Here is a 57,671-nt window from a genome sequence, read left to right on the forward strand (position 1 = left end):
AAAATATTATTTGTTGTTCCTAAGTCAACTATTTTATTAACATGGGTTCCCGAAATTAAAAAATGAACTACCTATAATTGTATTACTATTAAAGATGATATTACTAAAGTGCGAACAGAAAAATATAATCAATTTAAAAATAGTAATAATTGTATTTTAGTAGTTTCTAAAAACACTTTTAAAAATGATATAAAAAATAAATTATTAACTAAATTTGATTTTACATTAGTTATTGATGAAGCACATTTTTTAAGAAACTACAAAACTGCACAAAGTTCAACAATTTTGGAAGTTGCAAATAAAGTATCATCAGTTTATTGTTTAACTGGTACTCCCGCCAACAATCATCCTAGTGATATTTTTGGTATATTAAAAATTATTGATAATAAACTATATAAAAATATTGATTATTGAGATTTTGTTGCTCGTTACTTTGGAATAATTAGAAAACGTATTACTAATTTTGTAACTATTAATATACCAAAACCAAATGTTAAACCACAACTAGCAGCAGAATTTGATTATTTAGTTAAAAAAATATCAATTATGCGTAAACAAATTGATGTACGTAATGAAATGCCAAAAATTATTAAAAATGATTTAATTTTAACTATGCCCAAAGCACAAACTTCAATTTATTGTGATACTCTTGAAACTATGAAACAAGAATTATTTTATAATAAAAAATCTAAAATAACTTTTTTACAAATATTTACCAAATTAAGAACTATTTGTTCAACACCTATTAATGAGGGAATGAAAGAATTAGGAGCAAAATTTAATTGATTACTAGACTACTTACATGATAATGAAAATGATTCAATTATTATTTATAGTAGTTTTAGTGATAAAGGAATTAACATTTTAAGTAACATTTTAGATAAACATAAATTAAATCATCAATTAATTACTGGTAAAGTAAATCATGAACAAAGACTTAAAGCTATTAGTGATTTTCAAAGTAAAAAAGTTAAAATTATTTTATGTAACATTAAATCTACTAATGTTGGTATCACATTAGATCAAGGTGATGTTATGATTTTTCTAGATCGTGAATTAAACCCAACCGAAAATGAGCAAGCTGAAAGTCGCTTTTTTCCAACTCAATTAAACGATAATAAAACTAGAGAAATTATTAATTTATATTGTGCTAATACTATTGATTTAAAAATTAGAGACATCCTTAATAATAAAATTGATATTAATAAAGTTATTAATGATCAAGGTATTAAATTTTTTGAATAATTTTTATTATATTTAATAAACTAAACGAGGATTAAAAACAAGATCTGCATTATTATTAGGAATGAATTGTTCATCATTAATTTCAAGAATATATTCTTGCAATAAAGGCGCAAATTCGTTTGAAGATTGAAAAGAATGAGTGTTATCAATGATTTGTTGACTTTCAAAAAATTCTCTATAATCACCATTATCTTCTCCATCATTTAAACAACAAAAAAGACCTGAAATAAAACCAAAAAGAGCACCAGCAAAACACCCTGAAAACACTGTTACAGCTGAAGTAATATCAAATTCAAAAATATTTTGTTCTCTTTTTTGATATAAATCAGAAAGAGCAAACAAACTACCTCCAATAATATTCCCTAAACAACTTGCTAATATTATTTTTTTATTAATCATGTTATTTACCACCTTTTTAATATTTAAATTATTGGTTTAGATATTTTTTTTAAATTAAATGCTTTTCAAGCAAGAGCATCTGCTTCATCATTATATATATCACCACTATGACCTTTAACTCATTTAAAATAAATATTAACATCTTTTGCTATTTTATCATAAAATGCTTTATATGCCTTTGTTTCTACTTTAGTAGTTTTTCATTCACCAGTACATCATTTACTAATTCCAACATAATCATGACAAATTAAAATTGATTTTATATTATTTTCCAAAGCTAACTGCATTGCCTTTTGTGCACCCATTATTTCTCCAGCAACATTTCTTAATTTTGCTCAATTTTCATCATCAAATTTTTCATAAAATATATCTTTTTTGTCATTATTTAAGAAAACAAGTCCATAAGAAAATTGATTAATTTCTTCTTTAAAACTACCATCAGTATATGCTATTACTTCATATTTATAGTGATTTTCAGATTTTATTTGAATTTTATCATCTAAATAATCTTGAGCTTCTTTTTTAGTTGCAAATTTTTTATACTGAGCACCAGCAAAACCTCTAATTTGTATTTCACATTCATTCCAGTTTTCAAATATTCCAATGACTCTACCTTTTTTTACTGCATAAAATTTACTTGCCATAATTATGACTCCTCTATTGTTTATTTTAATTTTACAATAATATTAAATTTTATCTAATTAAAATGACAAATTAAAGCAAAAATATTGCTGATGCTAATTAGCAAGTGAGTTTACTAATTAAATAAAATGACACAAAAAAATATTTATTATTTTAAAATTTTAATTTTTAAATTTGGGTAATTTGTTAGGATCGTTTTCAAATCCTGAATTTTTAGCAAATCATCCATGTCATAATACTTCATTTACATTTCATTTTGATAAGTCTTGATTAAATAACGAAGCTTTATAAAACATATAACCCATATCCACCACTTTTGAAGTATCTCACTTTGAAATATCTTGATTAAATGCTACTGATCCAGCAAACATACAACGCATGCTTGTAACATCATTTACAATTCATTTTGAAATATCTTGATTAAATGATAAACAATTTCGAAACATATTATTCATATTTGTTACATTATTATCATAGAGTAAATTTGTAATATTACCATTAAATAACGAAGCACCATAAAACATTGAACTCATATCTCTCACATTAATTATATTTCAAGATAAATTTTGATTAAATGATAAAGCACCATAAAACATTGCATGCATAGTTGTTACATTAACTACATCTCAGTTTGAAATATCTTGATTAAATTTTGGCTTTTCTCCCTTTATGTACTATTTTAATTTTATCACATAAATGCTGAGAAAAGCCTATCTACGGACTTCTCCCCACATTTTTAAATCAAACATAGAATTACAGTTTCAAAACTAGGTATCTTGTTGAATTTATATGCAGCTTCTTTAGCATATAAATGAACATGATGTTTTGCAACTTTGATATGTGTTTTAAATGTTCTTCTTATATGTTTTCAAAATGATTCAATTTGGTTGGTATTTACACCAATTTTTGAAACATAGCCATCTTGATGGTTAACTGTTTCATGCTTAGTGAAAACTGATTTAAAATCGCAATATCCTTTTCAAGAATCAGTATATACAAGACATTTTGAAGAAATGTGGTTTTTTGCAAACTGCAAAAGATTTTTACTCTTTGCGTTTTTCAATACTTTCACAATTAAATTATTGGTTGTTTTTTGATAAATGCCAACAATCAAGGTTTTATTCACCAAGGATCTTCCTTGTTTTTTAAAACCCATATGTGAAAGATACATTTCATCAATTTGCACTGTACCTTCAACAATAAATTGAGGTTTTTGTTTTGCAATACGTGTTCTGATTTTATGAGTCATTCTTCAAGCAGTTTTCAAAGTCACTCCCAATTCTTTTGCAATATCTGTTGATGGAATTCCATGTTTGGTGTTTATTCATCTAAAGATAAGATAAAACCAAGATGTTAAAGATGTTTGTGACCTTGAAAATATGGTGCCTGTGAGAATGCTAAATGTTTGATTACATTTTAAACATCTCATTCTTTTTAAATCAGAAGTATTCAAATTAAAATTAAAACACCTAATACATTTGTTTTCTTTCAAATTTGCTATATATGCAAGACATTGCTGTTCAGTTTGAAAAGCATTGTTGAATTCATTCAGTTTCATTATTCCCTCCACAAGTACATGTGGGGAGAAGTCCGTAAATTTTTTTGCTCCAGCAAACATCGAACTCATATTTGTTACGTGTGCAATATTTCAACTTGATAGATTTTGATTAAATGATGAAGCATTACTAAACATATAACTCATATCTACCACATTTGATGTATTTCATTTTGAAATATCTTGATTAAATTCTCTTGCATCCATAAACATATTTTTCAAAGATCTAATTTCTGATGGTAATTGATCAGATACTTTTTCTATTGTTACTGGCATTTTAACAACTTGAATTATTCCTTCTCGATGGAATGGCAACCTTTTTTAGGACTATTTTTTGGTAGACATTTGTTTTTGATAATTAACTGGAGTTAAGTAGTTTAAAGTGCTGTGAATTCTTATGTTGTTATATCAATTGATGTAATCAAATAATTCTAATTTTAATTGGATTAATGATGTAAAATTTTTATCATTAATAAATTCGGTTTTGAAAGTTTTAAAGGTTGCTTCAGCAACAGCGTTATCATAAGGACAACCTTTTTTGCTTAAAGAGCGATTAATATTGAATGCTAGTAAAAGTTTATCAATAATTTTATTATTAAATTCATTACCGCGATCACTATGAAATATTTGAATATCTTTTAAACAGCGATTTGAGTGCATAAATGCTTGATATACTAATGATGCATCTTTTTTAGTACCTACACTATGTCCAATTATTTCGCGGTTAAATAGGTCAATTAATAAACAAATATAGTTTCACTTACCATTTACTTGAACATAAGTTAAATCACTAACAATAACTTCATTTTTAACTCTATTATTAAAGTTTCTATCAACAAGATTGTTTATTGGACTATCGTTAACTTTGTTATTATGATTTTTGTATGATAATTTAGTGTATTTTGATATTAAATTATGTTTATTCATAATTTATTTAATTTTTCGTCTTGATAAATAAATTTCTTGGTTTTCTAGAATGACTTTTAATCTTCTAGTACCATAAACTTCTTTATTTTCTTTAAAAGCACTAATAACAGCTTCATCATAAATATTATTTTTGATTTTATTTTCTTTTTTCTTTAAATTAAAATAATATGTTGATTTAGAGATTTTTAAAAAATGACACATTGTGCGAATTTTATATTTAACTTTATTTTTGACAATAATTTCTATTTTCTGCCTATTATTAGTGCTGCTTGCTTTAAAATATCATTTTCCATTCTTAATTGTTTTAATTCTTTTCTTAATTTAATTAATTCATTTTCTTCAACAGAACGATTATCTTTAGTTTTAAAACTACCTGAATTAGTAAATTGCTTAATTCAATTGTAAGTAGCTGCTCTTGTAACATTATATTCTTTAGCAAGGCAAGATACTGATTTGCCACTTTGATATAAAGCTACTATTTGTTTTTTAAATTCATCGGTATATGAGTTAATATTGGCCATAATTATAGTTCCTTTCTTTGTTCACTTGTCTACGTAATTAGTGTCCAATAAAGTGTAACCCATCCACGATTTTGAAAAAATCCAATTTGAATAACCTCTTTGCTATTTATATTTGATAAATCTACTTCACTCGTTTTCACTTGTTTTCCATCTTTGTCAATGTAAATTGTATCTTGCTGAATTTTATTATCTAAAAGTTGAATTTTTTGTGAACTTGTATTTAAGATAACATTAGTTAAATTACCTGTAATTGCTAAAATACTTAATTGTTAATAATGATTTCATAATTAATCACCCTCCAAGTTTTCTCCAATAACTTCTTAAAGTTTAAGAAGATAAATATATTTTAGTATTTTTTAAAAAAATAAATAAACAATAAGTTATAAAAAACAAAGCATTACAATTATCTTTAAATTTAAATTAAATAAAAAGTTATCAATGTACTTGCAAAATGTTCACCGATAACTAAACTATTTTTAAATTGAAACTATTTTTTATTATTAAATTAATAAATAAAATAAAATACCGGCACTAATGATATTGCAATTAATAATGATAAATATTTTTTCATAAATTAATCCTCCTCAATTTTTACCAATAACTTCTTAAGTTTAAGAAGATAAATATATTTTAGTATTTTTTAAAAAAATAAATAAACAATAAGTTATAAAAAACAAAGCATTACAATTATCTTTAAATTTAAATTAAATAAAAAGTTATCAATGTACTTGCAAAATGTTCACCGATAACTAAACTATTTTTAAATTGAAACTATTTTTTATTATTAAATTAATAAATAAAATAAAATACCGGCACTAATGATATTGCAATTAATAATGATAAATATTTTTTCATAAATTAATCCTCCTCAATTTTTACCAATAACTTCTTAAGTTTAAGAAGATAAATATATTTTACATACTTTTAATTATTTTTTAACACTTTTTTCATAAAATTGTATACTAATAACTTATTAACTAAATCTATTGCACTATTTAAAATAATATAAATTTTAATATATAAAACACTTAAAATATAAAAAAATAATTAATAAAATGATAAAACAGAAATCATGTAAAATATATAATATAAATTTAAAGGGGGTTAATTAGATTATGCCAATTATTACAACTAAATGCTATATTTCATCATGTGAGAAAGAATATACATTTGACTCTTTATATCGTGATAAATTTATATATTGCAGTGGTAAATGTTATCAACAAGCATTCAATAATACAGTAACAAAATATACACAAAAATAATAAGTTATTTTTGGAGAGATATTATGAAAAAAGAAAAATTAATAGAACTGATTAACAATAAAATATTATAAGGTTTTTAAAAATGAAAAAAAAGATATTTAAAGAAACTGTTGATGATAATTATTCAACAAAGAAAAGTATTAACTATTATAATAATTGACTTACGGACTTCTCCCCACATGTACTTGTGGAGGGAATAATGAAACTGAATGAATTCAACAATGCTTTTCAAACTGAACAGCAATGTCTTGCATATATAGCAAATTTGAAAGAAAACAAATGTATTAGGTGTTTTAGTTTTAATTTGAATACTTCTGATTTAAAAAGAATGAGATGTTTAAAATGTAATCAAACATTTAGCATTCTCACAGGCACCATATTTTCAAGGTCACAAACATCTTTAACATCTTGGTTTTATCTTATCTTTAGATGAATAAACACCAAACATGGAATTCCATCAACAGATATTGCAAAAGAATTGGGAGTGACTTTGAAAAATGCTTGAAGAATGACTCATAAAATCAGAACACGTATTGCAAAACAAAAACCTCAATTTATTGTTGAAGGTACAGTGCAAATTGATGAAATGTATCTTTCACATATGGGTTTTAAAAAACAAGGAAGATCCTTGGTGAATAAAACCTTGATTGTTGGCATTTATCAAAAAACAACCAATAATTTAATTGTGAAAGTATTGAAAAACGCAAAGAGTAAAAATCTTTTGCAGTTTGCAAAAAACCACATTTCTTCAAAATGTCTTGTATATACTGATTCTTGAAAAGGATATTGCGATTTTAAATCAGTTTTCACTAAGCATGAAACAGTTAACCATCAAGATGGCTATGTTTCAAAAATTGGTGTAAATACCAACCAAATTGAATCAGTTTGAAAACATATAAGAAGAACATTTAAAACACATATCAAAGTTGCAAAACATCATGTTCATTTATATGCTAAAGAAGCTGCATATAAATTCAACAAGATACCTAGTTTTGAAACTGTAATTCTATGTTTGATTTAAAAATGTGGGGAGAAGTCCGTAGATAGGCTTTTCTCAGCATTTATGTGATAAAATTAAAATAGTACATAAAGGGAGAAAAGCCTTGACTTATTATAATTTTTTCATGATTAACAAGTATAACTTTAATAATTAGTTGAGTTTTATGAATTATTTTCTTTAAAAGAGAAACTACTGATTTATTAATCCTTATTGATAATTTAATCACTAAGAAATTTTTTAAATTCAATTTAACTTTTCCAACTCTGACAATTGCAGTATTGGGCTTTTGCTTCATAATTTTAGGTATTGTTGCTTTTCCTTTTATCTTTTTAAAAAATAATGACTTTATTTATCTAATATTAACTAGAATTATGTTATGAATATCATTATTTTTTATTATTGGATCAATTTTATTTTTTTCCTTTGGTGGATATGCTGCTTTTTATAAATTTGCTTCTGTGATAACTATTCGTAAAAAACTATTTTTCATTATTCCATGAGGATTAGAATTTTTTTATTTTATAGTTTTAATAATTTCTTGTATATGCTTTATTAAAAAAAGTAGAAAAAAGAAATATATGTCACTAGAAGCAAAAGCACTATATTCACAAAATGAAATTAATCAAAACATAACTTCTTCAACAAATAATAATAATAATGGCTTTTCTCCCTTTATGTACTATTTTAATTTTATCACATAAATGCTGAGAAAAGCCTATCTACGGACTTCTCCCCACATTTTTAAATCAAACATAGAATTACAGTTTCAAAACTAGGTATCTTGTTGAATTTATATGCAGCTTCTTTAGCATATAAATGAACATGATTTTTTGCAACTTTGATATGTGTTTTAAATGTTCTTCTTATATGTTTTCAAACTGATTCAATTTGGTTGGTATTTACACCAATTTTTGAAACATAGCCATCTTGATGGTTAACTGTTTCATGCTTAGTGAAAACTGATTTAAAATCGCAATATCCTTTTCAAGAATCATTATATACAAGACATTTTGAAGAAATGTGGTTTTTTGCAAACTGCAAAAGATTTTTACTCTTTGCGTTTTTCAATACTTTCACAATTAAATTATTGGTTGTTTTTTGATAAATGCCAACAATCAAGGTTTTATTCACCAAGGATCTTCCTTGTTTTTTAAAACCCATATGTGAAAGATACATTTCATCAATTTGCACTGTACCTTCAACAATAAATTGAGGTTTTTGTTTTGCAATACGTGTTCTGATTTTATGAGTCATTCTTCAAGCAGTTTTCAAAGTCACTCCCAATTCTTTTGCAATATCTGTTGATGGAATTCCATGTTTGGTGTTTATTCATCTAAAGATAAGATAAAACCAAGATGTTAAAGATGTTTGTGACCTTGAAAATATGGTGCCTGTGAGAATGCTAAATGTTTGATTACATTTTAAACATCTCATTCTTTTTAAATCAGAAGTATTCAAATTAAAATTAAAACACCTAATACATTTGTTTTCTTTCAAATTTGCTATATATGCAAGACATTGCTGTTCAGTTTGAAAAGCATTGTTGAATTCATTCAGTTTCATTATTCCCTCCACAAGTACATGTGGGGAGAAGTCCGATAATAATAATGAACAAGCAATATGAACGCCACAACAAATTGAAGAAGTATGAAATAAAGGAGAAATTATCAATAATTTTAATCCACAATTATACCGTCGAGATTATGCGGGTGCCTTAATGTTTTGACATAATTTTATTGCACAACCGAAGCTTAATGATCCAATTGAAAGTTTAAATTGAACTATTATTTATGAACGTCCCACCACAGCAGATGGAACTAATTATATTAAAAATTTAGTACCCATGAATAATAATAATGCTGTTACTAAAGGTAATAATTTCCCCCATTGAACAACTTCAGTCACTTATGACAGTAAAAAAAATAAAAACATATTTAAAAATAAGTCATGAAAACATAAAGAAAAAAATGAAATAGAATAAAAAAACATATTTAAAAAACTAAGTATTTTAATACTTAGTTTTTTAAATAAAGATTAATTATCCAATTTTAGTTTTAGTTTCAACATTACTTGCTAATACTGTATCCAATACATCTTGACAACCACGAACCTGATGTTGTTCTGGATCAATGCTATGTAACATAATAATAACTTGATGAGCAACATTGATTTTCATACGATTAAATAATTTTGAAGCTTCCTCAATATAAGCTTGTAAGGGATTTAACTGCGCATAACCACGCAAATGGATTCCTGCACGCAGTTTGCTTAAAGCATCAATGTGATTAGTTCAATATTGATCAAAAGTTTGTAAAATAACACTATTTTCAATTTGTTTTATAATAACATCATTTAATTTTTCTCTTTTTTCAAGATAAAAATTATAAGATTTTTCAACAATTAAATCAATATTTTCTTCAATACTTAATCGATTTAACTTTTCTGCAATTAAATCATTAGGTTTAATTAATTTATTTTCAATACCTTTAACTAATTCATCATAATCAATAAACTGTTCTCTACCAACAACTTTATTAAAAATATTTAGTAAATCACGTGCTACTGTTCTGTGCATATTTTTGATTAAATCTAATAAATCATCAGCAAGTAAAATATTATCACGTTGATGATATGTAGCTTCACGATGCTGAGCAATAACATTATCATAATCTAATAAGTTTTTTCGTGCATCAAAATTCATACCTTCAATTTTTTGTTGTGCTCTAGTAATTGATCTAGTTAACATTTTTGATCTAATATAGTCTTCACCTAAACTTGCAAAAGCTTTTTTTAATTTTTCACCACCAAAACGTAACATCAAATCATCTTCAATTGAAACATAAAATCGTGAAAATCCAGGATCACCTTGTCTTCCGGCTCTTCCACGTAATTGATTATCAATTCTTCGTGCTTCGTTTCTTTCAGTACCTAATACAGCAAGGCCACCAAGTTCAATAACACCCTTACCAAGTTTAATATCTGTTCCACGTCCTGCCATATTGGTTGCTAAAGTAATTGATCCTTTTTCACCAGCTCTAGCAATAATATCAGCTTCACGAGCATGATTTTTAGCATTTAAAATCTCATGCTTAATTCCTTCCAAAGTTAACATATTAGCAATTCGTTCTGATACATCAACATTAGCAGTACCAATCAAAATTGGTTGTCCTTTAGTATGTCGTTCTTTAACTTCTGCAATTAAAGATTTAAATTTAGCATTTAATGAAGCAAAAACATGATCGGGTTTATCTTCTCGAATAATTGGTTTATTAGTAGGAATCTTAATTACTCTCATATTATAAATTTTTACAAACTCTTCTTCTTCGGTTTTAGCAGTTCCTGTCATACCACTTAGTTTATTATATAAACGGAAAAAGTTTTGATAAGTAATAGTAGCTACTGTTGTTGTTTCTTGTTGAATTGTAACATTTTCTTTAGCTTGTAAAGCTTGATGAAGTCCATCACTATATACTCTACCAGGCATTAATCTACCAGTAAACTGATCAACTAGCACAATTTCACCATCTTTAACAACATACTCTACATCTAATTTGAAAACATGATTAGCACGAAGTGCATTTTGAATATGATGAAATAATTCCGAGTTATCAATATCAAATAAATTTTTTAAATTAAACTGTTTTTGGGCTTTATTAACACCGGTTACTGTTAATGCAATTTGACGTGATTCTCAATCAATTTTATAATCTTCAGGTATTAAAGTTTTTGCAAAAACATCTGATGCTTGATATAAAGGAGTACGATTTTTTGAACCACCAGAAATAATTAAAGGTGTTCTTGATTCATCAATTAAAACAGAGTCCGCCTCATCAATGATAGCATAATTAAGCTGACGTTGAACTTTTTCTGGATAAACCTTAACCATATTATCACGCAAATAATCAAAGCCTAATTCTGAATTAGTTGTATATGTAACATCTTTTAAATACGCTTCACGTTTTTGATTAGTAGAATGATCACGAAGACTAACGCCAATAGTAATTCCCAAAAATTCTAAAATTGGTCGATTTAATTCGGCATCTCTTGCTGCTAAATATTCATTAACAGTAATAACATGAACACCTTTACTACTTAAAGCATTTAAATAAATTGGCATCACAGCAGTTAAAGTTTTTCCTTCACCAGTTCGCATTTCAGCAACATCGCCATTATGAAGAACAATACCACCAATTAATTGAACAGGATATTGATGTAATCCACTAATTCTTCGTGCTGCTTCTCTAATTGTCGCAAAAGCTTCAACTAAAATATCATCTAAAGTCTCACCTTCTGCCAATCTGGTTCTGAATTCAACTGTTTTATTTGCTAATTCTTCATCTTTAATTTTTCTCATTGTTTCATCAAGGCTAATTATTTCCTTAACTTGTTTATTAATTTTTCGTAAAATTTTACGATCTCACATAAAGTAAATCACCATTTTTTTCTTTATTATTACTTATACTTATTATTACTTGTAAAGTAATAAAATCTTTATTATTTTAACATAAAAAAACTTAGAAAACTTAGTACCCAAAAAAAATTGTATTTATATTATATTTTTTTCTTTCTCTTCGAAGTTAGAAAAAATAATCGGACTTCTCCCCACATGTACTTGTGGAGGGAATAATGAAACTGAATGAATTCAACAATGCTTTTCAAACTGAACAGCAATGTCTTGCATATATAGCAAATTTGAAAGAAAACAAATGTATTAGGTGTTTTAATTTTAATTTGAATACTTCTGATTTAAAAAGAATGAGATGTTTAAAATGTAATCAAACATTTAGCATTCTCACAGGCACCATATTTTCAAGGTCACAAACATCTTTAACATCTTGGTTTTATCTTATCTTTAGATGAATAAACACCAAACATGGAATTCCATCAACAGATATTGCAAAAGAATTGGGAGTGACTTTGAAAACTGCTTGAAGAATGACTCATAAAATCAGAACAAGTATTGCAAAACAAAAACCTCAATTTATTGTTGAAGGTACAGTGCAAATTGATGAAATGTATCTTTCACATATTGGTTTTAAAAAACAAGGAAGATCCTTGGTGAATAAAACCTTGATTGTTGGCATTTATCAAAAAACAACCAATAATTTAATTGTGAAAGTATTGAAAAACGCAAAGAGTAAAAATCTTTTGCAGTTTGCAAAAAACCACATTTCTTCAAAATGTCTTGTATATACTGATTCTTGAAAAGGATATTGCGATTTTAAATCAGTTTTCACTAAGCATGAAACAGTTAACCATCAAGATGGCTATGTTTCAAAAATTGGTGTAAATACCAACCAAATTGAATCAGTTTGAAAACATATAAGAAGAACATTTAAAACACATATCAAAGTTGCAAAACATCATGTTCATTTATATGCTAAAGAAGCTGCATATAAATTCAACAAGATACCTAGTTTTGAAACTGTAATTCTATGTTTGATTTAAAAATGTGGGGAGAAGTCCGTAGATAGGCTTTTCTCAGCATTTATGTGATAAAATTAAAATAGTACATAAAAGGAGAAAAGCCAAAATAATTTACTATAATTATTTTAATTACTATAAAAAACTTGATTATTATATGATTTAATATTACTTTTATTAAAAGATTCCTGGTTAATTTCTGATTTTGTAAGTTCAATAAAATTAATTTTAGATTCTAACATTTTATTTAAACTATTTTCATTAAAGTTGTCTTCTTCTTTTTTTAATTTACTTTTTTTTGTAAGTTGATTTTTATTTTTTTTAAAAATATAAAATAAACTAAATATTGAAGTTGTTGTGAAAAAGAAACTAATAACTAAAAATCAAAATTTTTTTAAACTTCATTGACTACTTTTTTTTCCAATTTTCTCTTCTACAAAAAATTAATTTTCTTTAATTATTAATGAACTAGTTTTTAGTTTATTAATAATTGGAATTCTTATTACTTTAAAAAATTTACGTTGGTCAGTTCTAAACCATTGAATTTGCATATCTGTAAAATATGGAATTTGGTCCTTTGTAAACGCTTGAATTTGTTGGGCTATTAAAGACTGAATCTGTTCCATTGTCAACTCTTGAATCTGCTCTTTTGTAAAATATGGAATTTGTTCTGGTATAAAGACTTGAATTTGCAACGGCAAAAATGATACAATTTGGTCTGGTGTCAATGCTAAAATTTGCAATGATGTCAGTGAAACTACTTGTTCTTTTGTAAATGACTGAATTTGCTCTTTTGTAAAAGATACAATTTGTATTTCTATAAATTTTGAAACTCGTGATGGCAAAAACGATGCAATTTGAATAGGTAACAATGATCTAATTTGTATAGGCGTCAATGATTGAATTTGTCATGACCAAAAAGACTGAATTTGAATTGATGTCAATGCTTGAATCTGAACTTCTGTAAAAACTGAAATTTGATCTTTTGTTAAGGATTGAATTTGTCAAGGCATAAATGATTGAATTTGAAAAAATGTAAAATATGGAATTTGTTTAACATTAAATGACCTAATTTGTATAGGCGTCAATGATTGAATTTGGTCTTCCGTTAAATGTAAAATTTGTATTTTTGTAAATGCTGCTACTTGCTCAATTATCAATGAACGAATTTGTTCAAATTTCAATGCTGAAATTTGTGTAGATGTAAATACTGAAACTTGTAATGGCCTAAACAAAATAATTTGTGTACATACAAATATTTGAATTTGTGCTGGTGTAATTATTGGAATTTGTAATAGTGTCAATGCTTTAATTTGTGGTTTTGTTAATGACACAATTTGTTCTCTTGTTAATGTCGGAACTTGCTCAACTGTTAATTCTTGAAGGCTTTTCTCCCTTTATGTACTATTTTAATTTTATCACATAAATGCTGAGAAAAGCCTATCTACGGACTTCTCCCCACATTTTTAAATCAAACATAGAATTACAGTTTCAAAACTAGGTATCTTGTTGAATTTATATGCAGCTTCTTTAGCATATAAATGAACATGATGTTTTGCAACTTTGATATGTGTTTTAAATGTTCTTCTTATATGTTTTCAAACTGATTCAATTTGGTTGGTATTTACACCAATTTTTGAAACATAGCCATCTTGATGGTTAACTGTTTCATGCTTAGTGAAAACTGATTTAAAATCGCAATATCCTTTTCAAGAATCATTATATACAAGACATTTTGAAGAAATGTGGTTTTTTGCAAACTGCAAAATATTTTTACTCTTTGCGTTTTTCAATACTTTCACAATTAAATTATTGGTTGTTTTTTGATAAATGCCAACAATCAAGGTTTTATTCACCAAGGATCTTCCTTGTTTTTTAAAACCCATATGTGAAAGATACATTTCATCAATTTGCACTGTAACTTCAACAATAAATTGAGGTTTTTGTTTTGCAATACGTGTTCTGATTTTATGAGTCATTCTTCAAGCAGTTTTCAAAGTCACTCCCAATTCTTTTGCAATATCTGTTGATGGAATTCCATGTTTGGTGTTTATTCATCTAAAGATAAGATAAAACCAAGATGTTAAAGATGTTTGTGACCTTGAAAATATGGTGCCTGTGAGAATGCTAAATGTTTGATTACATTTTAAACATCTCATTCTTTTTAAATCAGAAGTATTCAAATTAAAATTAAAACACCTAATACATTTGTTTTCTTTCAAATTTGCTATATATGCAAGACATTGCTGTTCAGTTTGAAAAGCATTGTTGAATTCATTCAGTTTCATTATTCCCTCCACAAGTACATGTGGGGAGAAGTCCGTTCTTGAATTTGTGCTGCTGTAAAAAATGGTATTTGTTCTGCTGTAAAATATGGAATTTGTTTTTCTGTAAAATTTGGAATTTGCAACGGCAAAAATGACTCAATTTGAATTGATGTCAATGCTTGAATCTGATTTTCTGTAAAAAATGGAACTTGTTCTTCTGTTAAGAATTGAATTTGTAATAATGTAAAAGATTTAATTTGATCCGTTGTAAAATGTAAAATTTGTCAAGAAGTAAATAATTTAATTTGTTCGGTTGTAAATAATGGAATTTGAAATTTTGTTAAATGTGAAACTTGCTCAATTGTCAATGAAACAATTTGTACTTTTGTCAACGATTGAATCTGTTCTTTTATCAATGACTGAATTTGTGATAACGTAAAAAATTTAGGCTTTTCTCCCTTTATGTACTATTTTAATTTTATCACATAAATGCTGAGAAAAGCCTATCTACGGACTTCTCCCCACATTTTTAAATCAAACATAGAATTACAGTTTCAAAACTAGGTATCTTGTTGAATTTATATGCAGCTTCTTTAGCATATAAATGAACATGATGTTTTGCAACTTTGATATGTGTTTTAAATGTTCTTCTTATATGTTTTCAAACTGATTCAATTTGGTTGGTATTTACACCAATTTTTGAAACATAGCCGTCTTGATGGTTAACTGTTTCATGCTTAGTGAAAACTGATTTAAAATCGCAATATCCTTTTCAAGAATCAGTATATACAAGACATTTTGAAGAAATGTGGTTTTTTGCAAACTGCAAAAGATTTTTACTCTTTGCGTTTTTCAATACTTTCACAATTAAATTATTGGTTGTTTTTTGATAAATGCCAACAATCAAGGTTTTATTCACCAAGGATCTTCCTTGTTTTTTAAAACCCATATGTGAAAGATACATTTCATCAATTTGCACTGTACCTTCAACAATAAATTGAGGTTTTTGTTTTGCAATACGTGTTCTGATCTTATGAGTCATTCTTCAAGCAGTTTTCAAAGTCACTCCCAATTCTTTTGCAATATCTGTTGATGGAATTCCATGTTTGGTGTTTATTCATCTAAAGATAAGATAAAACCAAGATGTTAAAGATGTTTGTGACCTTGAAAATATGGTGCCTGTGAGAATGCTAAATGTTTGATTACATTTTAAACATCTCATTCTTTTTAAATCAGAATTATTCAAATTAAAACTAAAACACCTAATACATTTGTTTTCTTTCAAATTTGCTATATATGCAAGACATTGCTGTTCAGTTTGAAAAGCATTGTTGAATTCATTCAGTTTCATTATTCCCTCCACAAGTACATGTGGGGAGAAGTCCGAAAATTTAATCTGCTCTGTTGTAAATGACTGAATCTGAATCGGTGTAAATGATTGAATTTGTCATGACCAAAATGAAGAAATTTGTGTTTCTGTAAAATGTAAAATTTGTGATGATGTAAATGAACGAATTTGTTCTGCTGTAAAAAGAGGAATTTGTAATGACGTAAATGACTCAATTTGTATTTTTGTAAATTTTGAAATTCGTAATAATGTAAAAGATTTAATTTGAATAGGCAAAAATTACCTAATTTGTATAGGCGTCAATGATTGAATTTGTCATGACCAAAAAGACTGAATTTGAATTGATGTCAATGCTTGAATCTGAACTTCTGTAAAAACTGAAATTTGATCTTTTGTTAAGGATTGAATTTGTCAAGGCATAAATGATTGAATTTGAAAAAATGTAAAATATGGAATTTGTGTAACATTAAATGACCTAATTTGTATAGGCGTCAATGATTGAATCTGAATAGGAGTAAACGCCTTGATTTGATTTTCTGTAAATGATACAACTTGTTCTGGTGTAAATAATACAACTTGTTTTTCACTAAAATACGGAATTTGCGACGGCAAAAATGAGGCTTTTTAATAATCTGTGTATCTTTGTTTTACAAAGTTACTAATTTAGATTAATTCTGTCTTCAAATTTTATCATAAAATGAGCAATTGCTGTATTTCAATTTTGAATAGGCAATGTTCATTTTTTTGTTATATTTTCAATTGCCAAGTAAAATATTTTGAAAACTGCCATATCATTAGGAAAAACTTTTTTATTTCTGATGATTTTTCGTAATTGACTATTAACAGATTCAATAGCATTTGTAGTATAAATAACTCTTTTGATTTCTACTGGATAACTAATAAAAACCATTAAATTATCTCAATTTTTATATCAATATTTAGTAATTTGAGGATATTGTTTATTTCATTTACTTTCAAACGATTCTAAAGCTTGCATTGCTTGTTCTTCACTACATGCACTATAAATTGGTTTTAAATCTGCAACTAGACCTTTTCGATGTTTGTATGAAACATATTTTAAACTATTTCTAATTTGATGAACAATGCATAATTGATGTTCTGTTTTAGGATAAACTGATTGTATTGCTTCTGACATGCCTGTTAAATTATCACTACAAGCAATAAGAATATCATTTAAGCCACGATTTTTCATTTCTGTGAAATTAGATAATCAAAACTTAGAACCTTCATTTTCACTAATTCATAATCCTAAAACATCTTTTTTGCCTTCTAAATCAACTCCTAATGTTATATAAACTGATTTGTTAATAATCCGTTTATCTTGTCGTACTTTAACTACTATACAATCAAAATAAACAATAGGATAAATACTTTCTAATGGTCGATTTTGTCATGCTTTAACATCATCAATAACATCATCAGTAATTTGACTAATAACACTTTCACTAATATCAGCACCATGATATAACTCTTGCAACTGCATTCTAATGTCAGATAATGTCATTCATTTTGCATACAAGGAAAGAACTTGTTGATCAAAACCATCAAATCTTCTTTGCCTTTTAGGAACTATTACAGGAGTAAAATTACTATTGCGATCTCTTGGTACATCAATTTCAATTTTACCTTGTTTTGAGTTATTAATTTTTTTGAACTTGTACCATTACGAGCATTTTCAGTAGTACTATGTTGATTTTTTTCATATCCTAAATAATTTTGCATTTCAGAATTCAACATTTTTTCAACTAATCTTTTTGTTAATTCTTTATATAAACCGCCAGGTTTAAAAACTGTTGTTAAATCTTCAGTATTTTCTAGTAATAAATCTAATGCTTTTGATATTGGATCATTATTATTAAAGTTATCTTTTTTAGCCATCTGTAACTCACTCTTTCTAGTCATTTAATTATATTTACTAGAATTAATTAAACATAGTTATTTTTGTAAGTTACACAGATTACTAAACATTTCCCTTCTTAATTTTTCTTGAAAAATTTTTTCTCGTTTTGCTTCTCTTTCTATTCTTTGTTTTTCCATATATTCATTTGCTTCTTTTACACGTTGGCTTTCTTCTTCGGCTTTTCTATTTTTTTCTTCTCTTTCTCTTTCTTCTTTTTGTTTTTGTCTTTCTTCTCTTTCGCCTTTTAATCTAGCTTGGTCTCTTTCAATTTTTCGTAGTTGTTCTGCTTGTTTTTCGGCTTCTCTTTGTCTTTCTTGTTCTTCTTTCTTCTCTTTCGGCTTTTAATTTAGCTTGGTCTCTTTCAATTTTTCGTAGTTGTTATGCTTGTTTTTCGGCTTCTCTTTGTCTTTCTTGTTCTTCTTTTTTATTTTTATTAAAACCTCACATTGTTTATGTCCCCTTTAAAATTAGAAAATAAAAACCCATTTTACTTTAAATGAAGCAACGGGTAAAACTTATATTAAGTTTACAATGATTATATAATATTATATAAATCAATTGTTAAATAAATATAAATAAGAAAAATGATTTATTTTAAATTTTTAAAATCTAGAAAATAATGAATATGAAATTTAAATAATACATTTTTTATGATAAAAGTATTAAAAAAATATTATTGTTCTTTTGCAATAATAAATCAAAAATCGATTATAGAAAGATATTACATATATCAATTATGTTATACTATTTTTATAAGTTATTTTGTGGAGACTGTTAAGAGGTGATATTCTTATGATTAAAAATGGCATTAAAATATCAAAATCTCAATCTCGTGGTGATGAAGTTGGGTTACTTTTTTTCTTATTAGTAATCTTCTTTTTCCTAATAGTTAGTTTAACTAGATTTTCAATAATTGGTAAAGTACTTGATGATTTTCTTTTTTCTTTTTTATTTGGATGAGTGAAATATGCTGTTTATTTCTTTCTTTTTTTAATGATTATTCCTTTAGCTTTTGGTTATCGCATGCAATTTAAATTGAAGTATATTTTTGTTACTTTTTTATTTTTAGTGATTAGTTGTTGGACAACACAAACTTTAACTTTAATAATTTTAGGAAAGAATAATTTATGAACTAGTTATTATAATTTAAACCTATTAAATATTAGTGAAATATACGTTAAAACATGATGAAATACAAATGCTATAAATAATTATCTAGGTTTTTTTGCTTCATCAATTTCTTTTAAAGACTTTAGTGTTGAAACCTTTTTTCCAGCATATGCTACTGGTGGCATTATTAGTAATGTTTTAATAGGTATTTTTAATTATGGTTTTTTTGTTACTAATTTAATTGCAAACTTTATTAGTATTTTTTCTTTAACTTGTTTATTTATTTTTAATAAACCTTTTATTTTCTTTAGCAAAATAAAAAAAATTATTAAACAAATTATTATTAATAATAAAAATAAAAAGCAAAAAAATAAAATAAATGCTGATTTAAAACAAAAACATATTAAGTTAAAAAAAGAAAAATTATTAATTGATAAACAAGTTAAAAAATCTTTTAGAAAAGAAAATAATTTTAATAAGGAATCAAAGAAGGAACCATCTATATCACCAGTAAAAAAAGCAGAAATAAAACAAAATGAAATAAAACAAAATGAAATAAAACAAAATGATAATAGCGACATTATCAATAAACCTTCTTCACCTATTGTTTATTTTAATGAAAATAGTTATTTAACTCCTTTTGGTAAAATTGACCCTGAAAAAAAAAAACATGTAATGAGTAATAGCAAAGGTACTCTGGTAGTTAAAAAAAGTTTAGAAGATAGTATTTTAAATCGTGAAATTATTAATGATAACGAGACTATTATTAATAACGAATCATAAGTAATTAATAATGAATAAAATTAAGAGTTTACTTTAGGATAAAACATTATATTAATGTTAAAATCAAAGTATCTTTTAATTTGTTAATAAATTTAGGTGAACTAATGGCAGAAAAATCTTTACTACAAATGAAAATTAAACTTTTACCTAATATTGCTGGATGCTATTTATTTAAAGATATAAATAATAATTTAATTTATGTTGGTAAAGCTAATTCATTAAAAAAACGAGTAACTTCATATTTAAATAAAGCCAGTAATTTTAAAACAATGTTATTAGTTAATGATATTCATGATGTTGAATACATTACGACATCTAATGAAAAAGAGGCTTTAATTTTAGAACAAACATTGATTAAAAAACATCATCCTAAATATAATATTTTGTTAGCAGATGATAAAAAATATCCTTATATTCAAATCACTAATAATCGTGATCCACAATATCGTTATGTACGTAGTGCTACTAAAAAAGAGGGACATTATTATGGACCATTTCCCGATGGTACTGGTGCGCGTGAAATTTTAAAGTTATTGGAACGAATTTTTCCATTACGAAAATGTGCTGGTAATCTTGGTAAACCTTGTTTATATTATCATTTACAGCAATGTTCTGGCGCTTGTTTTAAATCAGTACCTATTACTTATTATGAAGATATGATTAGTAAAATTGATCAATTTTTCAAAGGGAATGTTACTGCTGTTAAAAAAATATTAATTAATAATATGAATATTAGTGTTGAAAACTTACAATTTGAAAATGCTAATCGTATTAAAATTTTGTTATCAAAAATAGATCTATTTTTATCACAACAAGTTGTTGAGTTTCAAGATTATGGAAATCGCGATTTTATTAATTTTTTAATTGAAAATGAAATGGTTGTTTTAATTACTTTATTTTATCGTAATGGTAAATTGCAAGCTAAAGATGAACAAATAGTTAAAAATAATTACTTAGAAATTAAAGATTTAATTCGTAATTATTGTCAACAACTATATAGTAAAAATACATTGCCAAATGAAATATGTTTACCATCAAATATTGATTTAAAACAATTAAAATTATTATTTCCACAAATAAAATTTATTAATCCAATTAAAGGAACAAAAGAACAGATTTTAACATTGGCAAAAACCAATGCCATTTATGCATGAAATAATTATTTACAGACTAATCAGTTTAATGCGCCGTTAAATATGATGAAAGTATTATCACAATGATTAAAAATTCCTAATTTAAATCATTTAGAGGTTTTTGATGTTTCTAATCTTCAACAAAGTGCTAGTGTTGGTGGTATGATTGTTTATAAGAATGGTAATCCTAGTTTTAATGATTATCGCAAATTTTTATTAGATCCAAAAATTATTGATGATTATCATCGTTTTTGTGAAATGATTTATCGTAGATATCATCACTTAGTTATTAATAAATTGCCACTTCCTGATTTAATTATTGTTGATGGTGGAAAACCACAAATTAGTGCTACATTAGAACAACTAACATTATTAAACTTAACAATTCCTATTATTGGATTAGTTAAAAATAAAAAACATCAAACTGATAAAATTATAAATGATAAAATGCAAATTATTAATATTCCTAAGACTGATGCTTGTTTTTTATTTTTGAGTAAATTACAAGATCAAGTTCATAATTATGCAATTAAATATCATAAAGCAAAGCGAAGTCAATCAATGATAAGTAGTGTTTTATCATCAGTACCAGGAATTGGTTTACAATTACAAAATAAAATATTACAGCAATTTCCAACTTGACAATTATTGCAAAATGCTACAAAAACAGAACTTTCATCATTAGTTAAATCAAAAGTAATTTTAGAAAAACTATGAAAAGAATTACATAGTTTTGAATAATATGTTATTAAGAAATAAATAATAACGTAAATAAGATATTTATCTAAGTTACTAATGTAAAAATATCAAAAGTTAGATAAAAAATATCTTAATGTTTTAAGATATTGAAAATTTTAACGTATTGCTTTCGTTTGTGAAAGAATTTTGCATTTGTAAATCGATACTACTAATATGTTCTCAACTCTCAATACTATTTTTATCTTTTGGCATATAATAGTCAATAATTTTTTTTCTATTTTCACTAGCATTTTTATTAATTTCTTTTTTTTCAATTGGATTTCAATTTGGAGATGAAGGAATTAATTGTTTTATAAATACTTTATTTTTATAAGTTAATTGATGTTCTTTTTTAATAGTCAAAGTATTTTTTGGTTGTAATAACATACAAGCATGATTTCATGCCGAATTTCCAGAATTATCTTGATAATCAATATCAACTGGTCATTCATTTATTAAATAAGTTACTAATTTTTGTCAATCATTTAATACTGCTATATGTAATAATGAATAATTTTCTTTTCCAAACTTTAGAATATTAATAAAATCTTTTTTTAGAGAATGATTATTAAATTCTGAATTAATATTCGGACTTCTCCCCACATGTACTTGTGGAGGGAATAATGAAACTGAATGAATTCAACAATGCTTTTCAAACTGAACAGCAATGTCTTGCATATATAGCAAATTTGAAAGAAAACAAATGTATTAGGTGTTTTAATTTTAATTTGAATACTTCTGATTTAAAAAGAATGAGATGTTTAAAATGTAATCAAACATTTAGCATTCTCACAGGCACCATATTTTCAAGGTCACAAACATCTTTAACATCTTGGTTTTATCTTATCTTTAGATGAATAAACACCAAACATGGAATTCCATCAACAGATATTGCAAAAGAATTGGGAGTGACTTTGAAAACTGCTTGAAGAATGACTCATAAAATCAGAACACGTATTGCAAAACAAAAACCTCAATTTATTGTTGAAGGTACAGTGCAAATTGATGAAATGTATCTTTCACATATGGGTTTTAAAAAACAAGGAAGATCCTTGGTGAATAAAACCTTGATTGTTGGCATTTATCAAAAAACAACCAATAATTTAATTGTGAAAGTATTGAAAAACGCAAAGAGTAAAAATCTTTTGCAGTTTGCAAAAAACCACATTTCTTCAAAATGTCTTGTATATACTGATTCTTGAAAAGGATATTGCGATTTTAAATCAGTTTTCACTAAGCATGAAACAGTTAACCATCAAGATGGCTATGTTTCAAAAATTGGTGTAAATACCAACCAAATTGAATCAGTTTGAAAACATATAAGAAGAACATTTAAAACACATATCAAAGTTGCAAAACATCATGTTCATTTATATGCTAAAGAAGCTGCATATAAATTCAACAAGATACCTAGTTTTGAAACTGTAATTCTATGTTTGATTTAAAAATGTGGGGAGAAGTCCGTAGATAGGCTTTTCTCAGCATTTATGTGATAAAACTAAAATAGTACATAAAGGGAGAAAAGCCTTAATATTTTTAAGTTTTTGATTTAAATTATGTTTATAGTTATCAATGATTTCAATAATTTCTTCTTGATTATTTTTTCAAATTTCATTATCATTTTGATTATCTTTTATTTCATTAGTTTTTTTTAGTTGTTCATTTAAAACATTATTAATGTTTAGTATCATTTCTTTAGCATTTATTAAATTTTCTGCCTTTATTTGATTTAGTTGATTTATTTGCTCGATTATTCTTGCTATTTTTATATGGTTATTTTTATTGGCCATCATTAAAGCTGTATTACCATTTTGATTTGCATAATTAAGATTAGCGTTATTTTCTATTAAACTATTAACAATTTTTAAAAAACCATTTTCAGCAGCTATCATTAAAGGACTGTAACCAGATTGATCTGAATAATTAACATTAACATTTTTTGCTAGTAAAGTGTTAACTATTTCCAAATAACCTTTTCAAGTACTTCATATTAAAGCTGTATCACCTTTTTCATTTACATAATTAATATTGGTATTATGTATTATTAAACTATTAACTATATTTAGATAACCATTTCGCGCGCTTCATATTAAAGCATTATTATTTATTTGATTTGTATGATCGGCATTAGCATTATGCGCTATTATAACATTAGCTATATCTAAATATCCGTTTGTAGCGGCTCACTTGAAAGCAGTGTAACCTTCTATATTTTCATGATTAATATTAATATTATGTTGCATTATTAAGATATTAACGATATTTAAGTGTCCGTTTTTAGCAGCTAAGATTAAAGCAGTTTCATTACCATTATTTTCATGATTAATATTAGCGTTATTTTCTATTAGTGTATTAACTATTTCAATATGATTATTTTCAGCAGCTAATAATAAAGCAGTATTACCAAATATATTAGCATGATTAATATTAGCATCATTTTCTAGTAAAGTTTTAACGATATTTAAGTGTCCGTTTTTAGCAGCTAGTGTTAAAGCACTAAAATTATTTATAGTTAAATAATTAACATCAGCAACATTATTTATCAGTAAAATATTAATTGTATCTAAATCGCCATTTCAAGCACTATTTATTAATTTTTCATGGCTTTTCTCCCTTTATGTACTATTTTAATTTTATCACATAAATGCTGAGAAAAGCCTATCTACGGACTTCTCCCCACATTTTTAAATCAAACATAGCATTACAGTTTCAAAACTAGGTATCTTGTTGAATTTATATGCAGCTTCTTTAGCATATAAATGAACATGATGTTTTGCAACTTTGATATGTGTTTTAAATGTTCTTCTTATATGTTTTCAAACTGATTCAATTTGGTTGGTATTTACACCAATTTTTGAAACATAGCCATCTTGATGGTTAACTGTTTCATGCTTAGTGAAAACTGATTTAAAATCGCAATATCCTTTTCAAGAATCAGTATATACAAGACATTTTGAAGAAATGTGGTTTTTTGCAAACTGCAAAAGATTTTTACTCTTTGCGTTTTTCAATACTTTCACAATTAAATTATTGGTTGTTTTTTGATAAATGCCAACAATCAAGGTTTTATTCACCAAGGATCTTCCTTGTTTTTTAAAACCCATATGTGAAAGATACATTTCATCAATTTGCACTGTACCTTCAACAATAAATTGAGGTTTTTGTTTTGCAATACGTGTTCTGATTTTATGAGTCATTCTTCAAGCAGTTTTCAAAGTCACTCCCAATTCTTTTGCAATATCTGTTGATGGAATTCCATGTTTGGTGTTTATTCATCTAAAGATAAGATAAAACCAAGATGTTAAAGATGTTTGTGACCTTGAAAATATGGTGCCTGTGAGAATGCTAAATGTTTGATTACATTTTAAACATCTCATTCTTTTTAAATCAGAAGTATTCAAATTAAAATTAAAACACCTAATACATTTGTTTTCTTTCAAATTTGCTATATATGCAAGACATTGCTGTTCAGTTTGAAAAGCATTGTTGAATTCATTCAGTTTCATTATTCCCTCCACAAGTACATGTGGGGAGAAGTCCGTTTTTCATTTAAATCGTCATTCATTTTTTTACTCCTTTAACAATAAAAAACCCATTTATTTTCTAAACATTAAAATAAGTAAGCGATAAAATTCTATAATCTTTATAAGATTATTATATTTATTTTTTTTATGATTCAAATATTAACTTTTAATTAATTTAAAAGTTAATAGTTTTTTTATATTTATTTTTATAGCTTTTTTATTAATAATTAAAAATTATTAGTTAAATATTTATTTTAAATGTATTATCTTAAATTTTGTATAGAAACCTTTAACTTTAAATTATAAAATTTATTTAGTTCTTTTATCGACATTATCTTTAAATAAATAAATAAATATATGATAAAATGAAATTGAAATAAATTGTAGTAAGGAGTTTTTTTTCATGGCAAATAAACCAAAAAACAGTGTTTATAATGAATCATCAATTCAAATTTTAGAAGGTCTAGAAGCAGTTAGAAAAAGACCTGGAATGTATATTGGTTCTACTGATAATCGCGGTCTTCATCATCTAGTTTGAGAAATTGTTGATAATGGTATTGATGAAGCATTAGCTGGTTTTTGTACTAGTATTGTTGTTACTATTAATGTTGATAAGTCAGTTACTGTTGAAGACAATGGTCGTGGTGTTCCAACTGGTATGCATGCTTCAAAAAAAAGTACTCCCGAAGTTATTTATACGGTTTTACATGCTGGTGGAAAATTTGACACTAATAGTTATAAAACCTCGGGTGGTTTACATGGCGTTGGTGCTTCAGTAGTAAATGCTTTAAGTAATTGAATGATTGTTACTATTCATCGTGATAAAAAAATTCATGAAATTAAATTTAAAAATGGTGGTAAGATTGATCAAATTTTAAAAATGATTGGTAACACTTATAAAACAGGAACTAGGGTACAATTTTTACCTGATTTTCATCGTGTTTTTCTAGGTTGTGATTGAAATGTTCATTTATTTGAACAACATTTACGTGAAAGTGCTTTTTTAATTAATGATTTAAGTATTCAATTAATTGATAAGAGGACAGGTACTGAAGAAACTTTTCATTATGAAAATGGCTTAGTTGCTTTTATGCAATATTTAAATAAAGATAAAAAAAATTTATCACCAATTGTTAGTTTAAAAGGTAAACAAAATAATATTGACGTTGAAATTGTATTACAATATACGGAAGATTATAGCGAAACGTTAGTAGGGTTTGCCAATAACGTTAAAACTGTTGATGGTGGAAGTCATTTAGTTGGTTTTAAAAGTGGTTTAACAAAAGCTATTAATGAATATGCAAGAAAACAAGAATTATTAAAAGCAAAAGATAAAAATTTAGAAGGTAATGATTTGCGAGAAGGTTTGGTTGCTATTGTTTCGTTGCGTATTCCTGAAAATTTAATTCAATACGAAGGTCAAACAAAAGGTAAATTAGGAACGCCCGAAGCAAGAATTGTTGTTGATAATATTGTTAATGAAAGATTTTCATTTTGACTTCACGAAAATAGTGATGCTGCTAAAAAAATTATTGATAAAGCCATTAAGGCTCGTGATATTCGTAATGCTTTAAGAAAAGAACGTGAATCATTGCGTAATAAAAGTAAAGATACGCAAAAATTTTTAGTAGGTAAATTGGTGCCCGCACAAAGTAAAAATCCTAATATTAATGAATTATTTTTAGTGGAAGGAGATTCCGCTGGTGGCAGTGCCAAGTCAGGTCGTGATCGTAAGTTCCAAGCGATATTACCGTTAAAAGGAAAAGTAATTAATGCCGAAAAAACTAAAGTAATTGATCTTTTTAATAATGAGGAAATTAGTATGATTATTAATGCGATTGGTGCTGGTGTTGGTAACGAATTTAGTATTGAAAATTGTAATTATAATAAAGTCATTATTATGACTGATGCCGATACTGATGGTGCTCATATTCAAATTTTATTACTAACTTTTTTCTATCGTTATATGCGAGATTTAATTACTTCGGGTAATATTTATATTGCATTACCGCCTTTATTTAAAATTTCTTTTAAAGAAGAAGAGCAAGAGAAACATGTATATGTTTGAAATGAGTTAGAATTAAAAGATAAAGTTGAAACAATTAAAGGTAAATATGACCTGCAACGTTATAAAGGTTTAGGAGAAATGAATGCTGAACAATTATGAGAAACAACTATGGACCCAAACGTCCGTCAATTAATTAAAATTACTATTGAGGATGCTCTATCAGCAGAAACAGAAATTCAAATATTAATGGGTGATAAACCAGAAAAAAGACGAAAATGAATTGAAGAAAATATTTCTTTTGAAGCTAGTGATTATTAAGAAAAAAAGGAGTTTATAAGTTATGAATAGTAAAGAAGAGATTCAACAAAATAATGAACAAATTTTATCTTATCCTATTGATGATATTGTTGCAGAACGTTTTGGTCGATATGCCAAATATATTATTTTAGAACGAGCATTGCCCGATGTCCGTGATGGTTTGAAGCCAGTTCAACGTCGAATTTTGCATGCTATGAATGATTTGGGTTTAACCAATGATAAAGCATATAAAAAAGCAGCTCGTGTTGTTGGAGAAGTAATTGGTAAATATCATCCTCATGGTGATACAGCAGTTTATGCTGCGATGTGTAGAATGGCACAAGAGTGAAAGGTAGCATGACCATTAGTACAAATGCACGGTAATAAAGGTTCAATTGATGGTGATAATCCTGCTGCGATGCGATATACAGAAGCACGTTTATCATTAATTTCAGAATTATTATTGAAGGATATTAAGAAAAATACTATTAGTTTAATTAAAAATTTTGATGAATCAGAAACAGAACCAACAGTTTTACCTGCCTATTTTCCAAATTTATTAGTAAATGGTGCTTCTGGAATTGCCGTTGGAATGGCAACTAATATTCCACCTCATAATTTACAAGAAGTAATTAATGCAATTGTCATGAGAATTAATAATCCACAATGTAATTTAAGCGAATTAATGCGTGTTATTAAGGGTCCTGACTTTCCAACCGGAGGAATTATTCAAGGTATTAAAGGTATTAAAGAAGCTTATCGTTCTGGTAAGGGGCGAATTGCAATTCGTGCCAAAACTCATATTAATAATGAAGGTGAAATTCCACAAATAATTATTACCGAAATTCCATTTGAAGTTATTAAACAAGATTTAATTAAAAAAATTGATGATGTTAAAACATTAGCAAAAATTCATGGTATTAAAGAAGTACGTGATGAAACGGATCGTTTTGGTTTACGAATAGTTATTGATTTAGTAGAAGATAGTAAACCACAAGAAATTTTAAATTATTTATTTAAAAATACCAATTTACAAATTTATTATAACTTTAATTTAGTAGCAATTGCTAACAAAAAACCAGTACAAATGAGTTTAATTAATATGTTAGATTTTTATATTAATCATCAAATTGATGTTGTTACTAAGCGTTCACAATATGACTTAGCACAATTAGAACGAAGATTAGAGATTGTTAATGGTTTAGTTATTGCATTAAGTGAAGTTGATAAAGTAATTAAAATTATTAGAACATCAACTGACCGTATGCAAGCAAAATTAAATTTAATATCAGCTTTTAATTTTACTGATATTCAAGCAGAAGCAATTGTACAATTGCGTTTATATCGTTTAACTGCTACTGATATTCAATCATTAGTTTTAGAAAAAGCAGATATTGAAAGTAAAATTATTGTTTTACAAGAAATTCTTAATAATGAAAATTCACTACGTAAAGTTATTATTACTGAGTTAGAACAAATTAATTCTCATTTTTCTGGATTAAGAAAATCACAAATTCAAGGTGAAATTTCTGAAATTACAATTGATGAAAAAGCAACATTGCGACAAGAAAATGTATTTGTTAGTATTAGTTATGATGGTTGAATTAAGGTAATAAGTAGTAAACTATTTTTACAAAATCTTGATTATCAAGATTTTGGGCGTAAGCCAAATGATGTTATTATTGGTGGAGCAATGTTCAATAATTTTAATAATTTATTATTTTTTACAAATAAAGGTAATTATTTTTTAATAGCAATTTTTAAATTAGAAGAAAATAAATGGAAAGATAATGGTATTCATGTTAATACGTTATGTAAACTTGAAGGAAATGAAAAAATTATTAGTGTTGCGCAAGTTAATAGTTTTGAACAGCCAAATGTAAATATAGTAGTCGCTACTAGATATGGTTTAATTAAAAGAATGCCACTTTTAGAGTTAGCAACTACCAGATTTAATAAAACCGCCAAATATGTTAAGTTAAAAGAGAACGATAGTGTTATTAGTGTTAATAGTACTACCGGTCATGATTTTATTGTTATTAGTACTCGCAAGGGTATGACTTTAAAATATTTAGAAACGAAAGTTCCATTATTAACTAAAACTGCAACAGGTGTTAAAGCTTTGAAAATTAATTCTGAAGAAGATGAAGTGGTAGGAATGGCTTGTGGTAATAGTAATGATATTTATGCAATGTTAACATCAGTTGGAACAATTAAACGAATGTTATTCAATACTATTGAACAAACTTCACGAACAACAAAAGGTAATAAAGTAATAAAAGTTCCTAAAAGTAAAAGTATTAGTATTATTAAAACTTTCTTATCACCAGCAACATCTTTTATTAATATATTAACGAAAAAAGAAAAATGATTAGTGATTAAAGCAAGTAACATTAATCTTAGCAAGGTAAATGAAGGAACTGGCAAAGTAGTTGCTGATGATATTATTGCTGGCGGTAGTAATTTAGTGATTGATTTAAAAACTGATGTTATTGATGCTGATATATCATCAATATCAGAAAATTTTGATGGAAAAGAAAGCAACAATGCTATTTAAAATAAACTTTTTTGTTGAAAATTATGGACTTTTTAAAGAATTAGTTTTTTTGATTTTCATAATATAAATTTAAATAATAATTTTAGTTAAGAGTGAATAGGATATGACTTATATCAATGCTATAATTATTATGGTAGTGATTTAAGGAGGAAGTATAGATGACAAATAATATTATTAAATATCAATCTCTAATTAATGGTGAGTTGTATGAAAATGGTAATTGAATATCAGTTATCAATCCCACCACTAATAAAATAGCAGGCCAAGTTCCTGCCTTAACTAAAGTTGAAATTAAAAAAGTATATGAATCTGCAAAATTTGCTCAAAAAAATTGAGAACAAATGCCTATTTTAAAAAGAATTTCTTTTTTAAATTCTTGAAAACAATTAATTATTCGCGATAAATTAATACTTGCTGAATTAATGACTAATGAAATTGCTAAAGGCACAAAAGCAGCTTGCAGTGAAATTGATAGAACAGTTGAATATATTGAATATACTTTACAAGAAGCATTACGTCTTCATCCTGAATCTTATACAGGTGATAGTTGAGGAAGTATGAACAAATTAGCTGTTTTTGAATACGTACCAAAAGGAATTGTTCTTGCTATTTCCCCTTTTAATTATCCGATAAATTTATCAGTCTCTAAAATATTTCCAGCACTTGTGACTGGTAATAGTGTTGTTTTTAAACCCGCAACACAAGGATCATTGGTGGGATTACACTTAGCTAAATTAGCTAAAGAAGCTAACATTCCTAATGGTGTTTTTAATGCTATAAGTGGTAAAGGTAGTGAAATTGGTGATAGTTTAGTTGAAAATGAAGCAATTAATGTTATTTCTTTTACTGGTAGTGCTGTTGTTGGTAATCGTATTTCACAGAAATCTTTAAAAGCTGATTTGATTTTAGAATTAGGAGGTAAAGATCCAGCAATAGTGCTTAATGATGCTGATCTTGAAGATACAGCAACCAAAATCATTAAAGGTGCATTTAGTTATTCAGGACAACGCTGTACTGCTATTAAAAGAGTGTTAGTACAAAGAACAATTAGTAGCAAATTAATTCCAATTTTAAAAGAAAAAGTTGAAAAGTTAACTGTTGGTTTGCCCACAGATGATTGTGATATTACTCCTGTTATTGATCAACCAACAGTTGATAATGCTAAAAAATTAATTAAAGATGCTTTAGATAAAGGAGCCAATTGTTTAGTTGGTAATAAATTTAAAGAAAATTTAATGTGACCAACTATTATTACTGACGTAACAACAAAAATTAATTTAGCATGAGAAGAACCTTTTGCACCATTGTTGCCGATTATTATTTTTGATGAAGTAAAAGAAGCAATTAATATTGCAAATGATTCACAATATGGTTTACAAGCTTCTGTTTTTACTACTAATATTAATAGTGCAATGAGTATTGCTAAATTATTAGAAGTTGGAAGTGTTAATATTAACGATCAGTCACAACGTGGTCCCGATCACTTTTCTTTTGTTGGTGTTAAGGATTCGGGTCTTGGCGTACAAGGTATTCGTCCTTCGTTACTTGCTTTTACTAGACCAAAAGGGATTGTTATTAATTGAAAAACAAAAATTTAAAAGAAAAAATAAAACTTATTTTAATAAAAAAATAAGTTTTATTTTTTTATTAAAATAGTGGTAAGATAAAAATGTAATAAATTTTTGTCCTTGTTAATTAGATTTTTATTTTTTTAACATTCTTATATAAAAAGCATAATAAAAATATTACATATCATTGTAACTTTTATTTTAAAAAGTAAGTTATTAAAATAGTGCCGAGGATAAAGTACTGTTACATGAAATGCAAAAAATATGGAGGTAAATATGGCAAAACGAAAAATTGTCCTTGTTGGATGTGGAGCTGTTGGTAGTAGTTTTATTTACAGTGCCATTAATCAAGGTTTAGCCCAAGAATATGTATTAATTGATGCTTTTGAAGGTATAGCTGAAGGTAATGCGATTGATTTTGCTGATTGTCAAGCAGCTTTAGATCATCCTTTTATTTCAATTAAGGCGGGAAATTACAGCGATTGTAAAGATGCTGATATTATTGTTATTACTGCTGGAAGACCACAAAAAGATGGTGAAACAAGATTAAATATGGTAGCAGATAATGCCAAAATTATGAAGAGCATTGCTTTAGAAATTAAAAAATCAGGATTTAAAGGTGTTACTATTATTGCATCTAATCCTGTTGATATTATGACAACTGTTTATCAAAAAATTACACAATTTGATTATCATCAAGTATTAGGTTCTGGTACAATTTTAGATACCTTACGTTTACAATATTTAATTGGAGAAAAAATTGCAGTTAATCCAAAGTCAGTTGCTGCTTATGTAATTGGTGAACATGGTGATTCTTCAATGATTCCTTGAAGTTCGGTTTCGGTAGGTAATAAAACTATTTATCAACAAATTACTGAAGGTAGAATTAAAGAAAAAGATTTAGAAGAATTAAGAAAAGAAGTAGCACAAAGAGCTTATAAAATTATTAAATTAAAGCGTGCAACTTTTTATGGTATTGGTGCAGCATTGGCATTATTAGTAAGAAATATCCTTGAAGGACAAAATCACGTTTTAGTAGCAGGTGCTTATTTACAGGGAGAATATGGACAGCAAGCTTTTTATATTGGTGTACCAACAATACTTTACGAAAAAGGTTGAAAAAGAGTAGTTCAGTTACCATTAACGAAAGAAGAGCAAACGGCATTTGATAAATCTTGTGCAATTATTAAAGAAACTTTAGAAACAGCTTTTGCTGCTATTAAATAAAAGATAGGAGTAGTTTATTCGTGAATACAAGTGTAGAAAATATCAATAATGAAGAAACATTAACAAGTATTGAAACTTATATTGCTGTTTATAAGTATGCATTAAAGAAAGCAGAAAGTCCGTTATTAAAAACTTTTTTAATGGGTATTGCGGCTGGACTTTTTGTTGGTATTGCTTATATTGCGGCTATTTTTGGTAGTAGAGGATTAAGTGATAAGGGTATTAAAAATTTAACATTTGGTTTTATTTTTACTTTAGCAATTACTATGATTGTCTTTATGGGTGGTGAACTTTTTACTTCTAATTCCATGATATTTATGCCATTAATAAAAAAACAAGTTAAGTTAACAAGAATGTTAATTAACTTACTAGTAGTATTAATTGGTAATTTTATAGGTTGTTTTATTCTTTCATTATTTACATGATGAGCAGGATTTTTTGATAATCAAGCTTTTTTGGATAATGCTGTTAGTATTTTTAATCATAAATTAGTAATGTCTTGATGAAAAGCCTTTTTTAGTGGTATATTATGTAATTTTTTAGTAGCAGGAAGTGTTTATATTTCTCATGCCACTCGTTCATCTACTGCTAAATTTTTATTAATAGGATTAGTAATTATGGTTTTTGCCTTATCTGGTTTTTCTCACGTTGTAGCAAATTCTTATGTTTGAGGATTAGGGCCTTTATTTAATATTTATGGAATTCATAGTGGATTTAATGACTTTTTACAATTTGGTTATCAAGTACAACTTCCAACCTTATTTGGTAATTTTATTGGTGGTGGTATTTTATTACCTGGTATGTATTATTTAATCTTTAGAAAAGAATTACCAAAAATAACATTATAAATATATGGGAGATTGTCAAAAATCCGGAATAAATTAAATCTATATAGTCTTATTATATTTCAGACAAGAAATAATTTGGATTTTTATGAAATTGTATTTAAATAATATAATTTTTTTAACTTAAATGCAACTAAAATACTTATTTTTAAAAATTACTAAAAAATTAAAAAATAAATTTAATATTTATACACAACAAAAATTCTTATTAAAACACATTTAATAAGTTTTATTTTATTTTGATTTTTTAAAAAAAAATTCAATTTTAATCTATAATAATTGTATTTCTGTATTTATCTTATTACATTTAAAAATAACCATTTTAATATAAATTAAAATATTATATGTTCTATTACCAAGCATTTCTTTTAAAACATGTCAAATATTTGTTTCAGTATAACAACCAATATTTCATTTTGCACTTTTATTTTCAATACCTTGTTTATTATTTTTAAAATATTTTTTCTTTAATTTTTTATGATTATCTAATTCTTTATATAAATATTCAATTAATTTTTCATATTGACCATTATTAATTAAATTTCGGACTTCTCCCCACATGTACTTGTGGAGGAAATAATGAAAATGAATGAATTAAACAATGCTTTTCAAACTGAACAGCAATGTCTTGCATATATAGCAAATTTGAAAGAAAACAAATGTATTAGGTGTTTTAATTTTAATTTGAATACTTCTGATTTAAAAAGAATGAGATGTTTAAAATGTAATCAAACATTTAGCATTCTCACAGGCACCATATTTTCAAGGTCACAAACATCTTTAACATCTTGGTTTTATCTTATCTTTAGATGAATAAACACCAAACATGGAATTCCATCAACAGATATTGCAAAAGAATTGGGAGTGACTTTGAAAACTGCTTGAAGAATGACTCATAAAATCAGAACACGTATTGCAAAACAAAAACCTCAATTTATTGTTGAAGGTACAGTGCAAATTGATGAAATGTATCTTTCACATATGGGTTTTAAAAAACAAGGAAGATCCTTGGTGAATAAAACCTTGATTGTTGGCATTTATCAAAAAACAACCAATAATTTAATTGTGAAAGTATTGAAAAACGCAAAGAGTAAAAATCTTTTGCAGTTTGCAAAAAACCACATTTCTTCAAAATGTCTTGTATATACTGATTCTTGAAAAGGATATTGCGATTTTAAATCAGTTTTCACTAAGCATGAAACAGTTAACCATCAAGATGGCTATGTTTCAAAAATTGGTGTAAATACCAACCAAATTGAATCAGTTTGAAAACATATAAGAAGAACATTTAAAACACATATCAAAGTTGCAAAACATCATGTTCATTTATATGCTAAAGAAGCTGCATATAAATTCAACAAGATACCTAGTTTTGAAACTGTAATTCTATGTTTGATTTAAAAATGTGGGGAGAAGTCCGTAGATAGGCTTTTCTCAGCATTTATGTGATAAAATTAAAATAGTACATAAAGGGAGAAAAGCCTTAAATTTTTGCAATAATTATATTCTTTTAAATATTTTCCTTTATTTCCAGCCATTATACCAAGATATAATGTTCTAATTAAATGGAATTTATCTAAAACAAACTGTGTACTTAAATAATCAGCAACTTCTTTAATTCATCCTGCACTATCACCACAAATAATAATTTTTGCTTGTTCAATGTTTTCGTAAAATTTTTGACAATGTTCTTTAACAAATTCAGCAGTTTTTTTAACTCCAATTTTTGTTTTTGTTGGTCTAATAATTGCTTTTACTCTTTTATTTTGTACTTTGTGATTAATATTATCTGTATATGTTACTATTAATCGCATAGAATGTTTTGTACCTTTACGTTTAAAATTTCAAAATTTTCGATGACCATCATCAATTGCTACAAAAATAGGTTGATTTTTTTCTAATTTTACTTTTACTGGATTTGCTTCAACTATTTCAAAATTTTTAAAAACTCTATGAACACTACTAACACTAATGCCTGCTTTTTTACAAATAACACAAATATCACGATATCTTTTTCCATCTGCAAAATTTTCAATAATAGTATCTTCAATATCTTCACCAATTCTTTTATATTTAGGTAATTGTAGTATTTCATCAACTAAACAAACACGAATTCATTCTTGTAATTTTTCATCAAAATATTCATAAATTCTTCTTTTATAAGTTACTAATCCATACATTATTTTTCTTGTTCGATATTGATAATCAACAATTTTATATTTATTTTTATCTCTTGTATTTTTTATTCTTCAATCTCATTTTTCTCATTTCTTTGTTATATGTTCTAAAATTAAATTATCAATTTTTGCACTTTGTTCTCTAAAATTTCATTTATAATTAAAATTCACATTTACTTCTCCTAACTATTTTAAAAAAATCTAAATTTATTGTAAATAATTTAAAAAAATAATTTACTGCATATATTATATAAATATATAAGTGTAATTTTAACTAAAATAAAAAATTATTTAAAAAAACCACTTTCATATTTAAAATATAATAAACAATTTCAATATAATTAATAGTATAGGTATTACAAAATAAACGCCTTTAATTTAGGCGTTATTTTGCATTTAAAAGCATACTTGTAAAAATAATCAAAAATAGTATAATTTATAAGTAAAATCAAGGAAAAAAGGAGTAATTTAATATGAAAACATCTAAAAATAATACAACAACATGATATGTAGATAATATAAATGGAGTTAGACAATCAATCACTTATAATGAAGAAGTATGAGAACATATAAATTTAAATGAAGTAGTAGAAGATAAAAAAATAAAAAACAATAAACAAAATATCAAAAAAAGTAAATGTTGTTCAAAACGTTGTACAATTTTATAAAAATATAAGTAAGGAGTAATTTAATATGAAAACATGAATAAAAACAAATTTAAGTAAAATAACATTAGCATTAGCACTAACTGGTGCAATAAGTGGAGTAACTGGTTTAATAATTGGTTCAATAACACATCACAAAACAAATAATTTACAATATTTTTTAGATTATGATGGTAAGGTCCACTGGGGGGGGCTTGTACAACGATATGGTCAGAAAAAAAAGATGATATTCATAAAATATATGGCTTTTCTCCCTTTATGTACTATTTTAATTTTATCACATAAATGCTGAGAAAAGCCTATCTACGGACTTCTCCCCACATTTTTAAATCAAACATAGAATTACAGTTTCAAAACTAGGTATCTTGTTGAATTTATATGCAGCTTCTTTAGCATATAAATGAACATTATGTTTTGCAACTTTGATATGTGTTTTAAATGTTCTTCTTATATGTTTTCAAACTGATTCAATTTGGTTGGTATTTACACCAATTTTTGAAACATAGCCATCTTGATGGTTAACTGTTTCATGCTTGGTGAAAACTGATTTAAAATCGCAATATCCTTTTCAAGAATCAGTATATACAAGACATTTTGAAGAAATGTGGTTTTTTGCAAACTGCAAAAGATTTTTACTCTTTGCGTTTTTCAATACTTTCACAATTAAATTATTGGTTGTTTTTTGATAAATGCCAACAATCAAGTTTTTATTCACCAAGGATCTTCCTTGTTTTTTAAAACCCATATGTGAAAGATACATTTCATCAATTTGCACTGTACCTTCAACAATAAATTGAGGTTTTTGTTTTGCAATACGTGTTCTGATTTTATGAGTCATTCTTCAAGCAGTTTTCAAAGTCACTCCCAATTCTTTTGCAATATCTGTTGATGGAATTCCATGTTTGGTGTTTATTCATCTAAAGATAAGATAAAACCAAGATGTTAAAGATGTTTGTGACCTTGAAAATATGGTGCCTGTGAGAATGCTAAATGTTTGATTACATTTTAAACATCTCATTCTTTTTAAATCAGAAGTATTCAAATTAAAATTAAAAAACCTAATACATTTGTTTTCTTTCAAATTTGCTATATATGCAAGACATTGCTGTTCAGTTTGAAAAGCATTGTTTAATTCATTCAGTTTCATTATTCCCTCCACAAGTACATGTGGGGAGAAGTCCGAAATATATTTATATATTTCAATTAATTCTGCATCTAAAAGTGATGTAAAATGAGATGGTATTTATCCTAATGGATATTTTAATAAGAAAATCTAAATAAAATGGTTTATTATGAAAAATAATAGAAAAATTCGAGGCTTTTTAATAATCTGTGTATCTTTGTTTTATAAAGTACTAGTTTAGATTAATTCTATCTTCAAATTTTATCATAAAATGAGCAATTGCTGTATTTCAATTTTGAATAGGCAATGTTCATTTTTTTGTTATATTTTCAATTGCCAAGTAAAATATTTTGAAAACTGCCATATCATTAGGAAAAACTTTTTTATTTCTGATGATTTTTCGTAATTGACTATTAACAGATTCAATAGCATTTGTAGTATAAATCACTCTTTTGATTTCTACTGGATAACTAATAAAAACCATTAAATTATCTCAATTTTTATATCAAGATTTAGTAATTTGAGGATATTGTTTATTTCATTTACTTTCAAACGATTCTAAAGCTTGCATTGCTTGTTCTTCACTACATGCACTATAAATTGGTTTTAAATCTGCAACTAGACCTTTTCGATGTTTGTATGAAACATATTTTAAACTATTTCTAATTTGATGAACAATGCATAATTGATGTTCTGTTTTAGGATAAACTGATTGTATTGCTTCTGACATGCCTGTTAAATTATCACTACAAGCAATAAGAATATCATTTAAGCCACGATTTTTCATTTCTGTGAAATTAGATAATCAAAACTTAGAACCTTCATTTTCACTAATTCATAATCCTAAAACATCTTTTTTGCCTTCTAAATCAACTCCTAATGCTATATAAACTGATTTGTTAATAATCCGTTTATCTTGTCGTACTTTAACTACTATACAATCAAAATAAACAATAGGATAAATACTTTCTAATGGTCGATTTTGTCATGCTTTAACATCATCAATAACATCATCAGTAATTTGACTAATAACACTTTCACTAATATCAGCACCATGATATAACTCTTGCAACTGCATTCTAATGTCAGATAATGTCATTCCTTTTGCATACAAGGAAAGAACTTGTTGATCAAAACCATCAAATCTTCTTTGCCTTTTAGGAACTATTACAGGAGTAAAATTACTATTGCGATCTCTTGGTACATCAATTTCAATTTTACCTTGTTGAGTTATTAATTTTTTTGAACTTGTACCATTACGAGCATTTTCAGTAGTACTATGTTGATTTTTTTCATATCCTAAATAATTTTGCATTTCAGAATTCAACATTTTTTCAACTAATCTTTTTGTTAATTCTTTATATAAACCGCCAGGTTTAAAAACTGTTGTTAAATCTTCAGTATTTTCTAATAATAAATCTACTGCTTTTGATATTGGATCATTATTATTAAAGTTATCTTTTTTAGCCATCTGTAACTCACTCTTTCTAGTCATTTAATTATATTTACTATAATTAATTAAACATAGTTATTTTTGTAAGTTACACAGATTACTAAACATTTCCAATTTATTTGATAAATATAACGATAATATTTCATACATTAATTTGGAAATTTAATTATCAATTAAAATATCCTTTTGGATATTGACCATCTCATTTTAAATCTGTATTAATATTTTTATCTTTATCAAAATACAAATCTATTATGTGTTTATCATTAGTTTTTCTTTCTCATATTGTTGTTCCAACCCCCCCAGTAGACTATATAGTCATGTCCTAAATATTATTTATAACCATTAGTTTGATTATGTGCTAGTGAACCAATTATTAAACCAGTTACTCCACTTACAGCGCCAGTTAGTGCTAATGCTAATGTTATGTTACTTAAATTTGTTTTTATTCATGTTTTCATATTAAATTACTCCTTTTTTAATTTGTTATTTTTTCTTAATTTTTGATAACTTATTCTTTATTTTTATAATTAAAATGGTCTTCAAATTCTTTTATTTGAATTTGAATTATTTTCAATCGTAGGATAATTATCTGCTAATTTATTAATGGCATATTTAAACAATGAATTTTCAAAATTTTCAGCTTCTTTTTTTAATTTATCGACTAATGGTGATATTGAATTATCTATTTTTTTAATTTTATTATTTAGTTTATCATTTCAATCATTTCATTGTTCATTGCTTACTTCATTTCATCATTTTCCATTTTGTATTTCTTCAAGGGAATATTTTTCATCATCATGTTCTTCAACTCATTTCATAATTGCTTCTTCAATTGTATTTTTTTCAGCTTTTCTTTTAAAATTTTGAGCTTTTTCAGATGATGAATCAAAAATAATTCATGATTTATCAATTGAACTAAGTCTTTTATCAACATGATTATTTCAATTTTTAGTCATAGCATTAAATGATTCATATGATTCTAAAGGATTTTTATCATTAAAATCATTAAATATAAATTCAAATATATTATAAGCAAATAGTTCTTTTTCTTCATTTTCAATTTTTTCTTTTAAATCTTCCTTTTCTTTTAAAATGAAAAAAAATTTTTCTTTGTTAACTAAGCATAAAGCATCATTTGATTTGTTTAAATCTTTATAATTTACAAATTCTGCACTGATTACTTCTTCTGCTTTTGTTCCATCACCTTTACCTTTGTAAATTGCATTCAAATCTAAATTTAGATTTGTTAAATTTATAGCAAAAAAATATCATAATTTTGTACTTGACTTATTTGCATAATGTTTACCTAAATAATAAATTTTTGATTTATCATTTTTAACATTAATTCCAGTTTCCTCAAGCATCTCATTAATTACAGTTTGATAAGGGTCTAAATTTTCAAGTCCACCAGTGATAGTACTATATTTACTTATTTTTTTATCTTTAAATAATGGATTATTTTCATTAGTTAATAATAAAAAATAATATTGATTGTCTTTTAAAACATAGGGTAATATTGCCACTCCTTGGTTATTACATCAAGGTTCTTCAACACCATACATAAAGTCTTTTTTAATTAATTTTAAAAATTCTGGATTCATTAAATTACTCCTTTTTTTCTTAATTTTACTTCTAAATTGTACCATTTTTGATTATTTTTACAAGTATGCTTTTAAATGCAAAATAACACCTAAATTAAAGTCGTTTATTTTGTGATACCTATACTATTAATGATATTGTAGTTGTTTATTATATGGCAAATGTGAAGATGATTTTTTTCACAGTAGCATTATTTTTACCCCTAATTACATTTTTATATGGATACAATGCATAAAATAATCCATCATACGGGTCTTGATACATATTTTTATCAGGAATGTTAGTTTTGGTTTGGTCATAACGTAATTCTTCTAAACATTGATTAGTCTTTGGTAAATCATCTTTATTTGCATAAAAGTTTCCATAACTCATAATGTTTCTCATTCAAACTACTCTATTAGTTAATCCTGCTTCTTGATTTAAATTTGAAGCATGTTTAATAGCAGTTTGTGTGATTAAAATAGTATTATGTTCATCTATTAATTTTTGATTTAATCAATCAATGGCAGTTCGTGCTTTATCATCATAAAAATAAATTGCTTGTTCAAAATTTTCAAAATTATCAATTAATCCTAAAATTTCATTAACATAAGCATTAATTTTTTCATTTTCATTTATAAAATCATTTGGAGTAACTACTAATTCACAAATAATATAAGCATCATAATAACCAGTATTATTATATTCTTTAAAACCCACTACTATAAATACAGTATGGTCTTTATGACCAGTTGCTCAATCCACACCAACTGAATAAAAATCAAATTTATACATATCTTTTTTTGAATTATAAAAGGCTTTTCTCCCTTTATGTACTATTTTAATTTTATCACATAAATGCTGAGAAAAGCCTATCTACGGACTTCTCCCCACATTTTTAAATCAAACATAGAATTACAGTTTCAAAACTAGGTATCTTGTTGAATTTATATGCAGCTTCTTTAGCATATAAATGAACATGATGTTTTGCAACTTTGATATGTGTTTTAAATGTTCTTCTTATATGTTTTCAAACTGATTCAATTTGGTTGGTATTTACACCAATTTTTGAAACATAGCCATCTTGATGGTTAACTGTTTCATGCTTAGTGAAAACTGATTTAAAATCGCAATATCCTTTTCAAGAATCAGTATATACAAGACATTTCATCAATTTGCACTGTACCTTCAACAATAAATTGAGGTTTTTGTTTTGCAATACGTGTTCTGATTTTATGAGTCATTCTTCAAGCAGTTTTCAAAGTCACTCCCAATTCTTTTGCAATATCTGTTGATGGAATTCCATGTTTGGTGTTTATTCATCTAAAGATAAGATAAAACCAAGATGTTAAAGATGTTTGTGACCTTGAAAATATGGTGCCTGTAAGAATGCTAAATGTTTGATTACATTTTAAACATCTCATTCTTTTTAAATCAGAAGTATTCAAATTAAAATTAAAACACCTAATACATTTGTTTTCTTTCAAATTTGCTATATATGCAAGACATTGCTGTTCAGTTTGAAAAGCATTTTTGAATTCATTCAGTTTCATTATTCCCTCCACAAGTACATGTGGGGAGAAGTCCGTTATAAAATTATTTTAAATCATATGGTTGTCAGCACTTTACAGTTTTTTGAAATGGGAAAATTGTTGCATCACTATCTAAAAATTCAAAACCATAAAAAACAGTATTAAATTCATCAGGATTACTTTTTTTCATTTCTAATAATGTTCTTTTTTGAATATCTGGTAATTTATTTCAAAATGGTTGAATAGTAAATCTTAAAACAAATAAACCTAAACCACTAAACATATCTTGATTTTCATAATAAATTTTGCCATTTTTTTTAAGATTTTCCATCACTTTATCATTTAATGGTAAAAATGGCGTACAGTATTTTAAATAAAATGGATGATATTTATCATAAGGATTACATGTAAAAGTAATAAAGAAACTTTTATAAAAATAGCGAGTAATTTTTTTTCCAAAATTAGGACTATATATATTTTTATCAATAAACGTTCAACTTCATTCTTTAATAGGTTCTTTTGATACTTTAATACGATTACTTCTAAACATAGAGTTTTGTAAAAGTTCATATCGATATGTTAATTGCTTTTCTGTTAGTGTTTCTTTTTCTTCTGCCATAATAATTTCATCTGTTCTTGAACCTAAAAAACTTGACCCACCCGCTTCTTTTCCAAAAATTTTATTACCATTAGCATAACCAATAAAGTCAATTTGTTGATTATTAGGAAAAATAATACAACCACCATCCTTAGTAATTTTTCATTTAATTCCATGTGGATTATTAGGTAGTAAATTAATATTATATGTATCTAATAAAACTTGACAAACATTCATTAAAGCGCCAATTGTAGTTTCACTATGAGTATTTTCATAGCGTCTTACTTCTTGAACACTACTATCACTAAAATTACAACATATAAATAAATCAAATGCTAAACAGTTTCAAGTTTTTCTTGTTCCACGTGCTGTTGGTATAAAACGATAAAAACAATTAGTAGTAAAATATTCTGCTCATTCATCACCAACAAATGCTTTAAAAATATCTCAACTAAAACCATAATTATTATCACTAAAATTAAGATTATATTTTTTATTCAGTTGTGCATAACTACTAATAAAAGCCATATTTTACTCCCTAATTTTTATAAACAATGCAATTAAATTATTAACAAATAAAATTTTGAAAGGAACATTAAAAATGTTAAAATTACCATTCGTAAATCATTTTGATTGAGACAAACACTATTTTAATCAAGATGAATTAAATTTACAACAAACAGAAGAATTATTTAAAGAAATAGATGATTATTTATGAAGTACATGTGATAAATCTGAATATAAATCATATAGATTTAGAAAAAGAAAACGGACTTCTCCCCACATGTACTTGTGGAGGGAATAATGAAACTGAATGAATTCAACAATGCTTTTCAAACTGAACAGCAATGTCTTGCATATATAGCAAATTTGAAAGAAAACAAATGTATTAGGTGTTTTAATTTTAATTTGAATACTTCTGATTTAAAAAGAATGAGATGTTTAAAATCTAATCAAACATTTAGCATTCTCACAGGCACCATATTTTCAAGGTCACAAACATCTTTAACATCTTGGTTTTATCTTATCTTTAGATGAATAAACACCAAACATGGAATTCCATCAACAGATATTGCAAAAGAATTGGGAGTGACTTTGAAAACTGCTTGAAGAATGACTCATAAAATCAGAACACGTATTGCAAAACAAAAACCTCAATTTATTGTTGAAGGTACAGTGCAAATTGATGAAATGTATCTTTCACATATGGGTTTTAAAAAACAAGGAAGATCCTTGGTGAATAAAACCTTGATTGTTGGCATTTATCAAAAAACAACCAATAATTTAATTGTGAAAGTATTGAAAAACGCAAAGAGTAAAAATCTTTTGCAGTTTGCAAAAAACCACATTTCTTCAAAATGTCTTGTATATACTGATTCTTGAAAAGGATATTGCGATTTTAAATCAGTTTTCACTAAGCATGAAACAGTTAACCATCAAGATGGCTATGTTTCAAAAATTGGTGTAAATACCAACCAAATTGAATCAGTTTGAAAACATATAAGAAGAACATTTAAAACACATATCAAAGTTGCAAAACATCATGTTCATTTATATGCTAAAGAAGCTGCATATAAATTCAACAAGATACCTAGTTTTGAAACTGTAATTCTATGTTTGATTTAAAAATGTGGGGAGAAGTCCGTAGATAGGCTTTTCTCAGCATTTATGTGATAAAATTAAAATAGTAAATAAAGGGAGAAAAGCCAAAGAAAATTAAAAACAAAAAAAGGTTTATTAAATTATAAACGACGTATTTGTATACATTATAACCCAAAAACACAAAAAAAGGAATTTGTTTCATTGCTAGATAACTATCTTGGTGTTAAAAAATATAGTAAACTTGCACCAAACGTTATTAAACAAATTTTAAAATATTTTGCTGATGATAAAAAGTATCGTGATGTTTGTGATACTTTTATTGAAGGTTTAATAAGTAATAGTACAGTTTGTAGAACATATCAAAAATTTGAATTACCAAAAGTTAATATTTCTAAAATAGTATTAGAAAAAAATCAAACTTTATATATAAATATTGATGATGGACATCGAAAATTTAAGTTTAATGAAAAACACAATACTAAAAATTGTAAAAAATGTTCTATGAGATTATTAGTATTTTGTACTGGTAAAAAGAAAAATGGAAAATTAATTAATAAAAGAGCTGCATGTCAAATAAGAGTATCAAAAACAGAAATTGGTGCTGAAAAAACTGCAAAATTAATTGAAAAATATGGTAATTTATTTTTTGAAAATTTTGAACAAGCAAATTTAGTATTTTGCGGAGATAGTGCAAAATGAATTAGAAAAACTGCTACAATTTTAAATGCTAAATTTATTTTAGATAAATTCCATGCTTTTCATGTTTTATTTCTTGGTATAATGGCTGGAAGAAGAAAAAATCAAATTGCTAAATTACACTATCAAAATGCAATAAATTTATTTGAAAAAGGTCAATATTATGAATTAATTCATTTTTTACAATCATTAACCTTACAATATAAAAAATTAAAAGTTGGTTATTTTATTAATGCAAAAGATGGTGTATTAAACCAAGCATTAGTTGAAAATATTGGTTGCTTTACTGAAACTAATATTAAACAAATTTTAAAGCATATGATTGGTGATAGAACTTATAATATTGATATGTATACAAAAATGGTTAATTTTAAATGCTATCAAATAAATACAGCCATTTAGTTATTATAAATTAAAATTAAAATTTTAAAATAAATGAAAAATAAAATAAAACTTATTAAAGTTTACTTTAATAAGAATTTTTGTGTTATAAAAGTAAGTATTATTGTTGACTAATATTTTTCAAGTGTTAAGATTAACATACAATTGCATATTGAAGTCAAAATTATTCTCGTCTAACTTTATAATTTTAAGACAAATTTGAATATTATTGACAACATCGGTACGCTCCCATAATTTTTCTAGTTTTTTTGTCTTTTTGATTTGGTTATATTTTTCATCAATACTTGGTTTAAATTGAAGAAGTGCACCTTTAAAAACTAGCAATACACCAATAGGTACGCCCACAGTTATACCAATAGGTCCTCCCGCAACTCCAATTAAAGCACCAAATAAAGCACCTCCAATCATAGGAACACCACTTTTTATAACCACAATTCCTAATAACTCTAAATTTTTACAAATATCAGGATGTTTTTTTGATTTTTATTTCAAAATTATTTTAATTCATTATTTATTTTTTCTATAGTTTCTTTCATCTTTTATTCTCTTTCCATTTTTTGACTACAAAGATGGTTTAAATTTATTTTCTAAAGATAAATTTTGTAATCTTGTTGAATCTTCATCTAAATTTATATCTTGTCAACCATCAGTTTTTATGTTTTCTCTTTCTAAAAATAATTTGTCTCTTGACACGTCTTTATATAAGGTTGTAACTATATCTAATAATGCATCATAACATTTTTTATCACCAATCTTTAATTCTTTAATAGTTTTTTTAAAATTACTTGCATATTCCTCATATTCTTTTAATATAAGTTTCTTATTACTTTTATCTTGAAAATAATTATCTAAAATAATTTTTCATATTTTATTTTCAATATCTCGTATTTCTCTATCTTCTTTTGATAAGAAATTATTTTTCTCATTTTTACTTTTTTCTTCTAATATTTTACATCTTTGTAACTCTAAATCTTGGGCGGGTAACAAAAATGCGGAATAAATTATGGCTTTTCTCAGCATTTATGTGATAAAATTAAAATAGTACATAAAGGGAGAAAAGCCATTTTTAATTATAGGTTTAATATTAATAGGATTTAGTAATTTTCATGATTATTTTAATGGAAAATTAAAATACGGTAATGGTTTTAAGGAAATAAAACATTACGGTTTAAGTTACTTTCTTAGTTATTTTGCAAGTGATATTTATCCGAAATATAGTGAAAATTATTATAATATAATAAAATTACAAATTGGAATTATTTTTTGCATAATTTTAATACCATTTTTAATTTGAATAATTAGTATAATCATTACATTTTATTTTATTTTTAATTCAAAAGTAAAAATAAAAAATAATAATTTTTGAGATGCAATCCAAAATTGTGAAATAATCAATAATTATTATGTTCATTAAAATTATGTTTTTAAATTTATTTGATTACACCTAAATGTAGCCATTTTGATATAAATATTAGGGCGTTTGTCAAAGTTACGAAATAATTAATTATCATATTAGTAACTTATTTCCAAAAATGAATTATTTGAAAAATAATGAAAATTAGACAAAATTACTCTCTTTAACCCTTAAATTTAAATTTATATTCGACGTATTTTAAAAAATATACATTTAAAAAAAATTATTCTCAAACTTATTAAGGAAAAAGACAAGAAATAATCTTGTCTTTTTTTGTAATTGTAAAATTTTAAAATTTTTAATAAACCTCTTTAACGCTATTATCAACACGTGTTAGGGAACTAAAACAGTGAACTACAACACAGTTGTTAAAAATAGTAGCTAGAACATGTGGAATTGCATGGATAAATAATAAGTGGAGTGATACCTAATAAAATATACTAACCATTAAATGGTAATTCTTGGGGTGGGAGCGAATTGGAAACTAGTATATATAGACCTGTTGTAGGGACCTATTGTATTAATTCTATTCTTTATTTAACCAACCTTGCCACTCCCTAGTGAGCAAGTGTTGGTTTTATTTTTTATTTTTTTTTGAAAATTTTTTTTGGGCGAAAAAATAAATTTCAAACTTGTAAAAAAAATTAAGCGGTGCCGGTTCAATTAAAATATTAATTTGTTAAACGCAAATTAAATAAATATTGAATCGAATGCCTCAATGTTTTTTAAAATTTCACAATTTATTTTTGAGCCCAGAATTGCTGGAATTAATAAAACGAATAGTAGTATTATTAATAATATAAAAATCAAAATATATGTTCTTTATGCTAGAAGCAACAGAACATATTAGGAAAGGATTATTATGCAAATAGAATTTAAAAAAGAACAAATTGTTAAAGATAAACCACAATCTATTCTTATTGATTATGTTGAATATAAATTATCACTTCCAAAATGAATGATTAAAAATAATTCTTTTATTGTTGATAATAATTACACATATTGAGTTTTTAATTCTGAAAATATTAAAAGAGAATTAAATGGTGATTAATTAACAAAATTATTAGAACCATATATTTCTGAACAGAAAATAACTGTTAATAAACCAACTGCTCCAAAAGAATATTATCTTAATGATATAAAACTTGAACCACTAACATTTTATGACCAGCATAATAGTTGATTTATGGGTGAAATAACTGATAACAAAACTAAAATTACTAATCCTTGTTTTAAATACAACATTACGTGAGAAGAAAACAGAAAAGGTTTTAAAATAAATAATCAATATAAACATGATGATTTACCAATTAATTATATAGTTACTTCTTATAAGGAAATTTCAACTCATAATGAAAAAGTATTTTTGTTGAACATGTAAACAAAATAAATTAGATTATTTATTCTTTAATACTAATGATATAAAAACAAGAAAATATTTTTTAAGAGATAAAAATAGTAAAGCGATTTGTTATGACTGTATTTTAAATATTAGGTTAAGTAGGAGGTATAAATATGGATAAAGAATATTTAACTAAAAGAGGAACTATTTGCATACCAGACAGTGATGATATTGAATTTAAAATAGGACTAATTAAACTGATTGATGATTTAAAAAAAGATAATTTAGTTTGTGGTCATAAAGAATTTATTGAAGAATGTAAATATTGTTGATGTAATTGTAATTTATAAATTATTAAAACAGTTATTAGAGGTTAACTTAATTAATGCAATATGACTTAATTATTGGTATTGACCCCGCTGGTATTGGTAATAATGGAATTGTTATATATTAAAATGAAACTAATAATATTATTTTTAATGAAACATTTAAAACTAAAACAGTTTTAGAAAGTAAAAATTTGTATAAAAAATACTTTTTATTAATTAAAAAACATTCTGATAATAAAAAAATATTAGTTATTGTCGAAAATTTCTTTTTAAATTCAAAACAATTATTAACTAATCCATTAGCAACTCCTAAAACTATTGGTACATTAATGGTATTAGTAGAAGATGTTATGAATTGAGATTATTTAGGAAGTGAACCAAAAAATAAAACTAAAATAGAAAATTATAAAGGAAATATAAAATTAACAAAACATGAACAAGATGCATATAAACACATTCAATATTATTTAAGGAATTATAAAAATGAAAGATAAAGCCAATTATGTCAAATTAACAGTAAAACTGAGTAACAGTATTGAAGCAAAATATTACGAAAAAGGTAATAAAGGATTATATTATAGTGTTCGTGGACAATGAAATGGATTAAACTATGTTACTTTAATTTTTAACAATCCAAAGCTTTATAACCGATGTATTTTATTAAACAAAAACGATGAAATTATAGTAACTGGTCAAATCTTTAATACTTTAAATATTCCTAAAAATCGTGCATTTTGTTCAATAAATGTTAAATGATTTAAAAAATGAAAAGAGTAAAAAATGATATTATGAAGAATTTTATTAATAGTACCAATATTAATAACAAGTATAACACTAATAATATTTTTAATATTTATTATTAAAGAATTAAAAAATGAATATAAAGTATTGAAAATATTAAGTGAAATTGCTAATCAAATTAAAAATAAGGAGAATAATTAATGATTATATTACCTACTTTGTTTGAAAATAAAGATGAAATTGAAATATTATCACCATTTCCAAAAGCAATTCATACAAGTAATGATATTAGAGCAATTATTTTAAGACAATACCCAAATGTTAAATCAAAACACATAATTGTTTCTGACCCCGAAAGTAATGTTGCATTAATAGTTGGTGATAATTACGTTTATCAAGGTTGAATTAAAGTAACAATTAAAAAATTAGAAAATTAAAGGAAAATAAAATGATTAATGATTATGAATGACTATGATATTGTGATAGTTATGGTTGTAAAAATAATAATAGTAATCAAGAAATATATGTTTGCTCAATTAAAAAAGATACAAAATTAGGATTATGTAAAACTCATTTTAATAATTACAAAAATATAACAATTGATTATGTTATTGAAATTAAAGGAGAATAAAAAAATGAAAAAGGAAAAAATTAAAATTAGAAATTATGAATTTGAATTAAATTCTTATGTAGTAGATTCTTTATTAGATGTTATAAGAGAACTGATAAAAACAAATAAAGGAGAATAAACATGACTAAACGCGAATTTTTAATTAAATGAAATGTAGATGAAAAATTATGATTTATTAATAATGTTGAATTTTTAAATTCAGATACACATATAATTTTTAATTGAAATGATAATTATTTAAGCATTGATTATTATTCAAAAGAGATGAAAAAATTTATAGAACTATTAAATGATTTAAAACAAATAAAGGAGAATAAAAATGGAAACAAATAATTATACTTTAATCAAATTAATTAGAACTGGTATAAGTCCTATTTGTGCAATGATTGGTACAAGTGCTTATTATGGTCAAGTAATAAGTAATCCATTATTAGGTTCAATTAATAGTTTATTATTTGGTAAAAAATTAGGTTTAGATATATGAAATTTAAATCAAAGACCAAATACTAAAACTAAATTAATTAATAGTAGTAAAAAAATATTATTAGGTTTAGGAACAATTGGTTTAGCAAATTATAGTAAATGAACAGAAAATAATATTACTCCTATTATTCCAACAACACCAACTCCAATAACTACTACAACTACAACAGAAGGTCCTCCATGATTACTATTAAATAAACAAGAAAATCAGTCATTAATGGATTGAGATACTTATATTAGTTTAAATGCTTATGGTATATCAAATCTTATCAGTGGATTAACTGAATTAATTCCTAATAGATTTGAAACAATAAGAAAGATTTGTAATATGGCTACTGGTGGTTGTTTAATTTCTAGTGGTATAGCAATGGGTATTAATAATGATTTTAATAATGCTTATGCAGTACCTACCATAATTGCTGGTGCAAGTGAAATAATCCATAATTTACTACCAATGGAAACAACTAATCATATTCAAGAAATGCAAGAAACTTCATTTAATAATGAAACTGCAACATTAATTAATGATAATAGATTCACAATTAATAGTGAAACAACTAGTCAATATGGTAGTGATAATATGAGCGAAGTACCATTAAATAATGATAATACTTCATTAAATTGAGATTATAATCACATGAGTTTATAAAGGAGGTGAAAAATAATGAATAAAGAAAAAATACTTGAATATTACAATGATAAATTAAAACAACATGAAAAAGATTTAGAAGATATACGACTGAATGAACGTTTAATTGCAAATCTTTTAATGGATGCAAAATGTATGATTGAAAGAATTAATAAAGGTGAATTTGATGAATAATCAAAAATAAATAATAAATAATTGAAAGGAAAATATTGAAATGAAAGAATTTTTACATGAATTAATAATTATTGGAACAAGTGTTGGAACATTAATTTGCAGAGAAATTATTGTTTTATTAAAAAAATTTATTACAACTCCAAAACATGTTAGAGCAAATAACAAAATTATAAAACATCAAAAAAAATTAGCAAAATTAAATGAAAAGATTAATAAAGGAGAAAAATAATATGATAAAAATTGAATTTAATGAAAAATATAGAAAACAAGATATTAGTATTGATAGAGATTTTGATTTACATATTGATAATTGTTTTAAATTTTCTGATATTGATACATTAGAAAATGCAGTTAATGATTATAAAAAATTAATAAGTGAAATGCCACAATTAGTTAAAGATTGATTATTGGAATAAGATTAGGATAATATTAAATGTTAGAAAATGAAAATAATGTTCAACAAACAACTGAACTTTTAACTGAAAATAATGCTTCTTCACAAGAAATAGAAAATAAAGTTAATGAAGCAGAAAATAAGTTAAATAAACTTAATCAAGAAATTAAAGAAAAAGAAATGATTAATATATTTAAAAAATATCAAGTTAAAACTGAATTTTATGATTATTTAAAATTTAAAACTAATAATTTAGAAAATTCAAAAATTGAAGAAACTATTAAAAAAATGATTAAAGAACAACCAGTATTTAAAGAAACAATTAATACAGGTGGGAAACCACAAACAATAATAACAAATCAACCAAATTCAATAAAAAATGCTTTATTGGATTATAAAAATAAAAATAAATTATAAGGAAGGAAAATAAAAAATGGCAGTACCATTCAAACAAAATTTAGATAATACCGAAAAATTAGTAGAAGCACCAGAATTTATAGAATTTTTTAAACAATCAAATAGTCCATGGGCAAGTTTTTTTCCTATCGAAATGGTTAATTCAACAAGAATTGAATTTATAGTTAAAAAACCAAAAGACCCAAAAGTTAAAGTTATTCAATGAAATGATAAGAGTAAAAGAATAGATGTCGGATATGCTGATACAGATAAAATTATTAAAGAAATTATAGAAGAAGCTGTTGCTGGCGAAACAATTGCAGCAAAAGATTTATTAGCAGAAAATGGACAAAATTTATTACAAAGTATGCAATATGAAGTTGCTAATGATTTAGCAGATTATTTAGCTAATAACAATACTAATGTAATTGCAAAATATGCAATTAAATTTATGATTGAAAAATCAACAGAACCAAAATCACAAGCAATTAAATATGTAGAAGCAATGTTGGGGGCATGAAATACATTATTTCAATATAGAAATATTGCAAATTGTAGATTCTTTATTACTAATGCTCTTTATGATAGTATAGTTTACTTGGCAGATAATAAAGGTTTAATTACTGATAATGAAATTGCACAACAATTAAGATTAAATGGTAATGATTTATATATTAAAGGTGTATTATGTCAAATTGTAATGGATGACTATATGACTTTTAAAAATGATAAAAATGATGATGAAATTATGTCATTTGTTTTAGCAACGCCAAGAGCAATGAAAAGATATATGTTACAAGATACAATTATTTATGTTCAAGAAGTGGCAGATGGTAAAGTTGGAAGAATGTATTTAGTTGGTGGAGAAGTTACATGTCAAGCAATACCTTATATTTCTAATAATGAAACAACATCACGTTGAATGGCATGTGGAATTATTAATACTGATAAAACTGATTTAAAAACTAAAATTACAAGTTTAACAACTGATATTACTGCAAATGTTAATAACAATAACAATGAATTAAATACAGAAATAAAAAGTACTAATGAACTTAAATCATTAAATCCAAATTTAACAAATCCAACTATTAAATATTTTAGTGATTCACAAGGTAAAACTAATGTAAGTAATCAAAAACAAAAAGCAGGTGACTTATATATAACTATTACTGCAAATGTTAATGACTTAAATTATAAAGGAACAACAAATCCAATTAAAATAACTCTTAAATAAAGGACATTAATATCATGCCAATTGGTACAACTAGTACAGCAATACTTTTAAACATAAATAAACCAAAACATACTAGAATAAGTAAACAACAAGAAAATAAAAGTTTTTGATGAGAAATTTTAGAAATGATTGGTGTACAAGTTATAGCAGTAGCACTTGCTCCTTTTACTGGTGGATTAAGTGAAAGTGTAGCCCTTGGATTAGGTGCAAGTGATTTTATTGCAAGTACTATTAATTTTGGTATTTATGCTACAACTGATTTTACTATTAATCAAGTTTATGATTATTTAAAAGGAAATGTAACAAAATTAAATACTTTCTTAAATTTATTACCTGCATTTGCTGGACTTAATAAAATTAGTCGTGGTTATCGTATAACTAAATTTATTAAATTAGCACAAAAAACTAAAAAATTAGAACAAATTGGTGTTAAAGAAGCAAAAAACTTACAAGAAATTATTAGTCAAGTAAGTGGAAAAGAAATTTTAACAGATAAAATTATTGGTAATAAACGTTATTTAATGAATTATAGTTTTACTCCTAATCGTGAAACAGTATTACGAGATTTAGGTTATGTTGCTGAAAGAGAATATAAAAATAATTTTCAAAAATTAGAAATACAAAAGTTAAAAGAACACTTATTATTACAAAATACATTAATAAAATTAAGTCCACAATTAACTCCTAAATTTAAAATTAAAGATATTGAAAAAGAAAATAACTTTTTTAAAAAATTTAATACTGATTTAAAAAAAGTACTATCTATGAACCAACATGATTGATTAAATTTAGTTCATACAATACATTCAGAAAATAGATATGGAAAAACTTTAATTTTAGATTTACAAAAAATTCGTGCTAATTATATTAAATTTAATTTTAAAAATAATGTTATTCATCAACTTGTTTTAAAAGCAAATCAAAGTTTTAAATATTTTGATATTAGATTTTATTTAAAAAAAGTTTTAAATAAATTTTGAAAAGATACACCATATTTTTAAAAAATAAGAGAAAGTATATATAAATTACAAGAAAAATTTGAAAATTTAGAAAAACAATCATTTGAAAAAATTAATAAATTAAAAGAAAAAGCAACTGATTTATTTACTAGTGCAGAAAAAAGAGCAATTAAACATGCACAATTAATTCCATTAAATTCACCAGTATTTATGGGTTGTAAAATTCAACCTTTGTCATTAGATAAATGTGCAATTACTATTTATCATTGCAATCCTAAATATAAACCAATTACAGTTGTTGATAGTATTCTTAAAGCAAAAACTTTTGTTACTCAAATACATCCATTCCATTGATATCGTTGATATAGTGGTTGATACATTGGTTATGGTGTTAATCGTAATAAATGATTAAAAGCAATAGCATTTGCTCCACCAGTGGTACAACAAGTAATTAGAGATAGTTTTAAATTATATAGAGAAATATTTAGAATAGTAAGAACTTATCATAAAGTAGTAAATGTTATTAATAATCCTATTGAAAATATTAACAAATCATTTAAAAATGTTGGTTTAAAGTTTTCAGTTAATACTTTATTTGGTACAGGATTATTACATCATTTAGAAAAGTTTGCATATAGTCAAGTTGTAACAAAAAGTAAGAAAAAATTAAAAAAAGGTAAAAATAAAATACAAAAAGAAATTGAGCATATAACACATAAAAAAACAAAAAAACATACTCATCATTATAAACAAGCATTTTTTAAGGAATGATAAATTATGATTAATAAACTTTGAACTGATGTCAGTCTTGAAAATTATAATAACTGATATCCATTAACTGGAAAAATTACAGAAACGCCACAGCAATATATACAAACATGACCAATTGTTAATGATTGATTTAAAACTTTTGCTATTCGTGCTCAAAATGATATTAATGCTTATCTTGATTTTATTTTATCTAAATTTCCTTTTGATAGTTTTAAAGATGAATTAATTAAAGAAACATTAAGAGATATGGTTTATGTTATGGTTGAACATTGAGTATTTAATCGTACACCAATTGAATTTAATGTTGATGCTACTATTCAATTTAATAATGGTAATCAATTTAGTGCAAATAGTACTCCTACGATTAATGTTTGAGATTTAGCACCAAGTAGAATGAAAATATGAGCAAGATTAACAGAATTAAAACAAATATTTTCAAGTTATAATGATGATGAAATAGATGTTGAAAAAATTGATTTAAAAGCATTTTATACTAGAAATCAAGTTGATGAATTAATTAAAGAACAAAAAGAATTTACATTATTAAAACAAATTAAATTATATGATGATTTAGTTGATGATAATGAAAATGAAATATATAGAGGTCCTGTTAGTAAATTTATTAATAAAGGTTATGTTGCAACTGATTATGATAAAGAAACTGAAACAATGATTTTAGATTGACCTGATGAAATTGGTACATTACCCCCCGAAGCATTACAAAATAATCCACAAATTGGTGATTATACGCATGCACCAACTTGTGATTTTTCTGCTAAACAACAAAAACGAATTACTACAAATGAAAATGAAATTACCAAATTAAATAGTGAATTAACTAAAACAAATGAAAACATTGATGATATCAAAAATAATTGATTTAATATTGAAACTAGTCCTTTATGAAAAAAAGTTGAAAATAATAATATAGAAATGTTGAAATGATATTTTATTAAAATCAGTTATCACTATTCAACAGAAAATAAATTTATGAAATTTTATAAAATAATTAAAATTTATTTAAATAATATTTTTCATGAATTTGAATTGTTAAATGTTGATTCCATGACTTATAAAGAACAAATACAAAATAAAAATATTTTAAATATTGGAAATATTTACTATGACAATAGAAATAAAAAATTTAGTGGTGGAGGTAATTCCTATCCTGAACGTGGAAAAATTAATTTAATTGGTGATATACAAGAAATATATCAATATCAAGGAATAGATACACCAACTGAATTTATATCGGAAGAAGGTACTGAACGTGATTATTATACAAAACAAGAAACTAATAATTTATTAGATAAAAAACAAGATAAATTAATTGCTGGTGAAAATATTAAGATTGATGAAAATAATAAAATTAGTGCTACTGGTGGAAGTACAGATTTATCAGATTATTATAAAAAAGAAGAAGTAAATAAAAAATTAGAAGATACAAAAGCAATGTTTCCAATAGCATTTCAAATAAATGCTATAAATCAAGAAATTCCTAATTTAGAAAATACTAATAAAACAGTTGCTGGTGCTATTAATGAAAATAAAACTAATATTGATAAAAAACAAGATAAAGAAAATTGAAAAATAATAGATAAAAGTCTTGATAATCGTACATGAGAAGATTTTGCTCTTAGTTTTAATAAATATTATAGAGTATTTATAACATGAGATAAACCACCTTTTAATCAAACAAGTATAAAACTAAAAATAGAGTTTAAGAGTTCTGCATATATAGGTGGAGATTATATGCTTGTTAAAGGTAAAATTGATAATGAAGATGCTTCATTAATTATTAAAGGCTTTTCTCCCTTTATGTACTATTTTAATTTTATCACATAAATGCTGAGAAAAGCCTATCTACGGACTTCTCCCCACATTTTTAAATCAAACATAGAATTACAGTTTCAAAACTAGGTATCTTGTTGAATTTATATGCAGCTTCTTTAGCATATAAATGAACATGATGTTTTGCAACTTTGATATGTGTTTTAAATGTTCTTCTTATATGTTTT

At 25.1% G+C, this 57,671-nt stretch carries 62 protein-coding genes and 5 pseudogenes (2 of these 67 running past the window's edge); 34 read left to right on the forward strand and 33 right to left on the reverse strand.

The features are described from left to right. Positions 1–1,245, forward strand: partial view of a DEAD/DEAH box helicase gene (locus tag AACL02_RS11790; RefSeq protein WP_339041756.1) — the 3' portion only. It extends 390 nt beyond the left edge of the window; 1,245 of the gene's 1,635 nt are visible here — the last part of the coding sequence; its start codon lies off the left edge, out of view; its stop codon occupies positions 1,243–1,245. 12 nt (positions 1,246–1,257) lie between these two features. Here the strand turns inward: AACL02_RS11790 and AACL02_RS11795 are convergent, their stop codons facing one another. The 7 genes and pseudogenes from AACL02_RS11795 to AACL02_RS11815 all read right to left on the reverse strand — a co-directional run bounded on the left by AACL02_RS11795 (position 1,258) and on the right by AACL02_RS11815 (position 5,289). Then, positions 1,258–1,644: a hypothetical protein gene (locus AACL02_RS11795; protein WP_338974171.1), complete on the reverse strand. Its 387-nt coding sequence runs from the start codon at positions 1,642–1,644 to the stop codon at positions 1,258–1,260. Positions 1,645–1,667: 23 nt separating this feature from the next. Continuing rightward, a complete protein-coding gene (locus AACL02_RS11800; RefSeq protein ID WP_281748496.1) occupies positions 1,668–2,288 on the reverse strand; it encodes a ribonuclease H family protein in 621 nt (206 codons plus the stop codon). 159 nt (positions 2,289–2,447) lie between these two features. Beyond that, entirely contained in the window at positions 2,448–2,810 is a 363-nt protein-coding gene (locus AACL02_RS11805; protein ID WP_339041759.1) for a BspA family leucine-rich repeat surface protein, read from the reverse strand. A 42-nt stretch (positions 2,811–2,852) separates the two neighbouring features. Then, positions 2,853–2,957 (reverse strand): annotated as a pseudogene (locus tag AACL02_RS12580) (BspA family leucine-rich repeat surface protein); the annotation flags it as partial. A 65-nt stretch (positions 2,958–3,022) separates the two neighbouring features. After that, on the reverse strand, positions 3,023–3,715 hold the full coding sequence (locus AACL02_RS11810) for an IS1595 family transposase (RefSeq protein ID WP_339043741.1): 693 nt from the start codon (positions 3,713–3,715) through the stop codon (positions 3,023–3,025). A 216-nt stretch (positions 3,716–3,931) separates the two neighbouring features. After that, positions 3,932–4,117 (reverse strand): annotated as a pseudogene (locus AACL02_RS12585) (BspA family leucine-rich repeat surface protein); the annotation flags it as partial. Between the two features lie 51 nt (positions 4,118–4,168). Continuing rightward, positions 4,169–5,289, reverse strand: a pseudogene (locus tag AACL02_RS11815) (IS3 family transposase). 1,773 nt (positions 5,290–7,062) lie between these two features. Between AACL02_RS11815 and AACL02_RS11820 the strand changes: the two are divergent. After that, a complete protein-coding gene (locus AACL02_RS11820) occupies positions 7,063–7,575 on the forward strand; it encodes an IS1595 family transposase (RefSeq protein WP_281749673.1) in 513 nt (170 codons plus the stop codon). Positions 7,576–8,295: 720 nt separating this feature from the next. On the opposite strand, the gene AACL02_RS11825 is transcribed toward AACL02_RS11820, so the two are convergent. Continuing rightward, positions 8,296–9,117, reverse strand: a complete 822-nt coding sequence (locus tag AACL02_RS11825) for an IS1595 family transposase (protein WP_339041761.1) — start codon at positions 9,115–9,117, stop codon at positions 8,296–8,298. Between AACL02_RS11825 and AACL02_RS11830 the strand changes: the two genes are divergently transcribed. Together AACL02_RS11830 and AACL02_RS11835 are read left to right on the forward strand one after the other, a co-directional pair. Further along, positions 9,063–9,272 (forward strand): hypothetical protein, encoded by a 210-nt coding sequence (locus tag AACL02_RS11830; protein WP_339041763.1) that lies wholly within the window; start codon positions 9,063–9,065, stop codon positions 9,270–9,272. The two genes, AACL02_RS11825 and AACL02_RS11830, sit on opposite strands and share 55 nt — an antisense overlap. Further along, positions 9,272–9,535 (forward strand): hypothetical protein, encoded by a 264-nt coding sequence (locus AACL02_RS11835; RefSeq protein WP_339041765.1) that lies wholly within the window; start codon positions 9,272–9,274, stop codon positions 9,533–9,535. Before AACL02_RS11830 ends, AACL02_RS11835 begins: the two co-directional genes overlap by 1 nt. 57 nt (positions 9,536–9,592) lie before the next feature. Here the strand turns inward: AACL02_RS11835 and secA are convergent, their stop codons facing one another. Both secA and AACL02_RS11845 read right to left on the reverse strand, forming a co-directional pair. Beyond that, a complete protein-coding gene (gene secA / locus AACL02_RS11840) occupies positions 9,593–11,977 on the reverse strand; it encodes a preprotein translocase subunit SecA (RefSeq protein ID WP_339041767.1) in 2,385 nt (794 codons plus the stop codon). Positions 11,978–12,100: 123 nt separating this feature from the next. Continuing rightward, complete coding sequence (locus tag AACL02_RS11845; protein ID WP_339041769.1) at positions 12,101–12,235, reverse strand: hypothetical protein; 135 nt, start codon at positions 12,233–12,235, stop codon at positions 12,101–12,103. Here AACL02_RS11845 and AACL02_RS11850 point away from each other — a divergent pair. After that, positions 12,181–13,002, forward strand: a complete 822-nt coding sequence (locus AACL02_RS11850; protein WP_339041771.1) for an IS1595 family transposase — start codon at positions 12,181–12,183, stop codon at positions 13,000–13,002. The two genes, AACL02_RS11845 and AACL02_RS11850, sit on opposite strands and share 55 nt — an antisense overlap. A gap of 419 nt (positions 13,003–13,421) precedes the next feature. Here the strand turns inward: AACL02_RS11850 and AACL02_RS11855 are convergent, their stop codons facing one another. The 5 genes and pseudogenes from AACL02_RS11855 to AACL02_RS11875 form a co-directional block, all read right to left on the reverse strand. Continuing rightward, positions 13,422–14,312: a hypothetical protein gene (locus AACL02_RS11855; protein ID WP_339041773.1), complete on the reverse strand. Its 891-nt coding sequence runs from the start codon at positions 14,310–14,312 to the stop codon at positions 13,422–13,424. A gap of 132 nt (positions 14,313–14,444) precedes the next feature. Continuing rightward, positions 14,445–15,266 (reverse strand): IS1595 family transposase, encoded by an 822-nt coding sequence (locus AACL02_RS11860; RefSeq protein ID WP_339041775.1) that lies wholly within the window; start codon positions 15,264–15,266, stop codon positions 14,445–14,447. Next, a complete protein-coding gene (locus AACL02_RS11865) occupies positions 15,266–15,661 on the reverse strand; it encodes a hypothetical protein (protein WP_339041777.1) in 396 nt (131 codons plus the stop codon). The genes AACL02_RS11860 and AACL02_RS11865 overlap by 1 nt, the downstream gene beginning before the upstream one ends. Positions 15,662–15,774: 113 nt before the next feature. Continuing rightward, on the reverse strand, positions 15,775–16,590 hold the full coding sequence (locus AACL02_RS11870) for an IS1595 family transposase (RefSeq protein ID WP_339043742.1): 816 nt from the start codon (positions 16,588–16,590) through the stop codon (positions 15,775–15,777). A 661-nt stretch (positions 16,591–17,251) separates the two neighbouring features. After that, positions 17,252–18,492, reverse strand: a pseudogene (locus AACL02_RS11875) (IS256 family transposase). Between the two features lie 814 nt (positions 18,493–19,306). Here AACL02_RS11875 and AACL02_RS11880 point away from each other — a divergent pair. Both AACL02_RS11880 and uvrC read left to right on the forward strand, forming a co-directional pair. Further along, positions 19,307–20,407 carry a hypothetical protein gene (locus AACL02_RS11880; protein ID WP_339041779.1) on the forward strand — a complete coding sequence of 367 codons (1,101 nt, stop codon included), beginning with the start codon at positions 19,307–19,309 and terminating at the stop codon, positions 20,405–20,407. Between the two features lie 104 nt (positions 20,408–20,511). Then, positions 20,512–22,281, forward strand: a complete 1,770-nt coding sequence (gene uvrC / locus AACL02_RS11885) for an excinuclease ABC subunit UvrC (RefSeq protein ID WP_339041781.1) — start codon at positions 20,512–20,514, stop codon at positions 22,279–22,281. 96 nt (positions 22,282–22,377) lie between these two features. Here uvrC and AACL02_RS11890 read toward each other — a convergent pair whose 3' ends face one another. Then, positions 22,378–22,956, reverse strand: a complete 579-nt coding sequence (locus tag AACL02_RS11890) for a hypothetical protein (protein WP_339041783.1) — start codon at positions 22,954–22,956, stop codon at positions 22,378–22,380. On the opposite strand from AACL02_RS11890, the gene AACL02_RS11895 reads away from it, so the two are divergent. Further along, positions 22,902–23,723: an IS1595 family transposase gene (locus AACL02_RS11895; RefSeq protein ID WP_281747836.1), complete on the forward strand. Its 822-nt coding sequence runs from the start codon at positions 22,902–22,904 to the stop codon at positions 23,721–23,723. The two genes, AACL02_RS11890 and AACL02_RS11895, sit on opposite strands and share 55 nt — an antisense overlap. Here the strand turns inward: AACL02_RS11895 and AACL02_RS11900 are convergent. The 3 genes and pseudogenes from AACL02_RS11900 to AACL02_RS11905 all read right to left on the reverse strand — a co-directional run bounded on the left by AACL02_RS11900 (position 23,709) and on the right by AACL02_RS11905 (position 25,778). Beyond that, complete coding sequence (locus AACL02_RS11900) at positions 23,709–24,245, reverse strand: ankyrin repeat domain-containing protein (protein WP_339041785.1); 537 nt, start codon at positions 24,243–24,245, stop codon at positions 23,709–23,711. The two genes, AACL02_RS11895 and AACL02_RS11900, sit on opposite strands and share 15 nt — an antisense overlap. Before the next feature lie 234 nt (positions 24,246–24,479). Beyond that, positions 24,480–24,872: pseudogene (locus AACL02_RS12590) on the reverse strand (ankyrin repeat domain-containing protein); the annotation flags it as partial. 90 nt (positions 24,873–24,962) lie between these two features. Then, the gene (locus AACL02_RS11905; protein WP_339043743.1) at positions 24,963–25,778 is read right to left on the reverse strand and encodes an IS1595 family transposase; all 816 of its coding nucleotides are present in this window, start codon (positions 25,776–25,778) and stop codon (positions 24,963–24,965) included. 427 nt (positions 25,779–26,205) lie between these two features. Here AACL02_RS11905 and parE point away from each other — a divergent pair, with 427 nt between their 5' ends. The 5 genes from parE (at position 26,206) to AACL02_RS11930 (ending at position 34,307) form a co-directional block, all read left to right on the forward strand. Further along, a complete protein-coding gene (parE, locus tag AACL02_RS11910; protein WP_339041787.1) occupies positions 26,206–28,128 on the forward strand; it encodes a DNA topoisomerase IV subunit B in 1,923 nt (640 codons plus the stop codon). A gap of 22 nt (positions 28,129–28,150) precedes the next feature. Then, the gene (parC, locus tag AACL02_RS11915) at positions 28,151–30,664 is read left to right on the forward strand and encodes a DNA topoisomerase IV subunit A (protein WP_339041789.1); all 2,514 of its coding nucleotides are present in this window, start codon (positions 28,151–28,153) and stop codon (positions 30,662–30,664) included. Positions 30,665–30,822: 158 nt separating this feature from the next. After that, positions 30,823–32,262: an NADP-dependent glyceraldehyde-3-phosphate dehydrogenase gene (locus AACL02_RS11920; RefSeq protein WP_339041791.1), complete on the forward strand. Its 1,440-nt coding sequence runs from the start codon at positions 30,823–30,825 to the stop codon at positions 32,260–32,262. 246 nt (positions 32,263–32,508) lie between these two features. Continuing rightward, positions 32,509–33,459, forward strand: coding sequence for an L-lactate dehydrogenase (locus AACL02_RS11925; protein WP_339041793.1), 951 nt, complete (start codon positions 32,509–32,511; stop codon positions 33,457–33,459). Between the two features lie 20 nt (positions 33,460–33,479). Further along, positions 33,480–34,307, forward strand: a complete 828-nt coding sequence (locus AACL02_RS11930) for a formate/nitrite transporter family protein (protein ID WP_339041795.1) — start codon at positions 33,480–33,482, stop codon at positions 34,305–34,307. Between the two features lie 267 nt (positions 34,308–34,574). On the opposite strand, the gene AACL02_RS11935 is transcribed toward AACL02_RS11930, so the two are convergent. Beyond that, on the reverse strand, positions 34,575–34,865 hold the full coding sequence (locus tag AACL02_RS11935; protein WP_339041797.1) for a hypothetical protein: 291 nt from the start codon (positions 34,863–34,865) through the stop codon (positions 34,575–34,577). 24 nt (positions 34,866–34,889) lie between these two features. Here AACL02_RS11935 and AACL02_RS11940 point away from each other — a divergent pair, with 24 nt between their 5' ends. Then, entirely contained in the window at positions 34,890–35,705 is an 816-nt protein-coding gene (locus tag AACL02_RS11940; protein ID WP_339043744.1) for an IS1595 family transposase, read from the forward strand. A 53-nt stretch (positions 35,706–35,758) separates the two neighbouring features. Here the strand turns inward: AACL02_RS11940 and AACL02_RS11945 are convergent, their stop codons facing one another. Next, a complete protein-coding gene (locus tag AACL02_RS11945; protein WP_339041799.1) occupies positions 35,759–36,652 on the reverse strand; it encodes an Mbov_0401 family ICE element transposase-like protein in 894 nt (297 codons plus the stop codon). 302 nt (positions 36,653–36,954) lie between these two features. On the opposite strand from AACL02_RS11945, the gene AACL02_RS11950 reads away from it, so the two are divergent. Then, entirely contained in the window at positions 36,955–37,149 is a 195-nt protein-coding gene (locus tag AACL02_RS11950) for a hypothetical protein (RefSeq protein ID WP_339041801.1), read from the forward strand. 322 nt (positions 37,150–37,471) lie between these two features. Here AACL02_RS11950 and AACL02_RS11955 read toward each other — a convergent pair whose 3' ends face one another. After that, entirely contained in the window at positions 37,472–38,293 is an 822-nt protein-coding gene (locus AACL02_RS11955; protein WP_339041803.1) for an IS1595 family transposase, read from the reverse strand. Between AACL02_RS11955 and AACL02_RS11960 the strand changes: the two genes are divergently transcribed. Further along, positions 38,239–38,376, forward strand: a complete 138-nt coding sequence (locus AACL02_RS11960; RefSeq protein ID WP_339041805.1) for a hypothetical protein — start codon at positions 38,239–38,241, stop codon at positions 38,374–38,376. The genes AACL02_RS11955 and AACL02_RS11960 overlap by 55 nt on opposite strands. 125 nt (positions 38,377–38,501) lie before the next feature. On the opposite strand, the gene AACL02_RS11965 is transcribed toward AACL02_RS11960, so the two are convergent. The 8 genes from AACL02_RS11965 to AACL02_RS12000 form a co-directional block, all read right to left on the reverse strand. Further along, positions 38,502–39,740: an IS256 family transposase gene (locus AACL02_RS11965; protein ID WP_281749630.1), complete on the reverse strand. Its 1,239-nt coding sequence runs from the start codon at positions 39,738–39,740 to the stop codon at positions 38,502–38,504. Between the two features lie 314 nt (positions 39,741–40,054). Continuing rightward, positions 40,055–40,183 (reverse strand): hypothetical protein, encoded by a 129-nt coding sequence (locus tag AACL02_RS11970; RefSeq protein ID WP_339041807.1) that lies wholly within the window; start codon positions 40,181–40,183, stop codon positions 40,055–40,057. Positions 40,184–40,252: 69 nt separating this feature from the next. Then, a complete protein-coding gene (locus tag AACL02_RS11975) occupies positions 40,253–41,326 on the reverse strand; it encodes a hypothetical protein (protein WP_339041809.1) in 1,074 nt (357 codons plus the stop codon). A gap of 148 nt (positions 41,327–41,474) precedes the next feature. Continuing rightward, positions 41,475–42,098, reverse strand: a complete 624-nt coding sequence (locus tag AACL02_RS11980) for a hypothetical protein (protein ID WP_339041811.1) — start codon at positions 42,096–42,098, stop codon at positions 41,475–41,477. Positions 42,099–42,201: 103 nt separating this feature from the next. Next, positions 42,202–42,474, reverse strand: a complete 273-nt coding sequence (locus AACL02_RS11985) for a transposase (protein ID WP_339040631.1) — start codon at positions 42,472–42,474, stop codon at positions 42,202–42,204. After that, positions 42,425–42,856 (reverse strand): hypothetical protein, encoded by a 432-nt coding sequence (locus AACL02_RS11990; RefSeq protein WP_339041813.1) that lies wholly within the window; start codon positions 42,854–42,856, stop codon positions 42,425–42,427. The genes AACL02_RS11985 and AACL02_RS11990 overlap by 50 nt, the downstream gene beginning before the upstream one ends. 43 nt (positions 42,857–42,899) lie before the next feature. After that, positions 42,900–43,961 carry a hypothetical protein gene (locus AACL02_RS11995; RefSeq protein WP_339041815.1) on the reverse strand — a complete coding sequence of 354 codons (1,062 nt, stop codon included), beginning with the start codon at positions 43,959–43,961 and terminating at the stop codon, positions 42,900–42,902. A gap of 184 nt (positions 43,962–44,145) precedes the next feature. Beyond that, positions 44,146–44,292, reverse strand: a complete 147-nt coding sequence (locus AACL02_RS12000; protein WP_339041817.1) for a hypothetical protein — start codon at positions 44,290–44,292, stop codon at positions 44,146–44,148. Between AACL02_RS12000 and AACL02_RS12005 the strand changes: the two genes are divergently transcribed. Next, complete coding sequence (locus AACL02_RS12005) at positions 44,238–45,059, forward strand: IS1595 family transposase (protein WP_339041819.1); 822 nt, start codon at positions 44,238–44,240, stop codon at positions 45,057–45,059. The genes AACL02_RS12000 and AACL02_RS12005 overlap by 55 nt on opposite strands. Before the next feature lie 129 nt (positions 45,060–45,188). Then, positions 45,189–46,133, forward strand: coding sequence for an Mbov_0401 family ICE element transposase-like protein (locus AACL02_RS12010; protein WP_422397858.1), 945 nt, complete (start codon positions 45,189–45,191; stop codon positions 46,131–46,133). Positions 46,134–46,157: 24 nt separating this feature from the next. Here the strand turns inward: AACL02_RS12010 and AACL02_RS12015 are convergent, their stop codons facing one another. Beyond that, positions 46,158–46,565: a hypothetical protein gene (locus tag AACL02_RS12015; RefSeq protein ID WP_339041823.1), complete on the reverse strand. Its 408-nt coding sequence runs from the start codon at positions 46,563–46,565 to the stop codon at positions 46,158–46,160. A 129-nt stretch (positions 46,566–46,694) separates the two neighbouring features. Further along, positions 46,695–47,153 carry a hypothetical protein gene (locus AACL02_RS12020; protein WP_339041825.1) on the reverse strand — a complete coding sequence of 153 codons (459 nt, stop codon included), beginning with the start codon at positions 47,151–47,153 and terminating at the stop codon, positions 46,695–46,697. 1,256 nt (positions 47,154–48,409) lie between these two features. Between AACL02_RS12020 and AACL02_RS12025 the strand changes: the two genes are divergently transcribed. From AACL02_RS12025 to AACL02_RS12100, 16 genes are all read left to right on the forward strand, one after another. Next, positions 48,410–48,598: a hypothetical protein gene (locus AACL02_RS12025; RefSeq protein ID WP_339041827.1), complete on the forward strand. Its 189-nt coding sequence runs from the start codon at positions 48,410–48,412 to the stop codon at positions 48,596–48,598. 464 nt (positions 48,599–49,062) lie between these two features. Further along, positions 49,063–49,239 carry a hypothetical protein gene (locus AACL02_RS12030; protein ID WP_339041829.1) on the forward strand — a complete coding sequence of 59 codons (177 nt, stop codon included), beginning with the start codon at positions 49,063–49,065 and terminating at the stop codon, positions 49,237–49,239. 170 nt (positions 49,240–49,409) lie between these two features. Next, positions 49,410–49,712 carry a hypothetical protein gene (locus tag AACL02_RS12035; protein ID WP_339041831.1) on the forward strand — a complete coding sequence of 101 codons (303 nt, stop codon included), beginning with the start codon at positions 49,410–49,412 and terminating at the stop codon, positions 49,710–49,712. After that, positions 49,702–49,995 carry a hypothetical protein gene (locus tag AACL02_RS12040; RefSeq protein WP_281748421.1) on the forward strand — a complete coding sequence of 98 codons (294 nt, stop codon included), beginning with the start codon at positions 49,702–49,704 and terminating at the stop codon, positions 49,993–49,995. Before AACL02_RS12035 ends, AACL02_RS12040 begins: the two co-directional genes overlap by 11 nt. A 3-nt stretch (positions 49,996–49,998) precedes the next feature. Beyond that, positions 49,999–50,160 (forward strand): hypothetical protein, encoded by a 162-nt coding sequence (locus tag AACL02_RS12045; RefSeq protein WP_339041833.1) that lies wholly within the window; start codon positions 49,999–50,001, stop codon positions 50,158–50,160. Continuing rightward, the gene (locus AACL02_RS12050) at positions 50,160–50,396 is read left to right on the forward strand and encodes a hypothetical protein (protein ID WP_281748423.1); all 237 of its coding nucleotides are present in this window, start codon (positions 50,160–50,162) and stop codon (positions 50,394–50,396) included. Before AACL02_RS12045 ends, AACL02_RS12050 begins: the two co-directional genes overlap by 1 nt. Positions 50,397–50,710: 314 nt before the next feature. Then, entirely contained in the window at positions 50,711–50,923 is a 213-nt protein-coding gene (locus AACL02_RS12055; protein ID WP_339041835.1) for a hypothetical protein, read from the forward strand. Continuing rightward, positions 50,910–51,722 carry a hypothetical protein gene (locus tag AACL02_RS12060; RefSeq protein ID WP_339041837.1) on the forward strand — a complete coding sequence of 271 codons (813 nt, stop codon included), beginning with the start codon at positions 50,910–50,912 and terminating at the stop codon, positions 51,720–51,722. The genes AACL02_RS12055 and AACL02_RS12060 overlap by 14 nt, the downstream gene beginning before the upstream one ends. Before the next feature lie 15 nt (positions 51,723–51,737). Next, on the forward strand, positions 51,738–51,896 hold the full coding sequence (locus AACL02_RS12065; protein WP_339041839.1) for a hypothetical protein: 159 nt from the start codon (positions 51,738–51,740) through the stop codon (positions 51,894–51,896). Between the two features lie 40 nt (positions 51,897–51,936). After that, positions 51,937–52,125, forward strand: a complete 189-nt coding sequence (locus tag AACL02_RS12070; protein WP_281748785.1) for a hypothetical protein — start codon at positions 51,937–51,939, stop codon at positions 52,123–52,125. A gap of 1 nt (position 52,126) precedes the next feature. Continuing rightward, positions 52,127–52,312: a hypothetical protein gene (locus tag AACL02_RS12075; protein WP_339041841.1), complete on the forward strand. Its 186-nt coding sequence runs from the start codon at positions 52,127–52,129 to the stop codon at positions 52,310–52,312. A 17-nt stretch (positions 52,313–52,329) separates the two neighbouring features. Next, entirely contained in the window at positions 52,330–52,707 is a 378-nt protein-coding gene (locus tag AACL02_RS12080) for a hypothetical protein (protein ID WP_281748784.1), read from the forward strand. 16 nt (positions 52,708–52,723) lie between these two features. After that, entirely contained in the window at positions 52,724–53,923 is a 1,200-nt protein-coding gene (locus tag AACL02_RS12085; protein WP_339041844.1) for a hypothetical protein, read from the forward strand. Between the two features lie 14 nt (positions 53,924–53,937). Beyond that, positions 53,938–54,924 (forward strand): hypothetical protein, encoded by a 987-nt coding sequence (locus AACL02_RS12090; RefSeq protein WP_339041846.1) that lies wholly within the window; start codon positions 53,938–53,940, stop codon positions 54,922–54,924. 168 nt (positions 54,925–55,092) lie between these two features. Beyond that, positions 55,093–55,656: a hypothetical protein gene (locus AACL02_RS12095; RefSeq protein ID WP_339041848.1), complete on the forward strand. Its 564-nt coding sequence runs from the start codon at positions 55,093–55,095 to the stop codon at positions 55,654–55,656. Between the two features lie 3 nt (positions 55,657–55,659). Continuing rightward, positions 55,660–57,498, forward strand: a complete 1,839-nt coding sequence (locus AACL02_RS12100; RefSeq protein WP_339041850.1) for a hypothetical protein — start codon at positions 55,660–55,662, stop codon at positions 57,496–57,498. Positions 57,499–57,538: 40 nt separating this feature from the next. Here AACL02_RS12100 and AACL02_RS12105 read toward each other — a convergent pair whose 3' ends face one another. Next, a protein-coding gene (locus AACL02_RS12105; protein WP_339041852.1) for a transposase crosses the window boundary here: on the reverse strand, positions 57,539–57,671 show its 3' end. It continues 230 nt past the right edge of the window; the window shows 133 of its 363 coding nt (coding positions 231–363); its start codon lies beyond the right edge, outside the window; its stop codon occupies positions 57,539–57,541.

Origin of the sequence: Spiroplasma endosymbiont of Apeira syringaria (genome assembly GCF_964020205.1) — a bacterium.
In the GTDB taxonomy this organism is placed as follows: domain Bacteria; phylum Bacillota_I; class Bacilli_A; order Mycoplasmatales; family VBWQ01; genus Spiroplasma_E; species Spiroplasma_E ixodetis_A.